The 54,578-nt window shown below is 69.1% G+C and carries 61 protein-coding genes and 1 riboswitch (1 of these 62 running past the window's edge); of the genes, 22 read left to right on the forward strand and 39 right to left on the reverse strand.

The window, feature by feature from the left end:
• Positions 1–441 precede the first annotated feature (441 nt).
• Genes C8D87_RS33165 through C8D87_RS45375 form a run of 3 tightly spaced genes read left to right on the forward strand, consistent with a single transcriptional unit; the run spans position 442 to position 2,565 of the window.
• Positions 442–1,575 (forward strand): serine hydrolase domain-containing protein, encoded by a 1,134-nt coding sequence (locus tag C8D87_RS33165; RefSeq protein WP_112229667.1) that lies wholly within the window; start codon positions 442–444, stop codon positions 1,573–1,575.
• A 60-nt stretch (positions 1,576–1,635) separates the two neighbouring features.
• Positions 1,636–2,343, forward strand: coding sequence for a hypothetical protein (locus C8D87_RS33170; RefSeq protein ID WP_112229668.1), 708 nt, complete (start codon positions 1,636–1,638; stop codon positions 2,341–2,343).
• A gap of 27 nt (positions 2,344–2,370) precedes the next feature.
• Positions 2,371–2,565 carry a transposase gene (locus C8D87_RS45375; RefSeq protein ID WP_146771943.1) on the forward strand — a complete coding sequence of 65 codons (195 nt, stop codon included), beginning with the start codon at positions 2,371–2,373 and terminating at the stop codon, positions 2,563–2,565.
• On the opposite strand, the gene C8D87_RS33175 is transcribed toward C8D87_RS45375, so the two are convergent.
• The 6 genes from C8D87_RS33175 to C8D87_RS33200 form a co-directional block, all read right to left on the reverse strand.
• Complete coding sequence (locus C8D87_RS33175; protein ID WP_112229669.1) at positions 2,562–3,122, reverse strand: Uma2 family endonuclease; 561 nt, start codon at positions 3,120–3,122, stop codon at positions 2,562–2,564. The genes C8D87_RS45375 and C8D87_RS33175 overlap by 4 nt on opposite strands.
• 404 nt (positions 3,123–3,526) lie before the next feature.
• A complete protein-coding gene (gene trpA / locus C8D87_RS33180) occupies positions 3,527–4,315 on the reverse strand; it encodes a tryptophan synthase subunit alpha (protein ID WP_170166673.1) in 789 nt (262 codons plus the stop codon).
• On the reverse strand, positions 4,315–5,535 hold the full coding sequence (gene trpB / locus C8D87_RS33185) for a tryptophan synthase subunit beta (RefSeq protein WP_109633486.1): 1,221 nt from the start codon (positions 5,533–5,535) through the stop codon (positions 4,315–4,317). The genes trpA and trpB overlap by 1 nt, the downstream gene beginning before the upstream one ends.
• 35 nt (positions 5,536–5,570) lie before the next feature.
• Positions 5,571–6,380 carry an indole-3-glycerol phosphate synthase TrpC gene (gene trpC, locus C8D87_RS33190; RefSeq protein WP_109633488.1) on the reverse strand — a complete coding sequence of 270 codons (810 nt, stop codon included), beginning with the start codon at positions 6,378–6,380 and terminating at the stop codon, positions 5,571–5,573.
• A gap of 132 nt (positions 6,381–6,512) precedes the next feature.
• On the reverse strand, positions 6,513–6,914 hold the full coding sequence (locus C8D87_RS33195; RefSeq protein WP_112229670.1) for a Trp biosynthesis-associated membrane protein: 402 nt from the start codon (positions 6,912–6,914) through the stop codon (positions 6,513–6,515).
• Positions 6,904–8,442 carry an anthranilate synthase component I gene (locus C8D87_RS33200; RefSeq protein WP_109633493.1) on the reverse strand — a complete coding sequence of 513 codons (1,539 nt, stop codon included), beginning with the start codon at positions 8,440–8,442 and terminating at the stop codon, positions 6,904–6,906. Before C8D87_RS33200 ends, C8D87_RS33195 begins: the two co-directional genes overlap by 11 nt.
• 38 nt (positions 8,443–8,480) lie before the next feature.
• Here C8D87_RS33200 and C8D87_RS33205 point away from each other — a divergent pair, with 38 nt between their 5' ends.
• Positions 8,481–9,092: a TetR/AcrR family transcriptional regulator gene (locus tag C8D87_RS33205; RefSeq protein ID WP_109633495.1), complete on the forward strand. Its 612-nt coding sequence runs from the start codon at positions 8,481–8,483 to the stop codon at positions 9,090–9,092.
• Here the strand turns inward: C8D87_RS33205 and hisI are convergent.
• From hisI to hisF, 3 genes are read right to left on the reverse strand one after another with little or no spacing between them, the layout of a single operon-like run.
• A complete protein-coding gene (hisI, locus tag C8D87_RS33210) occupies positions 9,073–9,432 on the reverse strand; it encodes a phosphoribosyl-AMP cyclohydrolase (protein ID WP_109633498.1) in 360 nt (119 codons plus the stop codon). The two genes, C8D87_RS33205 and hisI, sit on opposite strands and share 20 nt — an antisense overlap.
• The gene (locus tag C8D87_RS33215; protein ID WP_109633500.1) at positions 9,429–9,788 is read right to left on the reverse strand and encodes a hypothetical protein; all 360 of its coding nucleotides are present in this window, start codon (positions 9,786–9,788) and stop codon (positions 9,429–9,431) included. Before C8D87_RS33215 ends, hisI begins: the two co-directional genes overlap by 4 nt.
• Positions 9,785–10,543, reverse strand: coding sequence for an imidazole glycerol phosphate synthase subunit HisF (hisF, locus tag C8D87_RS33220; RefSeq protein ID WP_109633502.1), 759 nt, complete (start codon positions 10,541–10,543; stop codon positions 9,785–9,787). The genes C8D87_RS33215 and hisF overlap by 4 nt, the downstream gene beginning before the upstream one ends.
• A gap of 45 nt (positions 10,544–10,588) precedes the next feature.
• On the opposite strand from hisF, the gene C8D87_RS33225 reads away from it, so the two are divergent.
• The gene (locus C8D87_RS33225) at positions 10,589–10,972 is read left to right on the forward strand and encodes a PPOX class F420-dependent oxidoreductase (protein WP_109633504.1); all 384 of its coding nucleotides are present in this window, start codon (positions 10,589–10,591) and stop codon (positions 10,970–10,972) included.
• A gap of 38 nt (positions 10,973–11,010) precedes the next feature.
• Positions 11,011–11,712, forward strand: a complete 702-nt coding sequence (locus C8D87_RS33230; protein ID WP_233439285.1) for a Clp protease N-terminal domain-containing protein — start codon at positions 11,011–11,013, stop codon at positions 11,710–11,712.
• On the opposite strand, the gene priA is transcribed toward C8D87_RS33230, so the two are convergent.
• From priA to C8D87_RS33265, 7 genes are all read right to left on the reverse strand, one after another.
• Positions 11,678–12,409 (reverse strand): bifunctional 1-(5-phosphoribosyl)-5-((5-phosphoribosylamino)methylideneamino)imidazole-4-carboxamide isomerase/phosphoribosylanthranilate isomerase PriA, encoded by a 732-nt coding sequence (gene priA, locus C8D87_RS33235; RefSeq protein ID WP_109633506.1) that lies wholly within the window; start codon positions 12,407–12,409, stop codon positions 11,678–11,680. The two genes, C8D87_RS33230 and priA, sit on opposite strands and share 35 nt — an antisense overlap.
• Positions 12,406–13,638: a hypothetical protein gene (locus C8D87_RS33240; RefSeq protein ID WP_112229671.1), complete on the reverse strand. Its 1,233-nt coding sequence runs from the start codon at positions 13,636–13,638 to the stop codon at positions 12,406–12,408. Before C8D87_RS33240 ends, priA begins: the two co-directional genes overlap by 4 nt.
• Positions 13,635–14,270 (reverse strand): imidazole glycerol phosphate synthase subunit HisH, encoded by a 636-nt coding sequence (hisH, locus tag C8D87_RS33245; RefSeq protein ID WP_211337202.1) that lies wholly within the window; start codon positions 14,268–14,270, stop codon positions 13,635–13,637. Before hisH ends, C8D87_RS33240 begins: the two co-directional genes overlap by 4 nt.
• Positions 14,271–14,280: 10 nt before the next feature.
• Positions 14,281–15,093, reverse strand: a complete 813-nt coding sequence (locus C8D87_RS33250; protein WP_146771944.1) for a hypothetical protein — start codon at positions 15,091–15,093, stop codon at positions 14,281–14,283.
• An 8-nt stretch (positions 15,094–15,101) separates the two neighbouring features.
• The gene (locus tag C8D87_RS33255; protein WP_146771945.1) at positions 15,102–15,902 is read right to left on the reverse strand and encodes a hypothetical protein; all 801 of its coding nucleotides are present in this window, start codon (positions 15,900–15,902) and stop codon (positions 15,102–15,104) included.
• A gap of 106 nt (positions 15,903–16,008) precedes the next feature.
• Positions 16,009–16,902 carry a transketolase family protein gene (locus C8D87_RS33260; protein WP_109633515.1) on the reverse strand — a complete coding sequence of 298 codons (894 nt, stop codon included), beginning with the start codon at positions 16,900–16,902 and terminating at the stop codon, positions 16,009–16,011.
• The gene (locus tag C8D87_RS33265; protein ID WP_233442423.1) at positions 16,902–17,564 is read right to left on the reverse strand and encodes a thiamine pyrophosphate-dependent enzyme; all 663 of its coding nucleotides are present in this window, start codon (positions 17,562–17,564) and stop codon (positions 16,902–16,904) included. The genes C8D87_RS33260 and C8D87_RS33265 overlap by 1 nt, the downstream gene beginning before the upstream one ends.
• A 55-nt stretch (positions 17,565–17,619) precedes the next feature.
• Between C8D87_RS33265 and soxR the strand changes: the two genes are divergently transcribed.
• A complete protein-coding gene (gene soxR, locus C8D87_RS33270; RefSeq protein WP_112229675.1) occupies positions 17,620–18,084 on the forward strand; it encodes a redox-sensitive transcriptional activator SoxR in 465 nt (154 codons plus the stop codon).
• Positions 18,085–18,445: 361 nt separating this feature from the next.
• On the opposite strand, the gene C8D87_RS33275 is transcribed toward soxR, so the two are convergent.
• Positions 18,446–19,285 (reverse strand): alpha/beta fold hydrolase, encoded by an 840-nt coding sequence (locus C8D87_RS33275; protein WP_112229676.1) that lies wholly within the window; start codon positions 19,283–19,285, stop codon positions 18,446–18,448.
• Positions 19,286–19,561: 276 nt separating this feature from the next.
• Here C8D87_RS33275 and C8D87_RS33280 point away from each other — a divergent pair, with 276 nt between their 5' ends.
• Both C8D87_RS33280 and C8D87_RS33285 read left to right on the forward strand, forming a co-directional pair.
• Entirely contained in the window at positions 19,562–20,086 is a 525-nt protein-coding gene (locus C8D87_RS33280) for an RNA 2'-phosphotransferase (protein ID WP_112230049.1), read from the forward strand.
• A complete protein-coding gene (locus C8D87_RS33285; protein ID WP_112229677.1) occupies positions 20,083–20,685 on the forward strand; it encodes a class I SAM-dependent methyltransferase in 603 nt (200 codons plus the stop codon). The genes C8D87_RS33280 and C8D87_RS33285 overlap by 4 nt, the downstream gene beginning before the upstream one ends.
• Positions 20,686–20,694: 9 nt before the next feature.
• Here C8D87_RS33285 and C8D87_RS46320 read toward each other — a convergent pair whose 3' ends face one another.
• The 4 genes from C8D87_RS46320 to hisD are packed head-to-tail and all read right to left on the reverse strand — an operon-like array spanning position 20,695 to position 23,865.
• Positions 20,695–20,850 carry a hypothetical protein gene (locus C8D87_RS46320; protein ID WP_169774283.1) on the reverse strand — a complete coding sequence of 52 codons (156 nt, stop codon included), beginning with the start codon at positions 20,848–20,850 and terminating at the stop codon, positions 20,695–20,697.
• Entirely contained in the window at positions 20,850–21,449 is a 600-nt protein-coding gene (gene hisB / locus C8D87_RS33290; RefSeq protein ID WP_112229678.1) for an imidazoleglycerol-phosphate dehydratase HisB, read from the reverse strand. Before hisB ends, C8D87_RS46320 begins: the two co-directional genes overlap by 1 nt.
• Entirely contained in the window at positions 21,446–22,552 is a 1,107-nt protein-coding gene (locus tag C8D87_RS33295) for a histidinol-phosphate transaminase (protein WP_109633528.1), read from the reverse strand. Before C8D87_RS33295 ends, hisB begins: the two co-directional genes overlap by 4 nt.
• Positions 22,549–23,865, reverse strand: a complete 1,317-nt coding sequence (hisD, locus tag C8D87_RS33300; protein WP_112229679.1) for a histidinol dehydrogenase — start codon at positions 23,863–23,865, stop codon at positions 22,549–22,551. The genes C8D87_RS33295 and hisD overlap by 4 nt, the downstream gene beginning before the upstream one ends.
• A 133-nt stretch (positions 23,866–23,998) precedes the next feature.
• On the opposite strand from hisD, the gene C8D87_RS33305 reads away from it, so the two are divergent.
• Positions 23,999–25,294 (forward strand): M14 family metallopeptidase, encoded by a 1,296-nt coding sequence (locus tag C8D87_RS33305; RefSeq protein ID WP_112229680.1) that lies wholly within the window; start codon positions 23,999–24,001, stop codon positions 25,292–25,294.
• On the opposite strand, the gene C8D87_RS33310 is transcribed toward C8D87_RS33305, so the two are convergent.
• Positions 25,275–26,399 carry an aminotransferase class V-fold PLP-dependent enzyme gene (locus tag C8D87_RS33310; protein ID WP_233442424.1) on the reverse strand — a complete coding sequence of 375 codons (1,125 nt, stop codon included), beginning with the start codon at positions 26,397–26,399 and terminating at the stop codon, positions 25,275–25,277. The two genes, C8D87_RS33305 and C8D87_RS33310, sit on opposite strands and share 20 nt — an antisense overlap.
• 27 nt (positions 26,400–26,426) lie before the next feature.
• Between C8D87_RS33310 and C8D87_RS48155 the strand changes: the two genes are divergently transcribed.
• Positions 26,427–26,915 carry a hypothetical protein gene (locus C8D87_RS48155; protein WP_233442425.1) on the forward strand — a complete coding sequence of 163 codons (489 nt, stop codon included), beginning with the start codon at positions 26,427–26,429 and terminating at the stop codon, positions 26,913–26,915.
• Positions 26,916–26,925: 10 nt separating this feature from the next.
• Positions 26,926–27,417 carry a hypothetical protein gene (locus tag C8D87_RS33315; protein WP_109633537.1) on the forward strand — a complete coding sequence of 164 codons (492 nt, stop codon included), beginning with the start codon at positions 26,926–26,928 and terminating at the stop codon, positions 27,415–27,417.
• Here the strand turns inward: C8D87_RS33315 and C8D87_RS33320 are convergent.
• On the reverse strand, positions 27,410–28,909 hold the full coding sequence (locus C8D87_RS33320; RefSeq protein WP_233442426.1) for an ABC transporter substrate-binding protein: 1,500 nt from the start codon (positions 28,907–28,909) through the stop codon (positions 27,410–27,412). The genes C8D87_RS33315 and C8D87_RS33320 overlap by 8 nt on opposite strands.
• A gap of 25 nt (positions 28,910–28,934) precedes the next feature.
• Here C8D87_RS33320 and C8D87_RS33325 point away from each other — a divergent pair, with 25 nt between their 5' ends.
• The 3 genes from C8D87_RS33325 to C8D87_RS33335 are packed head-to-tail and all read left to right on the forward strand — an operon-like array spanning position 28,935 to position 30,586.
• Complete coding sequence (locus C8D87_RS33325) at positions 28,935–29,708, forward strand: carbon-nitrogen hydrolase family protein (RefSeq protein ID WP_112230050.1); 774 nt, start codon at positions 28,935–28,937, stop codon at positions 29,706–29,708.
• A gap of 4 nt (positions 29,709–29,712) precedes the next feature.
• Positions 29,713–30,120 (forward strand): cupin domain-containing protein, encoded by a 408-nt coding sequence (locus tag C8D87_RS33330; RefSeq protein WP_112229683.1) that lies wholly within the window; start codon positions 29,713–29,715, stop codon positions 30,118–30,120.
• Between the two features lie 40 nt (positions 30,121–30,160).
• Positions 30,161–30,586, forward strand: coding sequence for an antibiotic biosynthesis monooxygenase (locus C8D87_RS33335; RefSeq protein ID WP_112229684.1), 426 nt, complete (start codon positions 30,161–30,163; stop codon positions 30,584–30,586).
• Here C8D87_RS33335 and nadC read toward each other — a convergent pair.
• From nadC to nadA, 3 genes are read right to left on the reverse strand one after another with little or no spacing between them, the layout of a single operon-like run.
• On the reverse strand, positions 30,557–31,393 hold the full coding sequence (gene nadC, locus C8D87_RS33340; RefSeq protein ID WP_112229685.1) for a carboxylating nicotinate-nucleotide diphosphorylase: 837 nt from the start codon (positions 31,391–31,393) through the stop codon (positions 30,557–30,559). The two genes, C8D87_RS33335 and nadC, sit on opposite strands and share 30 nt — an antisense overlap.
• A complete protein-coding gene (locus C8D87_RS33345) occupies positions 31,390–33,003 on the reverse strand; it encodes an L-aspartate oxidase (protein WP_112229686.1) in 1,614 nt (537 codons plus the stop codon). Before C8D87_RS33345 ends, nadC begins: the two co-directional genes overlap by 4 nt.
• Positions 33,003–34,022: a quinolinate synthase NadA gene (nadA, locus tag C8D87_RS33350; protein ID WP_112229687.1), complete on the reverse strand. Its 1,020-nt coding sequence runs from the start codon at positions 34,020–34,022 to the stop codon at positions 33,003–33,005. Before nadA ends, C8D87_RS33345 begins: the two co-directional genes overlap by 1 nt.
• Before the next feature lie 100 nt (positions 34,023–34,122).
• Between nadA and C8D87_RS33355 the strand changes: the two genes are divergently transcribed.
• Both C8D87_RS33355 and C8D87_RS33360 read left to right on the forward strand, forming a co-directional pair.
• Positions 34,123–34,791: an NUDIX hydrolase gene (locus C8D87_RS33355; RefSeq protein ID WP_112230053.1), complete on the forward strand. Its 669-nt coding sequence runs from the start codon at positions 34,123–34,125 to the stop codon at positions 34,789–34,791.
• Between the two features lie 9 nt (positions 34,792–34,800).
• Positions 34,801–35,481: an LON peptidase substrate-binding domain-containing protein gene (locus C8D87_RS33360; protein WP_109633554.1), complete on the forward strand. Its 681-nt coding sequence runs from the start codon at positions 34,801–34,803 to the stop codon at positions 35,479–35,481.
• On the opposite strand, the gene C8D87_RS33365 is transcribed toward C8D87_RS33360, so the two are convergent.
• Positions 35,478–36,290, reverse strand: a complete 813-nt coding sequence (locus C8D87_RS33365; RefSeq protein ID WP_170166674.1) for an alpha/beta fold hydrolase — start codon at positions 36,288–36,290, stop codon at positions 35,478–35,480. The genes C8D87_RS33360 and C8D87_RS33365 overlap by 4 nt on opposite strands.
• Positions 36,291–36,493: 203 nt before the next feature.
• On the opposite strand from C8D87_RS33365, the gene C8D87_RS33370 reads away from it, so the two are divergent.
• Both C8D87_RS33370 and C8D87_RS33375 read left to right on the forward strand, forming a co-directional pair.
• The gene (locus C8D87_RS33370) at positions 36,494–37,738 is read left to right on the forward strand and encodes an MFS transporter (protein WP_112229689.1); all 1,245 of its coding nucleotides are present in this window, start codon (positions 36,494–36,496) and stop codon (positions 37,736–37,738) included.
• Positions 37,735–38,457 (forward strand): putative hydro-lyase, encoded by a 723-nt coding sequence (locus C8D87_RS33375; RefSeq protein WP_112229690.1) that lies wholly within the window; start codon positions 37,735–37,737, stop codon positions 38,455–38,457. The genes C8D87_RS33370 and C8D87_RS33375 overlap by 4 nt, the downstream gene beginning before the upstream one ends.
• Before the next feature lie 43 nt (positions 38,458–38,500).
• On the opposite strand, the gene C8D87_RS33380 is transcribed toward C8D87_RS33375, so the two are convergent.
• The 4 genes from C8D87_RS33380 to bioD all read right to left on the reverse strand — a co-directional run bounded on the left by C8D87_RS33380 (position 38,501) and on the right by bioD (position 41,108).
• A complete protein-coding gene (locus tag C8D87_RS33380; RefSeq protein WP_109633563.1) occupies positions 38,501–39,091 on the reverse strand; it encodes a DUF2567 domain-containing protein in 591 nt (196 codons plus the stop codon).
• Positions 39,092–39,104: 13 nt separating this feature from the next.
• On the reverse strand, positions 39,105–39,293 hold the full coding sequence (gene bsaP / locus C8D87_RS49420) for a biotin synthase auxiliary protein BsaP (protein WP_109635097.1): 189 nt from the start codon (positions 39,291–39,293) through the stop codon (positions 39,105–39,107).
• An 8-nt stretch (positions 39,294–39,301) separates the two neighbouring features.
• Complete coding sequence (bioB, locus tag C8D87_RS33390) at positions 39,302–40,318, reverse strand: biotin synthase BioB (RefSeq protein ID WP_112229691.1); 1,017 nt, start codon at positions 40,316–40,318, stop codon at positions 39,302–39,304.
• A gap of 70 nt (positions 40,319–40,388) precedes the next feature.
• On the reverse strand, positions 40,389–41,108 hold the full coding sequence (gene bioD, locus C8D87_RS33395; RefSeq protein ID WP_109633568.1) for a dethiobiotin synthase: 720 nt from the start codon (positions 41,106–41,108) through the stop codon (positions 40,389–40,391).
• Positions 41,109–41,144: 36 nt separating this feature from the next.
• Here bioD and C8D87_RS33400 point away from each other — a divergent pair, with 36 nt between their 5' ends.
• Positions 41,145–41,387, forward strand: coding sequence for a glutaredoxin family protein (locus C8D87_RS33400; RefSeq protein WP_109635100.1), 243 nt, complete (start codon positions 41,145–41,147; stop codon positions 41,385–41,387).
• Here C8D87_RS33400 and C8D87_RS33405 read toward each other — a convergent pair.
• From C8D87_RS33405 to dnaE, 4 genes are all read right to left on the reverse strand, one after another.
• Complete coding sequence (locus tag C8D87_RS33405) at positions 41,384–41,887, reverse strand: RICIN domain-containing protein (protein ID WP_146771946.1); 504 nt, start codon at positions 41,885–41,887, stop codon at positions 41,384–41,386. The two genes, C8D87_RS33400 and C8D87_RS33405, sit on opposite strands and share 4 nt — an antisense overlap.
• A gap of 10 nt (positions 41,888–41,897) precedes the next feature.
• On the reverse strand, positions 41,898–43,154 hold the full coding sequence (locus C8D87_RS33410) for an adenosylmethionine--8-amino-7-oxononanoate transaminase (RefSeq protein WP_112229693.1): 1,257 nt from the start codon (positions 43,152–43,154) through the stop codon (positions 41,898–41,900).
• Between the two features lie 10 nt (positions 43,155–43,164).
• Entirely contained in the window at positions 43,165–44,370 is a 1,206-nt protein-coding gene (locus C8D87_RS33415; RefSeq protein ID WP_233439291.1) for a cytochrome P450 family protein, read from the reverse strand.
• Positions 44,371–44,437: 67 nt separating this feature from the next.
• On the reverse strand, positions 44,438–47,983 hold the full coding sequence (dnaE, locus tag C8D87_RS33420) for a DNA polymerase III subunit alpha (protein WP_109633576.1): 3,546 nt from the start codon (positions 47,981–47,983) through the stop codon (positions 44,438–44,440).
• Positions 47,984–48,190: 207 nt separating this feature from the next.
• Between dnaE and C8D87_RS33425 the strand changes: the two genes are divergently transcribed.
• Positions 48,191–49,006, forward strand: a complete 816-nt coding sequence (locus C8D87_RS33425) for an AsnC family protein (RefSeq protein ID WP_112229694.1) — start codon at positions 48,191–48,193, stop codon at positions 49,004–49,006.
• Between the two features lie 11 nt (positions 49,007–49,017).
• On the opposite strand, the gene C8D87_RS33430 is transcribed toward C8D87_RS33425, so the two are convergent.
• From C8D87_RS33430 to C8D87_RS33445, 4 genes are all read right to left on the reverse strand, one after another.
• Positions 49,018–49,902, reverse strand: a complete 885-nt coding sequence (locus C8D87_RS33430) for an RluA family pseudouridine synthase (RefSeq protein WP_112230055.1) — start codon at positions 49,900–49,902, stop codon at positions 49,018–49,020.
• A gap of 101 nt (positions 49,903–50,003) precedes the next feature.
• A complete protein-coding gene (gene lspA, locus C8D87_RS33435) occupies positions 50,004–50,711 on the reverse strand; it encodes a signal peptidase II (RefSeq protein WP_215732568.1) in 708 nt (235 codons plus the stop codon).
• A 23-nt stretch (positions 50,712–50,734) separates the two neighbouring features.
• Complete coding sequence (locus C8D87_RS33440; RefSeq protein ID WP_112229696.1) at positions 50,735–52,066, reverse strand: aminotransferase class V-fold PLP-dependent enzyme; 1,332 nt, start codon at positions 52,064–52,066, stop codon at positions 50,735–50,737.
• Between the two features lie 37 nt (positions 52,067–52,103).
• Positions 52,104–52,218, reverse strand: a riboswitch (SAM riboswitch).
• A gap of 74 nt (positions 52,219–52,292) precedes the next feature.
• Positions 52,293–53,771, reverse strand: a complete 1,479-nt coding sequence (locus C8D87_RS33445; RefSeq protein WP_112230057.1) for a potassium/proton antiporter — start codon at positions 53,769–53,771, stop codon at positions 52,293–52,295.
• Between the two features lie 138 nt (positions 53,772–53,909).
• Between C8D87_RS33445 and C8D87_RS33450 the strand changes: the two genes are divergently transcribed.
• Positions 53,910–54,578: the 5' portion of a M28 family metallopeptidase gene (locus C8D87_RS33450; RefSeq protein ID WP_112229697.1), read on the forward strand. 276 nt of this gene lie beyond the right edge of the window; the window shows 669 of its 945 coding nt (coding positions 1–669); the start codon lies at positions 53,910–53,912; the stop codon falls past the right edge of the window.

The following is a 54,578-nucleotide window of genomic DNA, read 5'->3' on the forward strand; positions in this document are numbered from 1 at the left end:
AACGCCTGCCACTGCTCATCAGTCAGCTCATGCCTGCGCACCACGGCACAAGATCAAAGCACGTCAGACGAACCAGCTTTGAGGACGGGCCCTAGGGCCCGTCCTCAAAGCCAGAGGTGAGGGTGGCCAGGTCGATCATGGCTTGGCAGGACAGCGCGGTCTTGTCGTAGCGGGCCCTGGTTGAACAAAGGCCCAGGTCACGCCAACCGTGTCGATGAGGCACACCTCGGCCAGGTCGTCGGCCGCGTGGGCCTGGCCTTGATTGCAGGAGTTCTACGCATCGAATCCCCCAAGATGTCGACTGAGGACAGTCTGGTCAGGGAGACCCGGTGGCCACACCGCCGGCGGAGGGAACGGCCGACGACGGTCGGGCTGGCCCTACCGTCGAAGCGCCGGGAAGCTCCATGGTTCCGAAGATCAATAGCCGACAGGCTCATCGGCATGAGAACAGCAGTTGTCGCCATCATCGCCGCCGCCGCAGCCGCCATCAGCGCGGTGCCGGCTGGTGCGGCCGCCTCGACGCTCCCGCCGCCCAACGACGCCGCGCTTCAGGCCTCGATCAGCGGACTGCCCGATCGGGACACGACCGGGGCGCTGGTCCGGATCACCGGGTCCGCGGGTGCCTGGTCCGGGACCTCCGGGGTGTCCGACGTCCGCACCAACGCGCCGGTGCGGGAGCGGGGGCGCTTCCGGGTCGGCAGCATCACGAAGGTCTTCACCGCCGTGATGGTCTTGCAGCTGGCCCAGGAGCGGCGGATCGACCTCGACGAGCCCGTGCAGCGGTACCTGCCTGGCGTTTTGCCCGCCGACTACCCGCCGGTTCCCGTGTACACGCTGCTCGACCACACGTCCGGGTTGCCGTCGGTGGACATCCCCGGGCTGACCGATCCGCAGTGGGTCCTCGACCACCGCTTCGACCACTGGAGCCCGCGGCAGGTGCTGGACACCGCCCTGCGGCACCCGATCGACTTCCAGCCCGGCAGCGCGCAGAAGTACGCGAACACCTCCTACGTCACGGCCGGCATGATCGTCGAGAAGGTGACGGGACGTTCCTACGCGCGGAACCTGCGCGAACGGATCACCGGTCCGCTCGGTCTGTGTCACACCTCGTTCCCGGAGGACGACCCGAGTCTGCCCAACGCGGCTGCTCGCGGGTACCTCGACGTGGACGGGAAACTCGTCGACGTGACCGAGATGAACCAGTCGATCCCGGGCACCGCGGGCGCGATCATCTCCACCGCCGAGGACCTGGACGGGTTCATCACCGGCCTGTTCCGCGGTCGCCTGCTGAGCCAGGAGATGATGACGAGGCTCTTCACCGTGCCGGACGTGCAGACTTCCGACGGCAGCGGCCCCGCCCTCTACAGCCAGGGCCTGATGAGGGTCACGATGAACGGCGTCGAGGTGTGGGGGAAGACCGGCAGCCGGCACGGGTACTCGAGCGGTGTGTTCGCGACGCGCGGCATGGAGCGGAAGTTGACGTACTCGGTGAACCCCACGGTGAAGTCGCCGGACGGTCAGCCTCTGATCGTGCGGAAGATCGCCGCAGCTGCGCTGACTCGGACCGTGGTCTGAGGCGCAACGCCGGACCGCGGGCCGATCCCCGGCGGCGTTCGCGCTGGCGGCGTTGCCGGTATGACGTACAGGTTTCCGAACGGGTGGGTTGGTGGCGCGGCGCTGGTCCTCGGGCCGGCGCTGCTCCTGTCGGCCACGCTGTTGCGGTCGCCGTTCAACTTCTTCTTCCCGGACCAGCTGCGGGCGGTGGCCGAGCACCCGGAGTTGATGCGGGCGGCCTACACGGCGTTCCTGGCCGGGAACGTCGTGATGTGGGCCGCGGTGGCCTGTCTCGTGCAGCGGATCGGGCGGGAACGGCCGCGGTGGGCCGCTTGGGGCGGGATGCTCGTGACCGTCGGGGTGTTCGAGCGGACGTTTCACGCCGGCGTGGACCACGCGGCGTTCTCGGCCACGAAGCACCTGGGGGTCGAAGGAGCCACGGAACTGGTGGCGCAGGGGTACGGCGACCTGCACCTGTTCAGCTTCCTGTCCTTCACGATCATGTTCGGGTGGTTCGTGCTCGTCATCGGCGCGTACCGGAGCGGGGTGCTCGGGCCGGTCAGGGCGGTGGGGCTGGCGGCCATGGGGTTGTTGCCGCTCGGGGTGCTGAAGGGGACCGAGGTCCTGTCGATCGTCGGGACCGCCGGGCTGTGCGTGGCGTTGGTGCCGTTGGGGATTCGAGTTCTCTCGCAGCAACCGAAACCCACCAGGCGGAACGTGCTCACGGCGGTGCCGGTGGCGGTCGGGTTAGGAAGTGTCCTCAAAGCTGATGTGGCTGGCCTGGTTTGATCTTGGGTTGTGGTGCGCAGGCATGGGTTGACCGATGAGCAGTGGCGTGCGGTGGAACCGTTGTTGCCCCCGTCAGGGGCCAACGGCGTCCACCACGTCTCACGGCTGATGGGACGGGAGGTCTACCACCCGGCCGGTGACGCCGCCGCTGCCCGTGACGCGATGTTCGCCTCGTGGACAACGGCCGACCTGCACGAACGGCTGGAGTGGTTGTACGGCTAGAACTTGACGGTGGCGGGGAAGGGTCGCTCGATCTCCAGGACGCCGTTCTCGCTCTGCGCGATCTCGACGTACTCGGTGCCCTGGAGTTCGAGCAGTGTCGCCTCCACGACCTTCGGCTCGGGATCGACCGTCATGTAGTACTTCACACCGGCCTGGGCGTACAGCTCGCGCTTCAGACCGAGGTCGTTCAGTCGCGTGGTCTTCGAGAGCACCTCACCGACGAGGACCACGTCCGAGACCGGGAACATGACGCCGGCTTCTCGTGGGTTCACGACCGTGAAGTCCGGGATCAGAAGACGCCCGCTGGAGAGCAGGACGTTCAGCTCGACCGTCGCCTGGAGGTACTCCGGGCAGGCGCGTAGCAACGCGGCGTAGGCGCTGCCCACCACCAGCTGATGACGGTAAGACCCCAGCGGACTCACGAGAAGCATCCCGTCAACGAGTTCAACGCGTTGACTGTTGTCCTCCGGCAAGGACAGGACGTCGTCGAGCGACCACGGGCCCACGTGCCTCGGCAGCAGGTAAGCAGCTGGTGCCGCTTCAGCTGGAGCCGCCACTGGGCATCACCTCCGAAACCGCTCGACGAGTACCAGTGTGGCACGCCGGGCGGATGACTGGCTTGTGCATAGCGCCACGATCGCAGGTCAGACCGACAGCCAAGGGGGGTTTTGACCGTGACCGACCTGAGGTTCACTCGATCAGGTGTTCGAATCCGTGTCATGCTGTTGGAGGTACTCCAAGGACTCTGAAAGGAGGCACGTCTCCCTACAACTGCATACCCGCCATCCCGACAACCACTCGATGACGGGCACTCGGTTCAACACCGTTAAAGCTCTACCGCGCCACCCGGCAACCTGAGGTGAAGCCGTCGCTGCAGAGTCGGCTTCACCGGCACACAAAGCAAAACCGCCCGGCCCGAAGGCCGAGCGGTCTCACAGAGAGGAGCCACGAGGAAGGGAGCTCAGACGGCAGCAGGAGCCGAACGCACACCCTTGGCAAGATCAGCGGCCAGCGCACGCACCGCACCATCACCCTCGGCCGCCGCCGACACGAACGCCGAACCGACGATCACGCCGTCCGCGAACCCCGCGATCTCGGCGGCCTGTGCACCGGACCGCACGCCCAGACCGACACCGACCGGGATCGAGGTGTGCTCACGGACCCGCGCGACGAGCTCGGGAGCGGTGGACGCCACCACGTCACGGGCACCGGTGACGCCCATGACCGCGGTGGCGTACAGGAAGCCGGAGGAGGCACGCGCGGTCATCGCGATGCGCTCCTCGGTCGACGACGGCGCGACGAGGAACGTCCGGTCCAGGCCGTGCGCCTCGGAAGCCGCCATCCAGTCGTCGGCCTCGTCCGGCACGAGGTCCGGCGTGATCATGCCCAGGCCACCCGCGGCCGCGAGGTCGCGCGCGAACGCGTCCACGCCGTAGCGCAGCACGGGGTTCCAGTACGTCATCACGACCGCACGCCCGCCGGCGTCGGCGACGGAGGCCACCACGTCGAACAGGTCCCGCACGCGGAAGCCCGCGGACAACGCCTGCTCGGCCGCGGCCTGGATCGTCGGGCCGTCCATCACGGGATCGGAGAACGGCAGACCGACCTCGACGAGGTCGCAGCCCGACTCGATCATCGAACGGAGGTGGTCCTTGGAGCCGGAGACCGACGGGTAACCCGCGGGCAGGTAGCCGATCAGAGCGGCCCGCGATTCGGCGCGCGCCGTGGCGAAAACGTCTGCCAGTGACATCAGGCCTGTCCCCCGTCCGCGAGGCCGAAGTACTCCACGGCCGTGTCCATGTCCTTGTCGCCACGACCGGAGAGGTTCACGACCAGCAGGCCGTCCGGGCCGAGCGACGGGCCGAGCTTCAGCGCGCCCGCGAGCGCGTGCGAGGACTCGATCGCCGGGATGATGCCCTCGGTGCGGGACAGCAGCGCGAACGCCTCCATGGCTTCCGCGTCGGTCACCGCGAAGTACTCGGCGCGGCCGATGTCCTTGAGGTGCGAGTGCTCGGGGCCGACGCCGGGGTAGTCGAGGCCGGCGGAGATCGAGTGCGCCTCGGTGATCTGGCCGTCCTCGTCCTGCATGACGTACGACATCGCGCCGTGCAGCGAACCGGGCGTGCCGACGGTCAGCGTCGCGCCGTGGCGGCCGCTGTCCAGCCCGGAACCACCGGGCTCGACACCGACCAGCCGCACGTCGGCGTCGTCGATGAAGCCGTGGAAGATGCCGATCGCGTTCGACCCGCCACCGACGCACGCGACGACCGCGTCGGGCAGCCGGCCCGCCTTCTCCAGGATCTGCTCGCGCGCCTCGATGCCGATGACCCGGTGGAAGTCGCGGACCAGCAGCGGGAACGGGTGCGGCCCGGCGGCCGTGCCGAGCAGGTAGTGCGTGTCGTCGACGTTGGTGACCCAGTCGCGCAACGCCTCGTTGATCGCGTCCTTCAGCGTCCGCGAGCCGGACTTCACCGGGATGACCTCGGCGCCGAGCAGCCGCATGCGGGCGACGTTCAGCGCCTGCCGCTCGGTGTCGACCTCACCCATGTAGACGACGCAGTCGAGGCCGAGCAGCGCGCAGGCCGTCGCCGTCGCGACGCCGTGCTGACCGGCGCCAGTTTCGGCGATCACGCGCTTCTTGCCCATGCGCTTGGTCAGCAGCGCCTGGCCGAGCACGTTGTTGATCTTGTGTGAGCCGGTGTGGTTCAGGTCCTCGCGCTTGAGGAACACGCGCGTCCCGGCGTGCTCCGCGAACTTCGGCGCCTCCGTCAGCAGCGACGGGCGGCCCGCGAAGTCCTTCAGCAGGCGCTTGAACTCGTTCACGAACTCGGGGTCGATGCGAGCCTTGTCGTACTCGGCGGCCAGCTCGTCCACCGCCGCGATCAGGGCCTCCGGGACGAACCGGCCACCCCACGGGCCGAAGTGGCCACGTGCGTCGGGATCGTGCGGCGTGGGCGTGAACTGGCCCATCGGGTAGCTCCTCTAGCGCAGTTGTCGACCGTGTCTCATCGACTGGGTCGCGGGCACGCGGGGTGCGAGCCTGCGGTCACGAGCTTGTTCACGGCGGCCTTGGGGTCGCCGCTGGTCACGAGGCTTTCACCGACGAGCACCGCGTCAGCGCCCGCCCCCGCGTACGACATCAGGTCGCCGGGCCCGGTCACGCCCGACTCCGCGATCTTGATCGTCTCGAAGGGTAGTCCGGGAGCGATCCTGCCGAAAACGTCTTTGTCGACCTCCAGCGTGTGGAGGTTGCGCGCGTTCACCCCGATGACCGTCGCACCGGCTTCGAGAGCGCGGTCGGCCTCCTCGGCGGTGTGCACCTCGACGAGCGCCGTCATGCCGAGCGACTCGACCCGGTCGAGCAGCGACACCAGAGCGTTCTGCTCCAGCGCCGCCACGATCAGCAGCACGAGGTCTGCGCCGTGCATCCGCGCCTCGTGCACCTGGTACGGCGAGACGATGAAGTCCTTGCGCAGCAGGGGGATCCGCACCGCGCGCCGGACGGCGTCGAGATCGGCGAGGGACCCGCCGAACCGGCGCTGCTCGGTCAGCACGCTGATGACCGCCGCGCCACCCGCCTCGTAGGCGGACGCGAGCTCGGCCGGCTCCGGGATCTCCGCCAGCGCGCCCTTGGAGGGGCTGCGGCGCTTGACCTCGGCGATGACACCCACGTTCGGCCCGCGCAGCACAGACATCACGTCGAGCGGCGGGGCTGCCTTGGCCGCGCGCTCCTTGACGACGTCGAAGGACAACTTGGCCTCGCGAGCGGCGAGATCCTCACGCACACCTTCGAGGATCGACTCGAGAACCGTCACAGTCTTGCTCCCCTTCCCGCTATGGGGATGCTAACCCCGGCGGAGTAACGCCCCAGCCACCGGGGGTTCAGTGTCCACGCAGCTAGCCGTGGTTGTGCGCGTGTCACATGCGCGAACGCGGATGGATGATCTTCACTCGTTCGAGGAAGGCCCGCCGGGCGCCTTATCGTCGGTCGGATCATCTCCACGCTCCAGTGCGCGCCACATGTCCGTCTCGGGATCCTGTGCGCGGGTCTTCTGCCCGCCCACACCGATCTTCGGCATGCGGGCCCCGAGCGCTACCTGAAGCACGCCGGAACCCACCACGAGCACGCCGCCGGCGATCGCGAGCCAGTGCCCGTTGAACGCCGCGGCGACACCCACGACGACCAGCAGCGCACCGAGGATCCGGCGCCCGAGACCGCTGAGCGCCACGGCCGCCGCGACGGAGGCGAGGCTCAGCAGCGCCAGAGGCACGGAACCCGCACCCCAGAAGGCACCGGCCGCGCCCACCAGCAGGAGCGCGGCGATCCACAGTGGACGGCTACCGGTCAACGGCGGGGGCCATCGTCTGGGCGGTGGCGATCGCGGCCAGCACCGCGCCCGCCTTGTTCAGGCACTCGTTGTCCTCGGCCAGCGGGTCCGAGTCCGCCACGATGCCGCCACCGGCCTGCACGTAGGCCACCCCACCGCGCACGAGAGCGGTCCGGATGGCGATGGCGGTGTCGGCGTCCCCGGCGAAGTCGAAGTAGCCCACGACGCCGCCGTAGAGGCCGCGACGGGTCGGCTCCAGCTCCTCGATGAGCTCCATCGCGCGCGGCTTGGGCGCACCGGACAGCGTGCCGGCCGGGAAGCAGGCGGCGACCGCGTCGTAGGCCGTCTTGCCCTCGGCCAGCTCGCCGGTCACGGTCGACACGATGTGCATGACGTGGCTGTACCGCTCGACCTTGAAGAAGTCGACGACGTGCACGGAACCCGGCTTGCAGACGCGGCCCAGGTCGTTGCGGCCGAGGTCGACGAGCATCAGGTGCTCGGCGCGCTCCTTGTGGTCGGCGAGGAGGTCCTTCTCGAGCAGGGCGTCCTCCTCCGGGTCCTCGCTGCGCCAGCGGGTGCCCGCGATGGGGTGCGTGGTCGCCTTGCCGTCGCGCACCGTGACCAGCGACTCGGGGCTGGAGCCCACGATGTCGAAGCCTTCGAGGCGCAGCAGGTACATGTACGGGCTGGGGTTGGTCGCGCGCAGCACCCGGTAGATGTCGAGCGCGTCGGCGTCCGTCTCGATCTCGAACCGCTGCGACACGACGACCTGGAACGCCTCGCCTGCCCGGATGGCCTCCTTGGCCTTCTCCACCGCCGCGAAGTGCTCCGCCTGCGAACGACGGCGGCGGAACTGCGGCTTCGGCCGCGAGAACACCGCGGCGGTCGGCGGCGCGGGCGTGTGCAGCGCGACCGTCATCTCGTCGAGGCGACGCACCGCGTCGTCGTACGCGGCGTCGACGCGCTCGGGTGAGTCGTCCCAGTTGATCGCGTTGGCGATGAGCGTGACGCTGCCCTCGTGGTGGTCGAGCGCGGCCAGGTCGGTCGCGAGCAGCATGACCAGCTCGGGGATCTTCAGGTCGTCCTCGGCGATGACCGGCAGCCGCTCCAGCCGCCGCACCGCGTCGTAGCCGATGTAGCCGACCATGCCACCGGTCAGCGGGGGCAGGCCGGGCAACGGGTCCGTGCGCAGCACCTCGACGGTCTCGCGCAGGGCCTGCAACGGGTCGCCACCGTCCGGCAGGCCGACGGGCCGCGTACCCGTCCAGTAGGCCTCACCACCGGTCGCCGTGAGCGCCGCCGAGGACCGCACGCCGATGAACGACCATCGCGACCAAGAGCGCCCGTTCTCCGCCGACTCGAAGAGGAACGTGCCTGGCCGGTCCGCCGCCAGCTTGCGGTACAGACCGACAGGAGTCTCCGCGTCCGCCAGCAGCCTGCGCACCACCGGGATGACCCGGCGGTTCACCGCCAGTTCGCGGAACTCCTCACGCGTTGGGCTCACGGCCCCCAGACCAGCGGCGGCCACAGCCCCGATGACGCTCACCATGCCCGCAATTGTTGCATAAATTCAACATCTGTTGAACTATGGCCCGTGTGGAGCAAGTCAACCAGAAACGGCGTGGCCGCCGCGCCGCGGGCGAGGACACCAGGGCCGCGCTGCTCGCGGCGGCGCGCGAGACGTTCGTCGAGAAGGGCTACGACGGCGCGACGGTCCGCGCGATCGCGGCCAAGGCGGGCGTCGACGCCGCCATGGTCAACCACTGGTTCGGCGGCAAGGAGGGCCTGTTCGCCCAGTCCGTGCTGCAGCTCCCGTTCGATCCGGGCGAGATCCTCAAACGTCTCCTGGACGGCCCCGTCGAAGAGGCCGGCGAGCGCATCATCCGCACCTTCGTCACCGTCTGGGACGCGACCGGCGGCGGCACCTTCGCGGCGCTCATCCGCAGCGTCACCAGTCAGCAGGAGGTCGCGAACGCGCTGAGGTCGTTCTTCATCAACGCGATCTTCAAGAACCTGCTGACGGAGATCGGGGCCGAGCAACGCGACCTGCGCGCGACCCTCTGCGCCACTCAGATGGTCGGGCTCGGCATCGTCCGGTACGTCGTCCACTTCGAACCGCTGGCGTCGGTCGACATCGACACCGTGGTCAGGGCCATCGCCCCGAACCTGCAGCGCTACCTCACGGGAGATCTGGACTAGCGAGCAGCACCGTCGCGTCGAAGCACGTGCGGTCGCCCGTGTGGCACGCGGCGCCCACCTGGTCGACGACCAGCAGCAGCGTGTCGCCGTCGCAGTCGAGCCGCACCTCGTGCACGTACTGCGTGTGGCCGGACGTCTCACCCTTCACCCACAGCTGCTGACGGCTGCGCGAGTAGTAAGTGGCGCGGCGGGTGGTCAACGTGCGGTGCAGCGCCTCGTCGTCCATCCACGCCACCATGAGCACCTCGCCGGTGCCGCGCTGCTGGGCGACCGCGCAGACCAGGCCGTCGGGCGTGCGCTTGAGCCTGGCCGACAGGGCGGGATCGAGCGGGCTGCTCAACGGGGACCTCCCAGGTGTTCGCGAGCCGGTCCGGTGTTGAGCAGGACCACTCCGTAGATGTGCACGACGGACAGCACGCCGGACGCGACGCGGGCCCACGCCGGCCCGTCGGCCAGCACGATCACCAGATGCAGCAGCGCGACGAGGATGAGCACGACCATCGCCGGGTAGTGCATGAACCGCAGCCGCAGCAGCAACGCCGCCGCCACCGGGAGTTCGACGAGCGCGATGAACGACGGGAGCTTGAGCACGTCCGCGTCACCGGTCGAGCGCCAGAGGATGAGGCCCACCACGAAGAACACCAGTGCCCCGCCGAACGCGACCGTCGAGGCCACCCGCACCTCGACCGGTGTCATCGCACCACGACGCCGGCCGCGCGCAGGCCGTCCTTGACCTCACCGATGCGGAGCTGCCCGAAGTGGAACACGCTCGCCGCGAGCACGGCGTCCGCACCGGCGGCGACGGCGGGCGGGAAGTGGTCGATCGCACCGGCGCCACCGCTGGCGATCAGCGGCACGTCGACCTCCCGCCGCACCAGCTCGATGAGCTCCAGGTCGAACCCGGCCTTGGTGCCGTCGGCGTCCATCGAGTTCAGCAGGATCTCGCCGACGCCCAGTTCCTGACCGCGAGCGGCCCACTCCACCGCGTCGATGCCGGTGCCGTTGCGCCCGCCGTGGGTGGTGACCTCGAACCCGGTGCCGCCGGGCACGCGCCGCGCGTCGACCGACAGCACGATGCACTGCGCGCCGTAGCGCTCCGAGCACTCGCGCAGCAGTTCGGGACGGGCGATCGCGGCGGTGTTGAGGCTGACCTTGTCCGCTCCCGCGCGCAGCAGCTTGTTCACGTCCTCCGGGCTGCGCACGCCGCCGCCGACGGTGAGCGGGATGAACACCTGCTCCGCCGTGCGCCGGACCACGTCGTACGTCGTCTCGCGGTCGCCGCTCGATGCCGTCACGTCGAGGAACGTCAGCTCGTCGGCGCCCTCGGCGTCGTACGCCCTGGCCAGTTCGACGGGGTCGCCCGCGTCGACGAGGTTGGTGAAGTTGACGCCCTTCACCACCCGGCCCCGGTCGACGTCGAGACAGGGGATCACGCGGACAGCCACTGACATGCGCGAAAGCCTACAAGGGGCGGTGGAGGACTACGCTGCGGCGCCATGATCACCGAACTGGGCCGCGGCGAGTACCTGCTGCTGACGACGTTCCGCAAGGACGGCACTCCAGTGCCCACGCCGGTCTGGGTCGCCCCTGGTGACGCCGACGACGTGATCTACGCGTGGAGCGCCAAGGAGACCGGCAAGGTCAAGCGGATCCGGCGCAGCGGTGACGTCGAGATCGGCGCGTGCGACTTCCGCGGCAACCCGAAGGGCGAGTCGGTCAAGGCGCGCGCGAGGCTGCTCGACGACGACGCCAGCGACGACGTCCGTGCGCGCATCGTCAGGAAGTACGGCTTCATGGGCTGGCTGACCATGACCGGCAGCAAGCTGCGCCGGGGCAGGACGGGCACGATCGGCATCGAGATCACCCCGGCGTCAACCTGAGGTTGACCGGGCACTCGGCGTCAACCTAGAGTTGACGCGTGATCCAGTTGACCGACCTCATCGTCAGGGTCGCTCAAGAAGCCGACGACGCCCTCCTGCGCCTCGCGAAGGCCGTGGAGATGAGCGGCCAGCTGAACGAGCTCGGCGACCACCTCATCGGCCATTTCGTCGACGAGGCCCGTCGCGGCGGCGCGAGCTGGGCGGAGATCGGCGAGAGCCTCGGCGTCACGAAGCAGGCCGCGCAGAAGCGGTTCGTGCCCAAGGAGTCGCCGGAGCTGTCCAAGCCGTCGATGGAGCGCTACACCCAGCGGTCGCGGCGGGTCATCGCGCTGGCGCGGCACCACGCGCGGTTCAGCGAGCGCATCGGCACCGAGCACCTGCTGCTCGGCCTGCTCGACGAGTCGGGCGGGCTCGCGGCCAAGACCATCGCGAAGCTGGAGTCCGGCGACGGCAGCACCCGCATCGCCGTGCTGCACCGGCTCGACAACGAGGCCAAGCAGCGCCCGGAGAAGCAGCCGTACTCGACGCACTGCAAGAAGTCGCTGGAACTGGCCGTCCGCGAAGCACTGCGGATGGGCCACATGTTCATCGGCACCGAGCACATCCTGCTCGGCGTGCTGCTCGAGGAGGGCGGGACCGCGGCCGACGTGCTGCACTCCACCGGAGTCACGCACGCGGCCGCGGCCGCTCACATCGAAAGTGTCGTCAGCGGATCGCGGCAAGCGCTTCCGGGAGCGTGAAAGCACCGGCGTACAAGGCCTTGCCGATGATCGAGCCCTCCACGCCGTCGCGGGAGAGCTTCGCCAGCGCGACCAGGTCGTCCACAGTGGACACACCGCCGGACGCGATCACCGGGGCGTCGGTGCGGGCGCAGACCTCGCTCAGCAGCTCCAGGTTCGGCCCCGTCAGCGTGCCGTCCTTCGACACGTCCGTCACGACGTAACGGGCGCAGCCGTCGCGGTCGAGCCGGTCGAGGACCTCCCAGAGGTCACCGCCGTCGGAGGTCCAGCCACGGCCCTTGACCCGGTGGCCCTGCTCGGTGATGCGGACATCGAGGCCCACCGCGATCTTCTCGCCGTACGCCGCGATGGCCTTCGCGCACCACTCCGGGTCTTCCAGGGCTGCCGTGCCCAGGTTGACGCGGGCGCAACCGGTGGCCAGCGCGGCCTCCAGCGACGCGTCGTCGCGGATGCCGCCGGACAGCTCCACCTTCACGTCGAGCTCGCCGACGACGCGGGCGATCAGGTCGCGGTTCGAGCCGCGGCCGAACGCGGCGTCCAGGTCGACGAGATGGATCCACTCCGCTCCGTCGCGCTGCCACTGCAACGCCGCGTCCAGCGGCTCGCCGTAGTTCGTCTCGGTACCGGCTTCGCCCTGCACGAGCCTGACGGCCTTGCCATCAGCCACGTCAACAGCGGGGAGGAGTGTGAACGTCACCCGCTCAGCCTAGCGTCCCCCAGCACGAGCGCGGCCACGCGCTCCTGGGCCTCCGCGGTCCTCGCGAACGTCGCCGGAACAGGCGTGACGAGGAAGCCGACGAAGGCGGGGTACTGCTGCGCGAGCGCGAGGTGCAGGTACTGGGTGCTTTCGAGATCGGCATCGGTGCGGTCCGCGCACGGCGCCTGCGGCGATCCCTCCGTCAGGAGGAACAGCTCCTTGCCGGGAACTCGTTCCGCCAGCTTCGCCATCCTCGCCTCGAGCGCCTCGTAGCCGGCGCAGTACTCGTGGAAGCCGACCCCGTCGGCCTCCGCCGGCGCCTGGAAGGTGTCGTCGACAGCGGGGCCCGCGACGACGAACACGACCTTCTTGCCGGGGAAGCGCTTCTTGATCTGGCGCGCGGTGTCGCCGTCCCTCACCACGAAGCCGTCGACGCCGCCGAGCTGCTCCGCCTGGCTGTCCCCCACCTCGATCAGGTTGAGGTTGCTGTGACCGCGCACCGCGGCCGGGTGAGCGCCGAGGTAGCCGTAGTAGCGCAGGGAGGAGCCGGGCGACTTGCGCAGGTCGTCGGAGTTCAGCGCCTCGATCTTCAGGTCGTCGACGAGACCCGCGGTCGTGGGGCTGCCGGCGCCGAGGTAGACCCACAGCCTGCCGGTCGGGACCTCGGTGCCGAGCGCGATCCTCCGGTGCTCGCCGTTGATCGTGAGGTCGAGGGCGGAACCGGAGAGCTTCAGCGTCACGCCGAACGATCCGCGCGACTTGACCGACGAGGAGACCACCGGCTTGCCGGGTTGCGAGATCTCCACGCTTCCGTTGGCGCGCAGCACGAAGCCGAGGTCGATGTCCTGATTGGACGGGTGCCCGGTGCTGTTCGCCGAACGGGCGAGCACGATGGACGACCAGCCGTCCGCCGCCGGGGTGAGCTTCGCCGAGATCGCCGGACCGGTGGAGGGCGCGTCGAGGCGCACCGCTGTCGTGGCGCCGCGCATCGACAGCGTTCCCGGCCGCCGCGGATCGTTGACGTGCACTGATCCGCCGGCGACCCGGCTGTAGGTGACGGCGCCGGTGCCCTGGCGCTGTTTGAGGTTGTCGTTCAGGCCGTGGGTGAGCGGCGAGTGAACGGCCCCGTCGAAGTTGTCGCGGAACGGTGCCGGTGCGGCGAGTGCGCCCCCAGGCACAGCAACGGAGGCAGCCACCAGCGCGGCTACCGTCAGCAGTCGTGTGATCACGACAGGGTAGTCAACCAGTTCTTCAGCAGCTGCGCTCCGGCATCGCCGGACTTCTCCGGGTGGAACTGGGTCGCCCACAGCGGCCCGTTCTCGACGGCGGCGACGAACTCGTCACCGGCGTGGTCGGCCCACGTCACCAGCGGCGGCTTGATGTGGTCTGCGGCCTCCAGCTCCCACTTGCGCACGCCGTAGGAGTGCACGAAGTAGAACCGGGTGTCCTTGTCGAGGCCGGCGAAGAGCTGCGAGCCCTCCGGCGCGCGCACCGTGTTCCAGCCCATGTGCGGCACGATCGGCGCTTCGAGCCGCTCGACGGTGCCGGGCCACTCGCCGCAGCCCTCGGTCAGCACGCCGTGTTCGATGCCGCGCTCGAACAGGATCTGCATGCCCACGCAGATGCCGAGCACAGGACGGCCACCGGCGAGGCGCTCGCCGATGATCCGGGCGCCGCGCACGGAGTTCAGGCCCTCCATGCACGCGGCGTACGCGCCGACGCCGGGAACGACCAGGCCGTCGGCCTCGCGCGCGGCCTTCGGGTCCGCCGTCACCTCGACATGGGCGCCGACCCGCTGAAGCGCGCGCTCGGCCGAGCGCAGGTTGCCGGAGCCATAGTCAAGTACGACGACGCGTGCCACGACGACCAGGTTAGTCGGTCGGAGCCGCACCCTGCGTCACCGGTATGACCGGCAACACCGTGTTGATCGCCTTCTTCCGCACGAGCTGCCGCCTCAGCACGACCAGGGCCGTGGCCAGCAAAGCCACGAGCACGGCGCTGATGAGGTAGTAGACGACCGCCGGAATGCTGAACAGGAGCGTGGCCAACGCCGTGAGCACCATCAACGGCAGGAACGCCGCTAACGGCCACATCTGGGTGCGCGGTGGCTCCAGCGACTGCAGCACGCCGTCCGCGCGTCCCTCCTCGGTGAGCTCGGCGACCTGCGCGACCTCGGGCAGTCCCGCAGCGCGGAAGAAGTCGGGGATCGCCCGGTGTGCGTTGTGGAAGTCGCGGATGCGTTCGAGCGGGCCCTTGCGGCTGGCCGGCGGCCACAGCGCGGTGAGCTTGTCGATCGCGTCGTGCTGCCACTTCTCCTTCTCGCGCAGGTTGACGAGGCCCGCGGTCGAACGGTCGAAGAGCCTCCCGGCCGGACCCGACTGCTTGGCCTCCGCGGAGAGCGCCAGGACGGCCTCGCGCGAGCCCCACATGGTGGCGCGGCCGAGCGTCGTGGTGAAGAGGTAGAGCAGGGCCGCGGAGTCGTTCCACACGGCCAGCGCGGCGCCGCCCGCGATCTTGCGCACCCTGTTCGTCATGTAGGCGGCCTCGCTGAGCTTGGTGCCCGGCGGAGGCAGCAGCACCGTGCCGGACTGCACAGGGACGAGCGCCGCGGGGCCCACGTTGCCGCTGTGCATGGCCTTTTGCAGCTCCGCGGCGTTCAACGGGGTCCAGATCAGCATTCTCACGCGCAACATCATTCCTCGTCGGCCGCGCGGGCCCAGGCCGACATGCCAAGGATGTCGCGTTCGGGGAACGGATCGCGGCGGCGCGAGCGGTGCACGGAGAAGGCGCCGTGTGCGACGGCGAACGGCAGCGCGAGCCCGCCGAGCACGAGCATCACCAACGTGAACGCGTCCGGGAAGACCCCTTCCTCCACGAAGAAGACGAAGACCACGAGCATGGCAAGCGCTGTCCCGACCTGGAGCGCGGCGGCCTTCAGCGGGCCACCCGCGGTGAACGGCTTGCCCGGCGCTTCGGCCATGCCGTGCCGTTCGCCGAGGAGCGTTTCCCACCACTTCTTCTCGTGGTGCGGCACCGCGTCGTCGACCTCGCCACCGTCGATCTTGACCAACGCGGCGGCGTCCGCCGGGTAGCCCGCGGACTCCAGTGCGAACCGCAACGCGCCGAGGCCGTCGATCACGCCGTGTTCGCGCACGGCCTCGACCGCGTCGGTGAGCCAGCTCAAGCCGTCCGGCAGGCCTTTGGGCGGCGCCGGCTCGAAGGAGTCGTCAGGGCCGAAACGCCAGCCGCGGACCGTGCCGTCGAAGTAGACGATCCACGCGGTGCTCTCCGTCCACACCAGACCCACCCGCACACCGTTCACGATGCGCAGGTTGTCCAGCAACGTGCTGGAGGTGTGCGGATCCGGGCCGAGCACGAACGTGCCGTGCGGAACGGGCACGAGCAACCGAGGCCGGGCGAGTCGTCTGCTCAGCGCCGTCCGTGTCGACTCCGGGTCTGATGTGGTCCAGATGACCACACGCGGGGTGTGCACGATCGGGCATCTTGCCTGATCGTGCGCCCCTCCCCCTGAACTCCCCCTAAACGGCGCGAGAAGGCGCGCCGGTCCAGTCATCCCCCATGACCGCGAACATGTTTCTTCACCCCCTGAAGAAACTCCGCACAGCGCTCCCCAGACCCACCACGTCGAGGTCGTGCGCGGCGTCGTGATCCTCGGCCGTGCCGTAGTTGCGGAGCTCTGCGTGTCGTTTGACGCCTATACAACGCACACGGTGCGGGATTAGTTGCAACGCTTCGGAAATTAGATGAGATGAAGTTCCCTCGAGGTACGGCTCCACCACCATGACGTCGGCGTGGTCGGTCTCCTCCACCGCCTTGCGCAGTCCGTCCGAGTCGAACGGTCGAATCGTGGCGGCATAAAGCACCGTGACGTCGGCGTTTTCCGAGTCGACCGCCTTGAGCACACGGTCGAGCATCGGCCCGACGGCGAGCACCACACCGCGTTTTCCGTGACGTAGCGCGGTGAATCCCTCACCCACCGGATACGCCTGGCTGTTCTCGTGCAGCGAAAGCCTGACGTAGACCCGGTTGTCGTCCTTGAGCGCCTGCCGCAGCAGCGGCGTGACCTCGTCCGGATGTCCGGGCACGTGCACGGTCCAGCCGGGCAGCGTGTCGAACAACGCCACGTCGCCAGGAGACTGGTGCGTGCGCCCCCACACCGGGTCGTCGTAGGACGCGCCGATGCTGACGAACACCGCACCCACGTCCTGGTGCCCGATGTCGAGCTTGATCTGCTCGTACGGCCGCTCCACGAGGAACGGCGCGTAGCTGTGCACGACCGGCCGCAGCCCGGCCAGCGCGAGCCCGCCCGCCACGCCGACCATGGTCTGCTCGCGGATCCCGACGTCCACGACGCGTTCGTTCTCCTGCGGGAACTCGTTGCTGGAGATCACGGCCGTCACCACCGCGATCCGCGGGTCGTTCTCGATCTCCTCGTTGACCGTCTTGATGAAGGCTTGGCGCATCGTTGTCATCAGTGGCTCTTCTCGATCTTGGCGACGACCGCGTACGGGCGGTCGTGCGGCGCGGTCAGTGCGGCGAAGATGGCCTCGTGGTCACGGCCGTCGATCTCGGCGGTCTGCCAGCCCTCGACGGCGAACCTGCTCGCGATACCACCGGGCCAGCCGTACATGGCGGACTGGTTGTCGATCACGATCGCGGTGAGGTTCGCAACCCCGAGCCGTGCCGCCACCGCGATCGCCTCGTGGTTGCTGCCCTCGTCCAGCTCACCGTCGCCGACCAGCACGAACGTGCGCCCCCTGCTCTTGCCGACCCGCTGCCCGAGCGCCGTCCCGACCGCGATCGGCAGCCCGTGCCCGAGCGAGCCGCTGCTGATCTCCACACCGTTGACGAGAACCCGGTCGGGGTGCTGGCCGAGCGGGCTGTCCCACGACGTCCAGTCGTCCAAAGTGGACTCGTCGATGAAGCCCTTCTCCGCCAGCACCGCGTAGTAGGCCATCGGCCCGTGCCCCTTCGAGAGCAGGAACCGGTCGCGGTCAGGGTCGTCGACGGTGGCTGGTGTGACGTTGAGGACGCGGTCGTAGAGGACCCAGAGCACGTCGATCGTGGAGGCTGCCGCCCACTCGTGCTTCTCGTCCCCGGTCATCCTCGCGAAGAGCTCTGGTATCCGTTGCATGCCACCAACTGTTCAACCTCCACCATGCTGGAGGTCAAGCGGCTACCATGATCCCGTGAGCAAGTTGCCGGAAATGCTGACCATCGGCCAGGTGGCCGAACGCAGCGGAGTCCCCCACACAGCCCTGCGCTTCTACGAGGACAGGGGCCTGATCGCCTCCGTCCGCACCGCGGGAAACCAGCGCCGCTACCACCGCTCGGTGCTGCGCCGCCTCGCGTTCATCCGCACCGCGCAACGCGTGGGCCTGACCCTCGAGGACGTCCGCGACGCCCTCTCCCAACTCCCCGACAACCGCACCCCCACGAAGTCCGACTGGGAACGTCTCTCCCGCTCGTGGAAGTCGGAGCTCGACGCCCGCATCGACGCCCTGTACCGGCTGCGCGACCGGCTGACCGGGTGCATCGGGTGCGGCTGCCTGTCGCTGCGCAGCTGTGCACTGCAGAACATCGACGACGAGCAGGCTTCGAACGGGCCGGGGGCGCCGCGGCTCAAGCCTGTGATGGAGGGCGGCACGCTCTGACCTGCCGACGAATCCCCACCTGGCCTGCCGCCTGGGCCTCGCCAAATCTCCCGCCAAACCCCGCCGAACCTGCCGCTCGCCCCCTCCAACCCCAGCCAAACCCGGCCGAACCCGCGCTCAGCCCCTCGCAACCCCGCCAAATCCGCCGAGCCCCCACCCAATTCGCCGCCCAGCCCGCCCAGCCCGCCAAACCCGGCCGAACCCCGCCTGAACCGCCGCTGCGGCTCCGCCCGAACCCCGCCGTCCAGCCTCGCTCAACCCGGCCGCCGGGCCCAAACGCCCTGCCATACCGCGCCACTCTGCCTCGCCCGACGCCCGCCGAACCCGCCGCCGAGGCCTTGCCGAACCCCGATCCACCGCCCTAGCCCGCCGCCAGGAACTCCCGCACCGCGTTCAGGTACCCGTCGGGCTCGTCGACGTGCGCCATGTGCCCCGCCTCCTCCAGCACGACGGCGCGCGCCCGCGGGATCAGCTCCAGCGTGGGCTCGACCAGGTCGACCGGGAACGTCATGTCCAGGCGCCCGTGCAGCAGGAGCACCGGGATGTCGAGCTCGGCGATCCGTTGCGCCGCATCGGGAAGTCGCGGCGACACCAGCGTCCCGGCCAGGAACGGCGCCAACCACTGGGCGCCGAACCGTACTTCCTCCAGCCGGCGCAGGTAGCCGGGCATCGCCTCGGCGCGCCAGATGTTGGCGGGCGCCGACGCGAACGCCTCTGCTCGCGTGCGCTCCTCGGGTGCCAGGTCCTGGCGCTGCCACGGGTCTTCCTGGCGGGCCAGGATCTCGTCGCGTTCCGTCCACCCGGCGAAGGCGTCCGGCGGCAACGGCAACACGCTGCTGCCCGACAGGATCAGGCTGCGCACACGTGACGGATGGGTGATCGCGAAGCGTTGCGCCACCATGCCGCCGTAGGAGTGGCCGAGCACGTCCGCGCGCTCGACGTCGAACGCGTCCAGCACTCGCAGCAGGTCTTGCATCAGGCCGTCCGGGTGGTACTCCTCTTCCGGTACGCGGCCCGACCTTCCGCAGCCGCGCAGGTCTGGCAGCAGCAGGCGGCAGTCCAGCCGTTCCAGGGGGTCGCGCAGGAAGCTGTGGTCCCAGTCGGGGCCGCCGTGGATCGCCAGCAGCGTCCGGTCCGCGGTTCCCTCCTGCCAGGCCACGAAGATCTCCGGCTCTCCTGCCACCAGCCGGTCACGCCACATCCTTTACCTGCCGATCGTGGTTCAACATCGTCCACCCTTCCTCGATCCCAGTCCGCCCGCGCGTTCCTCATTTCTTGCGGGGCGAAGATGACCATGTTTCCGGACACCTGACAGACGGCGTCAGGTATGAAATCTGGACAAGCTTCACCCGTTGGAGTGAGGCCTGCGTGCGGCGGCCAGCGCCATCGGCGATCTGCCGACGCCCCCTGGTGCTGGCCACACAGGACACCATCGAACCGCGAAATGAGGTGGACGCGCTGTGCTTTGCTGAAGGCCATGGAAGAAGACAGAATGATCCGCTTGTCCAAGCGGATGTCCAAGGCGCTGCGGCACAAGCCCGAGCGCGTCGGGCTCACCCTCGACCCGGCCGGTTGGGTGCCGGTGACCGATCTCCTGGACGCCCTCGGTGTTTCCGAGGAGGAGTTGCGCGAGGTTGTCGACCGCAACGACAAGAAACGCTTCACGATCGACGGCGACCGGATCCGGGCCAACCAGGGGCACAGCGTCGAGGTGGACCTCGGGCTGCCGACGGCTACGCCGCCGGACACGTTGTTCCACGGCACGGTCGCGCAGTTCCTCGACGACATCCTGCGCGACGGGTTGCGGCCGATGTCGCGCCACGACGTGCACCTTTCGCCCGACCGCGAGACAGCGCGCAGGGTCGGCGCGCGCCGTGGCCGGCCGTTGATCCTCACGGTGGACGCCAAGGCGATGAGCGCTGACGGCCACGAGTTCCGGCTCAGCGCCAACGGGGTCTGGCTGACCCGGCACGTTCCCGCGCAGTACCTTTCGGTGCCGTGAAAGAGATCGTCGAGACCGGCTACGACGCGATCGCGCGGACCTATCTCGCCTGGTCAGCGCAGATCGCCGACGATCCGCGGCTGCATTACCTCGACGAGTTCGACAGGCGGCTGGAGTCCGGCGCGAAGGTCCTCGAACTCGGCTGCGGCGCCGGTGTGCCGGTCACGCGGAAGCTCGCCGAACGGCACGACGTGCTCGGCGTCGACGTGTCCCGGCAGCAGCTCGACCTCGCCCGCGCCAACGTGCCCGGCGCGCGGTTCGAGAAGGCCGACATGACTGCGCTCGACTTTCCGGACGGCACGTTCGACGGTATGGCCGCGTTCTACTCGATCCTGCACGTGCCGCGCGCCGAACAGCCCGCGCTCATCGCGAGGATCGCGCGCTGGCTGAAGCCCGGCGGGCTGTTCCTGGCCTCGCTCGGCACCGGCACGCCGGACGTCACCGAGACCTGGCTCGGCGTCGAGATGTTCTTCGGCAGCAACACTCCCGCCGAGAACCGTGAGCTCCTCGCCGAGCACATGGAGATCGTCATCGACGACCTGGTGACCATGCACGAACCGGACCCTGCCACGTTCCACTGGGTGCTCACCCGCAGGTGAGGCGCGGCGCTAGACGAGCCAGAGGACCGCGCCGCCGACCGCGAGCACGAGCAGCACCAGCAGGATGATCGCCATGAACTTGGCGGTCTTCCACGTCGAGTAGACGCCACCGGCCAGAAAGCCCGCGAGGGCCAGCAGGCCGATGACGACGACTTCCTTCGGCATCAGAGCACGCCCTTGGTCGACGGGATGCCGCCGACGCGCGGGTCCGGTTCCACGGCCGCGCGCAGGGCACGCGCGATCGCCTTGTACTCGGCCTCGGCGATGTGGTGCGGGTCGCGGCCGTACTCGACGCGCACGTGCAGCGCGATCTGGGCGTGGAAGGCCAGCGACTCGAACACGTGCCGGTTCAGCACGAACGGGTAGTTGCCGCCAATCACGAACGAGTTGAACTGCTCCGGCTCGCCGCGGTGCTCGGTGTACGGGCGGCCGGAGACGTCCACCGCGGCGTGCGCGAGGGTCTCGTCCATCGGGATCCAGCAGTCGCCGAAGCGGCGGATGCCCTTCTTGTCGCCCAGCGCTTCCCGCAGCGCCTGACCCAGCACGATCGCGATGTCCTCGACCGAGTGGTGGGCGTCGATCTCGACGTCACCGGTGGCGCGGACGATCAGGTCGAAGCAGCCGTGCACGCCGAACGCGGTGAGCATGTGGTCGTAGAACGGCACGCCGGTGCTGATCTCGACCTTGCCGGTGCCGTCCAGGTCGATCTCGACGTAGACCGACGACTCCTTGGTGGTGCGCTCCACCTTGCCAACGCGACTCACCGGCTGACCTCCTTGCTGGCCGCGAGGAAAGCGTCGTTCTCCTCGGGCGTTCCGATGGTCACCCGCAGGTGACCCGCGATTCCGACGTCCCTGATGAGCACGCCGTGGTCCAAATAGGACTTCCAGACCTCGCGCGCGTTCTCGAACCAGCCGAACAGCACGAAGTTCGCGTCCGAGGGCACGACCTGGAAGCCCATGCCCGTCAACGCCGCCACCACGCGGTCGCGTTCGGCGGCCAGCTTCGCCACCGAGCCCAGCGTCTCGGCGGCGTGCCGCAGCGACGCCCGCGCGGCCGCCTGCGTCAACTGCGACAGGTGGTACGGCAACCGCACCAGCTGCAGAGCATCGACCACGGCCGGCGCGGCGGCGAGATAGCCCAGCCGCCCGCCCGCGAACGCGAAGGCCTTCGACATCGTGCGCGAGACGATCAGCCGCGAGCCGTACTCGTCCAGCAGCCCGATCGCGCTCTCCTGCGACGAGAACTCCGCGTACGCCTCGTCCACGACGATCATGCCCGAGGTGGACGCGATCAGCAGGCGCAGGTCCTCCAGCGGGATCGACTGCCCGGTCGGGTTGTTCGGCGACGTCACGAACACGACGTCCGGCCGCGTCTCGGCGATCACCGCGGCGGCCTTCTCCACGTCCAGCGAGAAGTCGGGACGGCGCGGCGTCGGCGACCACTCCGTGCGCGTGCCGGCGGCGATGATCGGGTGCATCGAGTACGACGGTTCGAAGCCCAGCGCCGTCCGCCCCGGCCCACCGAACGCCTGCAGGATCTGCTGGAGGATCTCGTTGGACCCGTTGGCGGCCCACACGTTCTCGGCGGTGAGCGTGACCGACGTCGACTCGGTCAGGTACGCCGCCAGGTCCTCGCGCAACGCCACCGCGTCCCGGTCCGGGTACCGGTGCAGCTCACCGGCGATCTCCGCCACCGCGGCGACCACGTCAGCGGCCAGCGCATCAGTCGGCGCGTACGGGTTCTCGTTGGTGTTCAAGCGGTACGGCACGTCGAGCTGCGGCGCACCGTAGGGAGTGCGACCGCGCAGATCCTCGCGCAGGGGCAGATCGGACAGCTCCACCCGCGCGCCGACGACTGGCTTCATCGAGCGAACCTCGCTGTGACGGCCTGCCCGTGCGCGGGCAGGTCTTCGGCGTTGGCAAGCACGACGACCTTGTCCGCGACCTCGCGCAGTGCTTCCCGGGAGTAGTCGATCACGTGGATGCCGCGCAGGAACGTCTGCACGGACAACCCGGACGAGTGCCGCGCGCAGCCACCCGTGGGCAGCACGTGGTTCGAGCCGGCGCAGTAGTCACCGAGCGACACCGGCGAGTACGCGCCCACGAAGATCGCGCCGGCGGACCGGATCCGCCCCGCCACCTCGTGCGCATCCCGAGTCTGGATCTCCAGGTGCTCGGCGGCGTAGGCGTTGACGACCCGGACTCCTTCGTCCACAGAGGACACCAGGACGCACCCGGACTGCTTGCCGCCCAGCGCCGTGCGGATCCGCTCGACGTGCTTGGTGGCACCGATCTGGCGCTCCAGCTCGACGTCCACGGCATCGGCCAGTTCGACGGAGTCGGTCACGAGCACCGACGCCGCGAGCGGGTCGTGCTCGGCCTGGCTGATCAGATCGGCTGCCACGTGCGCCGGGTCGGCGGTCGAGTCGGCGAGGATCGCGATCTCGGTGGGCCCCGCCTCCGCGTCGATGCCGATCAGACCGCGCAGCAGCCGCTTGGCCGCAGCCACGTAGATGTTGCCGGGACCGGTGACGACGTCGACAGGAGCCAGTTCACCGCCGTCGATGTCCACGCCGCCGTACGCCATCAGCGCCTGCGCCTGCGCGCCGCCCACGGCCCACACCTCGTCGACGCCGAGCAGCGCGGCGGCCGCCAGGATCGCCGGGTGCGGCAGGCCACCGAACTCGGCCTGCGGCGGCGAGCACACCACCAGCGACTCGACACCGGCGATCTGCGCGGGCACGACGTTCATGACCACGGTCGACGGGTACATGGCCAGACCGCCCGGCGCGTAAAGACCGACGCGCGCGACCGGCACCCACTTCTCCGTGACGGTGCCGCCGGGCACGACCTGCGTCGTCGTGTCGGTGCGGCGCTGGTCTGCGTGCACGCGGCGGGTGCGCGTGATCACCTCTTCCAGCGCCTCGCGCACGGCCGGGTCCAGCGAGGACAAAGCGGACGAAATCGCCGAAGCGGGCACACGGACAGAAGCGGGACGAACGCCGTCGAACTTCTCCGTGTACTCGAGAACCGCCTCGACGCCACGAGCCGCGACCGCGTCCACGATCGGACGCACCTGATGCAGCGCGACGTCCACGTCCATCTCGGCGCGCGGCACGGCGGCGCGCAGCTGAGCGGGAGTCGTGGTGCGACCTCGCAGGTCGATGCGGCTGAGCATGCCTTACAGGGTAGTTCCTGCCGAATTCTGTCAACGGTCAGCCCGCTAACGGCGCTACCTCTGCCTGTTACCGCACGGCCACGCTCGGTTGCGCACCACTCCGTCGCAAACCCCTGCTGATGATGGAGGAAAGATGTTCAGCAAGAGCCGCGGCAAGATCGCCGCAGTGCTCGCAATCTGCCTGCCCGTGCTGGTCGCGGGCATGGCGACGCCCAGTGCCGCCGACTCCGGCCGCTATCTGCTCGAAGTCACCGCGAACACCTCGGCCGAACGCACCCAGATCGCCGAGATCGGTGTCGACGTGCTCGGTGCGACCAAGCTCACCACGGTCTCGGTGGTCGCGGACAAGTCCCAGTACAGGGCCCTGCGGGCGACCGGTCTGCCGATCAAGTACGTCGGCGACTTCGAGCAGCAGCTCAAGAGCCTCGGCAAGGTCGACTTCAAGGACCCGCAGCCCGGTCAGGTCGGCACCCAGGACTTCCCGTCCGGCTACACCGGCTACCACAACTTCGCGGAGATGACCGCGGAGCTGCAGCAGACGGTCCGCGACCACCCGAGCCTCACGAGCATGCGCAGCATCGGCAAGAGCTTCCAGAACCGGGACATCTGGGCACTCAAGCTCAGCGACAACGTGGCCTCCGACGAGAGCGAGCCGGAGGTGCTGTTCGTCTGCGGCCAGCACGCCCGTGAGCACCTGACCGTCGAGCAGTGCCTGCAGATCATCAAGCGCTACACCGACAACTACGCCACCCCGGCGATCAAGAACCTGGTCGACAGCCGCGAGGTCTGGATCGTCCCGATGATGAACCCGGACGGCGCCGAGTACGACATCGCGACCGGCTCGTTCCGCGGCTGGCGCAAGAACCGCCAGGGCAACGGCACCGACCTCAACCGCAACTGGGGTTACAAGTGGGGCTGCTGCGGCGGCTCGAGCGGCAGCTCGACGTCGGACACCTACCGCGGCACCGCGGCGTTCTCCGCGCCGGAGACCGCCCGCATCCGCGACTTCGTGAACTCGCGCGTGGTCGGTGGCACCCAGCAGATCAAGACGTTCATCGACTTCCACTCGTTCTCGGAGCTCGTGCTGTGGCCGTACGGCTACACCAAGGCGGACACCGACACCGGTCTCAACGCGGACGAGGCGCGCGCGTTCCAGACGCTCGGCCGGCAGATGGCCGCCACCAACGGCTACACGCCGGAGCAGGCGAGCGACCTGTACATCACCGACGGCACCAGCGACGACTGGATGTGGGGCCAGCACAAGATCTGGGCCTACACCTTCGAGCTGTACCCGAGCAGCGGCGGCCTCAACGGCTTCTACCCGCGCGACACGGTCATCGCGGCGCAGACCGCCCGCAACGACCGTGCCGTCGACCTGTTCCTGAGCTACTCCGACTGCGTGAAGCGGGTCATCGGGCAATCCTGCTGATCCGTTCCAGCGCCTGATCGATCTCCTCAGGAGTGACGAAGTAGTGCGGGGAGGCCCGCACTACTTCGTCCAGGCCACGCCGCGTCATGTCGATCCGCGTCGAGCCGGCCTGCGACACGGTGACCGCCACGCCGAGGTCCCACAGCCGGTCCTTCAGCTCCAGCGCCGGCACCCGATCCGACGTGAAGGTGACGATGCCCGACTGTCGCACGCCGAGATCGCGCACGGTGATGCCGGGGATGGCCCGCAGACCCTCCCGCAAACGCTTGGCGCGGTCGGCGACCTCGGCTTCGATGACGTCGAGGCCCATGTCCAGCGCGTAGCGCGCGGCCGCGATCAGGCCGAGCCGGTCGGCGATGCTGCACTCCCACAGCTCGAACACCCGAGCGTCGTCACGCAGCCGGTACTCCAGGGGCCCGGTCCACTCGCCGCTGTGCAGGTCCACCAGACGTGGGTGGAGCCTTTCGCGCACCTCGTCGCGCACGACCAGAGCACCCGTACCGCGCGGTCCGCGCAGCCACTTGCGGCCGGTGCACGCCAGCATGTCGTACTCGAGCCCGCGCAGGTCGAGCTGCCCCGTCGACTGACAGGCGTCGAGCAACACCAGCGCACCGACCTCGTGGGCCGCCGCGGTCACTTCATTCACGGGGTTGACCAAGCCGCCGTTCGTCGGCACGTGGACGAGCGAGATCAGCTTGACCCGGTTGTCAAGGTGCAGAGCGTCGAGATCGACCTGGCCGTGGATGTCGGAAGGAACGACCTCGACGATCGCCCCGGTCTCCGCCGCTCGGCGCAGAACCGGGATCGCATTGCCACCGTATTCGGCCTCGGTGACAAGAATTCTGTCTCCGGCTTCCAGTGGCACCGCGTCGAACGCCGCCAACCATGATCGAGTTGCACTGTCCGTGAACGCGACCTCGGACGGGTGACACCCGAAGAACTCGGCGAGGACGCCGTAGCCCGCCTCCAGGTCGTCTCGGCGTTCGGCGGCGGCACGGTAGCCACCGATCTCGGTTTCCCGCTTCAGATGGCCGATCACCTCGTCCACAACCGGGGCTGGCGGGATCGACGAACCGGCGCTGTCCAAGAAGATCAGGTCGCTCACTCGCACAACTGTGCCACCATCAGGTGCATGGGGGTTCGCTCGTTCGGGTACAGCGCGCAAGTCCGGCCGTTCTTGTGGGTGTTCCTCGTGCTGACGCCGTTGGAGATCCTGCTCGTCGACCTGCTGGTGCCGTGGTTCTGGCTGCGGGCCGTGCTGCTCGTGTTCGGGTTGCTGAGCGGATTGTTGCTCGGCTGGATGCTGTGGATGCTCTACAAGTTCAAGCACGAGATCGACGACGAGCACCTGTGGCTGCGGTACGCGCGCGAGTTCGAGTACCGGATTCCGCTGGCGGCCATCGAAAGCGTCACGCAGGGCATGACCAGCTGGTCGCTCAACAAGACGCGGTCCGTTGTGGACGGAACGCTCGTGCTGGAGATCTCCAACTCCACCAACGTCTCCGTGCGGTTGAACGAGCCGCAGGAGATCGATCTCGGCCGGCGCGGCGTGCACGAGGTGACGAAGATCGAGTTCTGGACCGACAGCCCCGACGAGATGGTGCGCGCGCTGCGGAAATAGGCTCCGCCACATGGTGGAGATCCCCTACGGCAAGCGCATGAGGCCGCGGTACTGGCGGTTCCTGATCATCACGGCGGTCGGGGTCGCGTTGGTCGCATTTGCCCTGGACATCCCGTGGTTGCTCATCACGCTGATCGTGCTCGGCGTGCTGAACACCATCGTCTGCGCGGGCGCTCTCTACGTGCTGCACCGCCAGCCGCACACCGTCACCGACGACGAGCTGCGACTTCGTCAGCTGGGGTTCTTCGACTGGCGCATCCCGACCGCGGACCTCGGCGCCGCGCAGGTCACCGAGCGCATCCACAAGGGGCAGCGCAGCGTCGAGGTGATCGGCGACGCGCTCGTCATCCAGTCGCTGACCAAGACGAACGTGTCCGTGCCGTTCCGCGAGCCGCAGCTCGTGGACCTCGGCAAGACCGGCGCGCGGCGGGTGAAGCGCGTCGAGTTCTGGGCGGACGACCCGGAACGCGCCGTCCGCGAGATCAACTCCAGGACTACTTAGGCTCCCACTTGTCGAGGTTCCACCACGGGCCCCAGGCGAGCGCGCCGTAGGAGTTCGGGTCGACCACGGCCTGGTAGCCGTTCCACGAGTCGCGCATGACGTACGCGTGCTCGGGGAAGACCAGCACGGCCATCGACGGCACCGCGATGAACGCCTGCTGGAAGAGCTTGTACGCCACCGCCCGTTGCGCCGGGTCGATGAGCTTGCGACCGTTCTCCAGCGCCGCGTCGGCGGCCGGGCTGCCCTGGCCGCGCAGGTCGTAGAGCATCAGGTCCGGGTCGAACGGGGAGCCCTCGCCGTAGAGCAGCGCGTCCTGGCCCATGCGCGGCCGGATCGCCTCCCACGACAGCCCGGCGAGCTGCACGTCCACGCCGACGGCCTTGGCATCCGCCGCGAACGCCGTGGCGAGGTCTGCGCGCAGGTCGTCGCCGAGCGGGTACATCAGCGTGAACCGGGCGGGCACACCTTCCCTGACGCGGATTCCGTCCGCGCCGGCGACCCAGCCCGCCGCGTCGAGCTGCCGGGCGGCCTCGGTCTTGTCGAAGCGGAACTTGGCGGTCGGGTCGAACTCCTCCGCCAGCGCGTCCGGCACCGGCGTGTAGGCGATCGTGCCCTTGCCGTCGAGGAGGCTGTCGATCATGCCCTGGCGGTTCGCGGCGTAGTTGAGCGCGAGGCGGATGCCGGCGTTGCCGGTCACCGGGTTCGCCGCGGGCAGCCGCACGGCGCGGTAGTCGGAGCTGCGGTGGTACTGGACGAGCAGCCCGGACCTGCCGGAGAACTGCCCCGCGATCTTGGGCGGCAGGACGGTGCCGTCGAACTCGCCGTCCTGCATGCGGCGGGCGCGCTGGTTGTCGTCGGTGACGAACACGACGGTCAGCTTCTTGATCTTGGGTGCACCGTCGAAGTAGCTCTCGTTGGCGTCCAGCAGCAGCCGGTCGCCCTTCTTCCACTCGGTGACCTTGTACGGGCCGGTGCCGACGGGCCGGCCGTTCGGGTTGGCCTGCTCGCTCGGGAGGATGCCCAGCACCAGCAGGTGCGGGAAGGCGGCGTGCTGCTGGTTGAGGGTGAAGCGGACCGAGGAGGGGGTGACCTGCTCGACGCTCTTGAGCGTGCTGAACCTGTCCTTGACCGGGTTCTGCAGCGCCGCGGTGTAGGTGGCGACGACGTCCTCGGCGCCGAACACGCTGCCGTCGGTGAACTTCACGTCACCGCGCAGTTTCACCGTCCAGCTCAGCCCGTCCGCGGCCGGTTCCGGCAGGTCGGCGGCGAGCTGCGGCTTGAGCGACCCGTCCTGGCGGTGCTCGACGAGCCCGTCGTAGATCTTCGACACGCCCTGCGCGCCGTAGCCGAGCAACGGGTTCAGCGTGGCCGGCTCGTCGCGGTCGGCGAGCACGATCGACGTGCCGTTCGAGCCACCGTCCGGGCGGGGCGGCGCGGTCTCGGTGCAGCCCGCGACGGCCAGCAACACGACGAGAAGCAGTGGGAAACGCACGGTTCCGGACCCTACAGTGATCCTCATGCGCATCGCTGTGAGCCAGATCAGCTCGACGACGGACCCCCGGTCCAACCTGGAGCTCGTCCGCGACGCGGTGCGCCGGGCCGACGGCGCGCGGGTCGTCCTGCTGCCCGAGGCGACGATGTGCCGCTTCGGAGTGCCGCTCGGTCCCGTCGCGGAGCCGCTGGACGGTCCGTGGGCTTCCGCGGTGCACGAGATCGCCGCTTCGCACGGCGTCGTGGTGGTGGCGGGCATGTTCACGCCGTCCGGCGACCGCGTGACGAACACGATGCTGGTGACCGGGCCCGACATCCACCTCGGCTACGACAAGATCCACCTGTTCGACGCGTTCGGGTTCCAGGAGTCGCGCACGGTCGCCCCCGGTTCGTCACCCGTCGTCTTCGAACTGGACGGCGTCACATTGGGCGTCGCCACCTGCTACGACATCCGCTTCCCAGAACTGTTCCGCGCGCTGGCGGACAAGGGCGCGTCGGCGGTGCTCGTCGGGGCGTCGTGGGGTGCAGGGCCGGGCAAGAAGGAGCAGTGGGAACTGCTGGTGCGCGCGCGTGCCCTGGACTGCACGTCCTGGGTGGTGGCGTGCGGGCAGGCCTACCCCGGCGACCTGGGCTCGTCCGCGCCGACCGGGATCGGCTACTCCACGGTCGCGGACCCGTTCGGCAACGTGGCTCTGCAGCTGTCCGACAAGCCGGAGGTCGCGGTCGCGGAAATTGATCCGGGCGCAACGGGACAAGCACGCTCGGTACTGCCGGTGCTGGCGAACCGACGGCTACGTTGATCTCATGCGCATCGTTTCGGCCGTGGTGGCCGCTTTGCTGTTGTTGTCCGGCGTCGCCTCGGCCACGCCTTCGCGCGGGGTGACGGCGCGCGAGATCGCCAAGTGGTCGGCCGCAGGCAACGACTACGTCATCCGCGAGATCACCGTCGCCGCCGGTGGCAGCACCGGCTGGCACCACCACGACGGCACTCTGTACGCCGTCGTCACGAAGGGCGTGCTGACGCGGACCATGTCCGACTGCACCACCTCGTTCGTGCACCACCGCGGTGACACGGTGATCGAGGAGCCCCATCACGTGCACATCGGGCGCAACCTCGGCACCGAGCCGATGGTGTTGCAGGTGCTGTACGTGAACCCGGCCGGCACACCGCTGTCGCGCGACGAGCCGAATCCGGGTTGTTCGTTCGAGTGAGCTTGACCTCCAGCTAGGTCGAGATCACAGGATCTGGGGCATGACTCTTCCCGTCCTGCCCCAGTTCGTCCGCAGCCGCACCGACCTCGACGGCTACCGGCTGTACCGCCGCAGCTACCCGAGCCGCGGACGCCAGGTCGGTTGCGTCGTGCTCGTCACGGTCGACACCGAGGACGAGGCCACCGCACGGGCGTGGGTCGACTCGGTGTTCGTGGCGCTGGCCAGCGAGCCGAACCCGCATCCCGGCGGCATCACCGCCGCCTTTCACATCCGTGACGACGGCAAGCGCGTCATCAACTACGCGGAATGGGTCAGCGCGCAGGATCACGTAGACGCCGTGTCGGGCGGCAACGGTGTGGGCTCACGCACCGCGGACTGGCGCCGGGTGCAGAACTTTCCCGGCGTCCAGCACGTCAGCGTGGAGCGGTACCAGCCGCTAGCGAAGGTCCAGGCCGAGGTCGAGTGACGGGCTGGAGTGCGTGAGGCCACCGACCGCGAGGTAGTCCACCCCGGTCTCGGCATACCGGCGGGCCACGTCCAGCGTCAGCCCGCCGGACGCCTCCAGCTTCACGTTCTCCGGCCTCCTGGCAACCGCCTCGGCGCACTGCTCCGGCGTGAAGTTGTCCAGCAGCACCAGTTCCGCACCCTCGGCGATCGCCTCGTCGAGCTGCTCCAGGCTGTCGACCTCGACCTCCATCAGCAGCTCCGGCGCGTGCGCACGGGCGGCTCGGATCGCGGCGCCCACCGAACCCGCCGCGGCGACGTGGTTGTCCTTGATCAGGATCGCGTCGCCGAGGCCCATTCGGTGGTTCACGCCGCCGCCGCAGCGGACGGCGTACTTCTGCAGCAAACGCAAGCCCGGCAGCGTCTTGCGGGAGTCGCGGACGAAGGCACCGGTGCCCTCGACGGCATCGACCCAGCGCGCCGTCTGAGTGGCGATGCCGGACAGGTGGCAGATCAGGTTGAGCGCGGTGCGTTCGACGGTGAGCAGGCCTCGGGTCGGGCCGGTCAGCACCAGCGCGGGCTCGCCGGGTACCGCCTTGTCGCCGTCGGCGGCCTCGGACAGCACCTCGACCTCGGGCAGGTAGCGCTGGAAGGCCGCGCGTGCAATGGAAACGCCGCACAGCACGCCGCCGGAACGAGGCGTGATCGCGGCGGTCGCCACCGCCTTCTCCGGCACGGTCGCCAGGGTGGTGGCGTCCAGGCCGTAGCGGAGGTCCTCTTCCAGGGCGAGCTGGATGACCCGGTTCGCGTCGTCCCAGTCGATGGTCATGCGACACCCTCCGCCAGAACAGGATCGGCCAGCACGGGCTGACCGGTCGGGGTGAGCCGGACGAGCTGGCTGCGTTGCCACGAGCCGGAACGCTCGACGTGGTCGGTGCGGACGTGGCAGCCGCGCGACTCGGTGCGTTCGGCGGCGGCGGCGATCAGGGCGCGGGCGGCCAGGGTCAGTGCCGCGTCCTCGACCAGTTCGCGCGACTCCAGCTGCTTGTCCACAGTGGACACATCGAGCACCGAGCCGACGACGGCCAGGCCCTCGGCGTCGCGGCCGATCGCGGCGTAGCGCGACATCACGCGCTGGAGCAGGTCGCGGTCGGCGACCGGGGCCGTGGGCAGGGAGACGTCGGACGTACGAGCCGGTGCGATCAGACCCAGCGCCAGGTCGGACGCCACGGCCTCGGCGGCGCGCGTCCCGCAGACCAGGCCTTCGAGCAGGCTGTTGGACGCCAGGCGGTTCGCGCCGTGCAGGCCCGTGCGAGCTACCTCGCCGACGGCGTACAGACCGGTGACGCCCGTGCGGCCGTCGACGGACGAAACCACGCCACCGCAGGCGAAGTGGGCCGCGGGAGCGACGGGAATCGGGTCCACCGCCGGGTCGACGCCCACGGACACGCAGGCCGCGTAGACGGTCGGGAAGCGGGAAGCCATGTCGTGCAACGACGTCGCGTCCAGGAAGACGTGGTCGTCGACGCCACCGGGCCCCTGAGCCATGTGCCGGGTGATCGCGGCCGCCACGACGTCGCGCGGGGCCAGGTCCTCCAGCGGGTGCACGCCCTTCATCACGCGGGCGCCGGTCGCGTCGACCAGCACGGCACCCTCGCCGCGCACGGCTTCGGTGACGAGCGGGCAGCGGCCACGTGCGCCGCGGCCCGTGTACAGCACGGTCGGGTGGAACTGGATGAACTCGACGTCCGCAGCCAGGGCACCGGCGCGCAACGCGAGGGCGAGGCCGTCACCCGTTGCGACAGAAGGGTTCGAGGTCGCCTGGTACATCTGGCCGATGCCCCCGGTCGCCAGCAGCACGGCCGGCGCGGTCAGGACACCGGGCACGCCGTTGCCGTCGAGCACCAGCAGTCCGCCCACAGCACCCAACGGCGTCTTCACCGTGTCGACCGCGACGTGGTTCTCCAGCAGGGGAACTCGTCCGTCCACAGTGGCCTTGAGCAGCGCGCGTTCGACCTCGGCGCCGGTCGCGTCACCGCCGGCGTGCACGACGCGGAACGCGCTGTGGCCGCCTTCGCGGGTCCGCTCCAGCAGGCCGTCGGGCTTGGCGTCGAACACCGCACCGCGTTCCCGCAGCCGGGCCACCGCCGCCGGCCCGTCCGAGATGATCGCCGAGACAGCGGCCTCGTCGCAGAGGCCCGCGCCCGCCGTCAGCGTGTCCTCGATGTGCCGCGCGACCGAGTCGCCGGGATCGTGCTGGTCCTGCATGACCACCGCGACGCCGCCCTGGGCCCAGCGGGTGTTGCCGTCGTCGCCCGCCGCCTTCGTGACGACGAGGACCCGCAACCCCAGCTCACGGGCACGCAGCGCGGCGGTCAGGCCCGCCACGCCCGTGCCGGCCACGATCAGGTCGGCCCGCGCCTCCCAGCGCGCGGCCATCACTCACCGCCGCCGGGCTTGCCGATCTCGATCATCCGCTGCACCGCGCCCTGGGCACGACGAGCGGTCTCCAGGTCCACGTGCACCTCGTCCAGCCCGTCGCGCACGCAACGCAGCAGCGCGGCCGGAGTGATCATCTTCATGTACGTGCAGGACGCGCGGTCGTTGACGGCGCGGAAGTCGATCTCGGGGGCCGCCTTGCGCAGCTGGTGCAGCATGCCGACCTCGGTCGCGACGAGCACCTTGCGGGCGTTCGTCGACCGCGCGGCGGTGATCATGTCGCCGGTCGAGAGGATCTTGACCTTCTCCGACGGCACGATGCCCTCGCCCGACAGGTACAGCGCCGACGTCGCGCAGCCGCACTCCGGGTGGATGAACAGGTCGGCGTCGGGGTTCGCGGCGGCGCGCTCGGCCAGCTCGGGACCGTTGATGCCGGCGTGGACGTGGCACTCGCCCGCCCAGATGTGCAGGTTCTCGCGGCCGGTCTCACGCTTGACGTGCGCGCCCAGGAACTGGTCCGGGCAGAACAGCACCTCGCGGTCGGCCGGGATCGAGCGCACCACGTCGACGGCGTTGGACGACGTGCAGCAGATGTCCGTCTCCGCCTTCACCTCGGCCGTGGTGTTCACATAGGACACGACGACCGCGCCGGGGTGCTGCGCCTTCCACTCGCGCAGCTGCGCGCCGGTGATGGAGTCGGCGAGCGAGCAGCCCGCGCGTTCGTCCGGGATGAGCACGGTCTTCCCGGGCGCCAGGATCTTCGCCGTCTCGGCCATGAAGTGGACGCCGCAGAAGATGATGGTCTGCGCGTCGGACTTGGCCGCGATGCGGGAAAGTGCCAGCGAGTCGCCGGTGTGGTGGGCGATGTCCTGGATCTCGGGCAGCTGGTAGTTGTGCGCCAGGATGACGGCGTCACGTTCCTTCGCGAGCCGCAACACCTCGTCGCGCCACGCGGCGTCCGGCTCGACGCCACCGAACACACCTGACGCGGTTCGCTCCACAGTTGCGGTAGCGACCATGACTGCCTCCTCGGTCCAGGGTTTTCGCCTACTGGTCGAAAACGTGGCCGATAGTATCAGCCGAGTGGCGGGCGTGGGACACGAAGTTCTGGCAGCTGTGCTGCGGGTGAGAGGTGCGTCACTCCAGGTCATGCTGTGGGAGCGCGCACGGGAGCCGCACGCTCACCGCTGGTCGCTGCCGGGTGGCGGCCTGCGGGCGGACGAGGACGTGGAGACCTCCATCCGCCGTCAGCTGGCCGAAAAAGTCGATGTGCGACAACTGTCACACGTCGAGCAGCTCGCGGTCTTCAGCGCCCCGGACCGCGTGCCGGCGCCCCGCGTCGTCGCGACGGCGTTCCTCGGACTGGTCCCCTCGGACGTCGATCCGGAGGTTCCGGCGGACACCGAGTGGCACTGCGTGGACACGCTCCCCCTGATGGCGTTCGACCACGCCGCGATCGTGCATCGAGCACGGCACCGGCTCGCCGCGAAGCTGTCGTACACGAACCTCGGCTTCGCCTTGGCACCACCGGAGTTCACCATCTCCCTGCTGCGCGACCACTATTCCGCCGCACTGGGCTACCGGGTGTCCGCGACGAACCTCCAGCGGGTCCTGTCACGCCGGATGCTGCTGGAACCGACAGGTGGCACCGCTCCCCCCGGCCCGTCCGGAGGCCGCCCCGCCGCCCTCTTCCGGTTCAGCGCCAAGGGAATCAAGGTGACCGACCCGTTCGCCGTGCTGAGGCCGCCCGGATCCGGCCGTCCGGCGGGCGGGCGTGGCACCCCGTAACGTGGACGCGTGGCCGAGACGCTTCCGCTCTTCCCCCTGGGCACGGTGCTGTTGCCGGGGGCGTCTTTGCCGCTGCACATCTTCGAGCCGCGCTACCGCCAGCTCGTCGTCGACCTGATGACGGGCTCGCTGTTCGGCCGCACGTTCGGTGTCGTGTGCATCAAGGAGGGCTGGGAGGTGGGCGCCGACAACGTGCGCTCCCTGCAGGACATCGGCTGCTCGGCCGACCTGCTGGACGCCCGGCCGCTGCCGGAGGGCCGGTTCGACATCGTCACGCGCGGCGTGAAGCGCTTCCGCCTGCTCGACGTCGACTCGACGACCGCGCCCTACCTGCTCGCCCACGTCGACTACCTGGACGACGCCCCCGTGCCCGAGGCGGCGCTGGAGGTCGTGCCGATCCTGGAACGCGGGGCCCGCGCGGCCCACGAGCGGTACTGCGGGGCCGCCTGGCACCGCGAGGACTGGTCCTCGCCCGCGGAGGACGTCGACCTGGGCGCGCTCTCGTACCTGCTGGCGGCGGACTGCCTGCTGCCGGTGGAGGATCGGCAGCGGTTGCTGGAGGAACGGTCGCCGGCGCGGCGCCTGCGGCTGGTCCGGCGGATGCTGCACCGGGAGACCGGGATTCTGAGCGCGTTGAAGGCGGTTCCAGTACCGCTCACCGAGTTCGGGCACGTGCCGAACCCGAACTAGGCGCCGAGGAAGCCTTCGAGCGCGGGAACGAGCAGCCGGGGGCTCTCAGCCGCGCTGAAGTGATGCGCTCGGTCGACGAGGATCTTCTCGGCGTGCGGCAGCAGATCGGCGAGCGCGTACAGGCCGCCCGTGAGGTAGCTCGGCGACCGGGTGCCGCCGATCAGCAGCACGTGGCCGCGCAACGCCCCGAAGCGCGTGAGGTTCGCGCTGCCCTCCTCCACGATTCGGAGGTCGTGGCGCACGGTCGGCAGACCCTCCAAAAGGTCCTTCCCCTCCTCTGCCACCATCTTGCGGACCGCCCTGACGAGGACCCAGCGCGGCGCCAGCCGCAGCATGACCCGCAGCCAGAGCGGCCCGAACCCGAGCCCCTTGGTGATCGTGACCACCGCCTCGGGATGCCGTCCCGCCTCCACCTCCTGCTCGAACCGTGCGAGCACCCCGCCCCTGTGCTTCGCCAGGTCGATCGGCGGCTCGTAGGCGACGACGTGGGTGATGCCGGGCAACCGCAGGGCCGCTTCCAGCGCGATCACCGCACCGGAGCTGACGCCGAGCAACCGCTGGGCACCGGTGGCGTCCAGGACGGCCCTGACGTCCTCGACCTCGGTGCGAAGACCGTGGCCCGCCCGGTGCGGCCCGCTCTCACCGCGGCCCCGGCGGTCGAGGACGTGGACGGTGAAGTCGTTCGCGAGCGCTTCCGCCAGCTCCCGGAAGTCGCCTGCGCCCTCCATCGGGCCGGGGATGACGAGCACACCAGGGCCTCTGCCCGTGGTCCGGCAACCGATGGTGGTGCCGTCCACCGAGGTGATCATCGTGGTTCCCCTTCGGTCCATGCTTTCCGAACGCCTGCAGCCGGACGGATTGTTGAGCCGCGTTCGCCCCAGGTCCATCAAGACCAGCCCGGAGCGACGATCGTCGGATCGTTGAATTGTGGCCTTGTGGGATTGTTGAACAATCCTTACTCTGAGTCCCACATCACACCCAAGTACTCCTCCACCACGCTGCGAGGTGTCCCATGAGCACGACCACGACCGAGGACACAGGCCGTTTCGCCTGGTTCCGCAGTCTCGGCCAGAAGGGCAGGCGCGCCTTCATCGGCGCGTTCGGCGGCTACGGGCTGGACTCGTACGACTACTGGGTCCTGCCGCTGAGCCTGGTCGCGATCACCGGCTACTTCGGCCTCACCAAGGCGGAGGCGGGCCTGCTCGGCACGTCCACCCTGCTGATGAGCGCCATCGGCGGCGCGGTGGCGGGCGTCATGGCCGACCGGTTCGGCCGTTCCAAAACGCTGATCATCACGGTCGCGGCGTACGCGTTCTTCACCGTGCTGTGCGGTTTCGCGACGAACTACGAGACGCTGCTGGTCTTCCGCGCCCTGCAGGGACTCGGGTTCGGCGGTGAGTGGGCGGCCGGGGCGATCCTCGTGGCCGAGTACTGCAAGCCGAAGTACCGCGGCCGCACGGTGGCGTTCATCCAGAGCGCGTGGGCGGTCGGGTGGGGTCTCGCCGTCATCGTCAACACGCTGGTCGCCTCGCTGGCCGACCCGGCGTGGTCGTGGCGGATCATGTTCTGGACGGGCGCGCTGCCCGCGATCCTCATCTTCTACGTGCGCCGCAACGTCGACGACGCGCCCGAGGCCAAGGCGCAGACGAACCAGAGGGGCACGTTCCCGAAGATCTTCCAGGGCCCGATCCTCAAGACGACGCTGTTCGCGGCGCTGCTCGCCACCGGTGTCCAGGGCGGCTACTACACGCTCGCGCAGTGGCTGCCGCTGTTCCTGCAGACCGGGCGCGGGCTGACGATCATCGGCACCGGCGGGTACCTCGCGTTCCTCATCAGCGGCGCGTGGATCGGGTACGTCAGCGGTGGCTATCTCACGGACTACCTGGGGCGCAAGAAGACGTTCACGCTGTTCGCGGTCGCGAGCGCGCTGCTGATCGTGGCGTACACGCAGATTCCCAACGGTGCCAACACGTTGGTGATGTTCCTCGGCTTCCCGCTCGGGTTCTGCATGAGCGCGATCTTCAGCGGGTTCGGCAGCTACCTGTCCGAGCTCTACCCCACGGCACTGCGGGGCACCGGGCAGGGCTTCACGTACAACCTCGGGCGTGCGTTCGGCGCGGTGTTCCCCGGCGTCGTCGGGTTCATGGCCGACAAGATGGGCATCGGCGGTGCGATGCTGTTCGGTGCGGCGGCGTACGGGATCGCGGTCATCGCGCTGCTCTGGCTGCCGGAGACGGTGAACAAGGAGCTGGAATGACGACAGCGGGCAAGGCACCGGGACAGGCGCAGGCCAACCTGATCGCCATCCCCAGGGACTGGGCGTACGACTTCCTCCTCTTCACCCACCGCAACCCCAAACCGTGCCCGGTGCTCGACGTCCTGGACGCGGGCGAGACGGTCAGCGCGCTCAAGCAGGACGCGGACGTCCGCACCCACGCACCGCGCTACCGGATCTGGGAGCACGGCGAGCTCGTGGCGGAACCCGAGAACGCGACCGAGTACTGGCGCGACGACCTGGTGACGTTCCTCATCGGCTGCAGCTTCACGTTCGAGACCGCGCTCGAAAGCGCGGGAGTGCCGCTGCGGCACGTGGATCAGCACAAGAACGTCTCGATGTTCGTCACGGACATCCAGTGCAGGCCGGCGGGAAGGCTCCACGGGCCGATGGTCGTGTCGATGCGCTGGATTCCGGAGTCCCTTGTGGACATCGCCCACAAGGTGACGGCGCTGATGCCGTCCGTGCACGGGGCTCCGGTCGGCGCGGGAGATCCGCGGATGCTGGGGATCGACGACATCCACCGGCCCGACTTCGGCGACGCCGTCACGCCGGAACCCGGTGACGTGCCGGTGTTCTGGGCGTGCGGCGTGACTCCGCAGGCGGTGCTGATGAAGTCGAAGCCGCCGTTCGCGATCACGCACGCGCCGGGTCAGATGTTCGTGACCGACATGCCGGACTTCGCCTACAGAGTCGGCTGACGCGCTCACGCTTCTAGGAATGTCACAGGGCGGTGCCTCGTCTTTAGCCGAGGCGCCGCCCCAGGTCGTCCAGGCCGTTCCACGCCGCGCAGCACCCGTAGGCCAGCGCGGCCGCCAAGGGCCACGCCAGAATTCCCCACCACGTCTCCAGAGCCGGCGCCACCAGCAGGGTGTCGTTCGGCTTGATCGTCGACGGCATCGGGTACGCGCCCGCGGCCAGGTTGCCGCCCAGGTACTGCGCGAACCACGCCGCCGCGAACGAGCCCGCCGTCATGCCCAGCATCACGACCGGCCCGCGCCGCTGCCGCAGCAGCCACACCGCGATGCCGGTGATCGCGCCCGCGCCGAGACCGATCAGCACGAACACCATCAGCGCGTCGAGCCGGTGGTAGCTCTCCACCCCGATCGGGTAGAACTTGTTGTCCTGCGGCGAGACGATCTTGAGCTGCGGCGGGGCGAGCCACGACCACAGGTACCCGGCGGGCAGCCCGAACGCGAACGTCGTCAGCAGCACCACCAGACCCGGCAGCAGATCCCGCTTCACCACGACCTTCGGCCGCGGCCGGATGTAGTGGTAGACGTACGGCGGCTCCGGCACGGGTTCGATGCGGACCGGGGCTGCTTTCTCGTCCATTCGCGAGAGGTTACTACCGAGCAGAAGTGATCTCTCCGTGGCGGCTGCAGCGCGCCGTCCAGCCGTCCGGGGTCACCTGGACGACCATCCGGCGCGCGCACTCCGAGCAGTACCGCGGCGGGTCGATCATCGACAGCCGCTGACGGCAGAACGCGTGGTCGCCGTCAGCTTCCTCTTTGCCGCAGAAAGAGCAGTACGTCATCACGGGGTTCACAGGGTCTGGCTCAGCGCCTTGATCGGCATCGACAGCTCCTCGAGCATGTCGAGGTCCTGCTGCGCCGGGCGGCCGAGGTTCGTCAGGTAGTTGCCGACGATGATCGCGTTGATGCCGCCGAGCATGCCCTGCTTCGCGCCCAGGTCGCCGAACGTCAGCTCACGGCCACCCGCGAAACGCAGGATCGTGCGCGGCAGGGCCAGCCGGAACGCGCCGACCGTCCGCAGTGCCTCGGCACCCTCGACGACCGGGTAGTTCTCGTACGGCGTGCCGGGGTTCGGGATGAGGAAGTTGAGCGGCACCTCGTCCGGCTCCAGCTCGGCCAGCTGCACGGCGAACTCCGCGCGCTGCGCCAGCGTCTCGCCCATGCCGATGATGCCGCCGCAGCAGACCTCCATGCCGGCGTCGCGGATCATCCTCAGCGTGTCCCAGCGCTCCTCCCAGGAGTGTGTGGTGACGACGTTCGGGAAGTGCGAGCGGGCGGTCTCGAGGTTGTGGTTGTAGCGGTGCACGCCCATCGCCACGAGCTCGTCGACCTGCTCCTGCGTGAGCATGCCGAGTGAGCAGGCGATCTGGATGTCGTTGCCGTCCTCGCGGATGGCCTTGATGCCGTCACGCACCTGCGAGAGCAGCCGCTTGTCCGGTCCGCGCACGGCCGCGACGATGCAGAACTCGGTCGCGCCGGTCTCCCGCGTCTGCCGTGCCGCGCGCACGAGACCGGGGATGTCCAGCCACGCCGACCGCACGGGCGACGGGAACTGGCCGGACTGCGAGCAGAAGTGGCAGTCCTCCGGGCAGCCGCCGGTCTTCAGCGAGACGATGCCCTCGACCTCGACCTCGGGGCCGCACCAGCGCTCACGCACCTCGTGCGCCAGCGCCAGAAGCTCGGGGATGCGGTCGTCAGGCAGCTCGAGCACCTGCAGGACCTGCGCCTCGGACAGTCCTACGCCTCGTTCGAGCACCTGCTCACGAGCCTCGTCGAGCACGTCGATCCGTTCCGGAGCTGCGGTCACGGTGTCTCCTCCTCCTGTGGCCTGGCGAGCAGTCTGCCTCACTGAATCCTTCATCGTGGAGCGACGTAGGTCACTGGACCGCGAACTGAGCCGCGAACGTCTCCGGGTCGAACTCCCCGCCGAACCACGGTGAAAACGATCTCTTGGCGACCGCCAGGAAATCCACAGAACCGAGCTTCGTCACACCCTGCGGCAGCGCGCCGAGCAGCGGGGCACCCGCCGCGTCCGGCAGATCCGCCAGGTTCGTCAGCGCCGCGAGGTCCGGGTGCAACGGCCAGCTGCCGACCACGACACCGATCGACTCGAGGCCACGCCGCTGCAGCGCCTCCGCGGTGAGAGCCGTGGAGTTGAGGGTCCCCAGCCCGGCCTGCGCCACGATCAGCACGGGCGCGTTCACCGCCCACGCGATGTCGGCCAGCGTCGACCCGCTCTCGTCGAACCTGACCAGCAGCCCGCCCGCGCCCTCGACCAGCACCAGGTCGTGCGTCGCGTCGAGGTCCGTCACGGCGGCGGCGACGTCCGCGGGGTGGATAGTGGCCATCCCCGCCCGTCTCGCCGCGGTGGCGGGCGCCAGTGGATCGGGGTATCTGGCCAGCTCACGGGTGGTCACGTCACCCGCCAGCCGCGCCACCTCCGCCACATCGCCGGGCTCGCCGGGCAGCAGGCCGGTCTGGGCGGGCTTCAGCACCGCGACCCGTCTGCCTTCTGCCCTGGCCAGCGCCGCGATGCCCGCGGTGACGGCGGTCTTGCCGACCTCTGTCCCGGTTCCGGTGATCACCAGCACGCTCACAGGCACTCACCTTAGGACGTGACCTACCGTGACAGCATGAGTGAGCAACCGATCGTGATGTACGGCGCCGAATGGTGTGGTGACTGCCGCCGGGCCAAGTCGTGGCTGACCCGCAACAACGTGCCGTTCACCTACGTCGACGTCGAGAACGACGACGAGGCGCGGGACAAGGCGATCGAGCTCTCCGGACGCAAGAACATCCCCGTCCTGGTGCTGCCGAACGGGGATGTCCTGGTCGAACCGACCGACACGCAGCTGTCAGCCGCGATCAGCCACTAATAGCTGTAGAGGTCGAGCCGCGCGCCGTCGTACAGGCCGGGAACTCCGAAGCTCGAGCGCGGCTTGGCCTCGTTGACCAACATCAGCTGTCCAGAGTGCGGGCCGCCGGTCCACTTCTGCTCGATGCCGCCGGTGCACTGCCACAGCTGCAGCCGCGTGACCTCGAGATCAATGTCCTCCAGCGCCGCGTCGAGGCACTTGCCGTTCATCTGGTTGATGACCTGGAAGCCGCCCCCCAACGGGTGCGGTTGAACCAGCCAGTACTGCTCGGCGCCACCCATCCCGCAGGTCCACAACTGGACCTTGCCGCCGTCGCGGTCGATCTCCTCCAGCGCCGCGTCGAAGCACAGCTTGGGGTTGCCTCGCCAGCTCAGCTTCGTCCACGTGGTGCCAGAACCCCACATGACGGAGTCCCGGAGCTGGTCCGCGGCCTGCGCCGGTGCGGCGAGGCCGGTCACCCCCAGAATGGCAGCGCAGACGACTGCCGTGATTTTCCCCATGCCCGGCACGCTAGCGAGCCGCAGCGACCACCGCAGCCGCAATCTGCCGGATGTCCTGATCGGTCGAGACGAACGGCGGCATCGTGTAGATCAGGTCGCGGAACGGCCGCAGCCACACACCCGCGTCCACCGCCGCTTTGGTGGCTCGTGCCATGTCCACGGGCTGATCGAGCTGCACGACGCCGATAGCGCCCAGCACGCGGACGTCCTTCACGCCGGGCAACGCACGTGCGGGCGCGAGGCCGGCTTTCAGGCCGTGCTCGATGCGTGCGACCTCACGCTTCCAGTCCTGGGACAGCAGCAGGTCGATCGAAGCGAGCGACACCGCCGACGCGAGCGGGTTGCCCATGAACGTCGGCCCGTGCGCGAGGACCGGCACCTCGCCCTTGCTGATCCCGTCCGCCACCCGTGACGTGCACAGGGTGGCGGCCATCGTCAGATATCCACCGGTCAGTGACTTGCCGAGGCACATGACGTCCGGGCTGACGTTCGCGTGATCGGCGGCGAACAGCTCCCCCGTGCGCCCGAAGCCCGTGGCGATCTCGTCGAACACCAGCAGCACGTCGTGGGTGTACGCGAGCTCACGCAGCACGTGCAGGTAGCGCGGGTCGTGGAAGCGCATGCCGCCGGCACCCTGCACGACCGGCTCGACGATGATCGCGGCCAGTTCGCCGGCGTGCTGTTCGACCAGGTCGGAGAGGTGCTGGACGTACGCGGTGTCCATCTCGGCGGGAGGTGCGTCCGCGAACACCTGCTGCGGCAGGATTCCACGCCACAGCGAATGCATGCCGCCCTCGGGATCGCAGACGGACATCGGGTTGAACGTGTCGCCGTGGTAGCCACCGCGCCACGTCATCAACCGGCGCTTCTCCTGCCGGTTCTGCGAACGCCAGTACTGCAGGCACATCTTCACCGCGACCTCGACCGACACCGACCCGGAGTCGCACAGGAACACGTGCTGCAACGGTTCGGGTGAGATCTCGACGAGCTTCGTCGCGAGCTTGATGGCGGGCTCGTGCGTGAGCCCGCCGAACATCACGTGGCTCATCCGGCCGAGCTGGTCCGTGACGGCGGCGTCGAGCACCGGGTGCCGGTAGCCGTGGATCGCGGCCCACCAGGACGACATGCCGTCGATCAGCTCCCTGCCGTCCCCGAGGGTGAGCCGGACACCCGAAGCCTCCTTGACGAGCAACGGCTCCTGGGTGCCCGGCATCGGGCCGTACGGGTGCCAGACGTGCGCCTGGTCGAGCTTCAGCAGGTCGTCCACGCGCCGAACATTAAGCGAGACGCACAGGAAGCGTGTGCAGACCACGGATCAACGTGCTGTCACGCCACACCAGCGTCTCCGGCTCGGCGGCGAGCTGCAGGTTCGGGAACCGCGCCAGCAGGTGCGTCAACGCCACGTCGAACTCCAGCCGGGCCAGCGGCGCGCCCAGGCAGAAGTGGATGCCGTGACCGAACGCGACGTGCCCACCCGCGTTGCGGGTGACGTCGAGTCGGTCGGGGTTCTCGTACTTCTCCGGGTCCCGGTTCGCCGCGATCAGCGACACCATCACGAACTCGTCGGCGGGAATCGTGACGCCGCCCAGCTCCACCGGCTCGGTGGTGTAGCGGAACGTCGCGATGTTCACCGGCCCCTCCAGCCGCAGGAACTCCTCCGCGCTCGCCGGGATCAGCTCGGGACGGTCCTTGAGGATCTGCAGCTGGTCCGGGTTGTGCAGCAGCGCGAGCACGGCGTTGCCGATGAGGTTCACCGTCGTCTCGTGGCCTGCCACGAGCAGAAGGAACGCCATCGACACCAGTTCGGCGTGGTTGAGCCGGTCCCCCGACTCGTCCGCGTGCACGAGGGCGGAGAAGAACGTGTCGTCCGGCTTCTCGTTCGCGACGCGGTCGACGTGCGCGATCAGGAACTGCGCCATCTTCCCGGACGCCTCGGCGATCTGTTCCTGCGTGCCGAAGGACAGCAGCGTGTTCGACCACTCGCGGAACTCGTCGCGGTTGTCGATCGGGATGCCGAGCAGCTCGCAGATCACCGTGATCGGCAGCGGGAACGCGAACGCCTCCAGCAGGTCGACCTCGTCGCCGTCGTTCAGCTTGGCGATGAGCTCGGCGGCGATCTCCTCCACGCGCGGGCGCATCAGCTCGATCCGCCGCGCGGTGAACGCCTTGTTCACGAGCTTGCGCAGGCGGGTGTGGTTCGGCGGGTCCATGTTGAGCATGTGCACCGCGAGGCCGGCGTCGAACTGCCGGCGGTCCGCCTCCTTGGGCGCGTGCAGCTCGAAGAGGTGTCCTCCAGCCTGCATGTCCTTGCTTATCCGCGGGTCGGTGAGCGCGACCTTGGCCTCTTCGTAACGAGTCACGAGCCAGACCTTGAGCCCGCGCGGCAGGTGGACTTCCTGCACGGGGCCTTCGGCACGCAACATGTCGTGCACTTCGTGTGGGTTCTGGACGTAGTCGGCGGGCAACTGGGTGAGTGTCGTCACTTCACCCAGTTAACCCCGTTAACTCATGGCTGGCCACTATTTCTCAGCTAGCCGGGACATTTCTCAGCTAGCCGAGACATCCCGGTCCGAGCAGCGCCTTCAGGTCACCCATCAGCGACGGCGTGGGCGCCACCCGCAGCGCGTCGTCCAGCTTCAGCACGGTGTTGCGCGACGCGTTGATCACCAGGTTGAGGTGCACCTCGGTCGAGCCGGGGTGCGCCCGCAGCACCTCCTTGAGCTGCGTGACGATCTCCGGCCGGCACTTGGTGGCAGGCATCTTCAGCCGCATCGCCCGCGACCCGATCTCGCTCAGGTCCGGCACCACCAGGTCGTTCGCGATCAGCGAGATGCGGTCGTCGCGCTTGGCCACGCGGGCCTTGACGAGCACGATCGCGTCCTCGACCACGGACATGCCGTGCACCATGAAGCTCTTGGGGAAGAACAGCACCTCGATGCCACCGGCGAGGTCCTCCAGCTGGGCGGAGGCCCACGACTCGCCGTTCTTGTTCACCCGGCGCATCACCGAGGCGAGGATGCCGCCGATGGTGACCTGGGTGCCGTCGGGGACGTCGCCTTCGAGGATCCGCGCGATCGAGGCGTCGGAGTACGACTCCAGCACGTGCTCGACGCCGTTCAGCGGGTGGCCGGAGACGTAGAGGCCGAGCATCTCGCGTTCCAGGGCGAGCTGGTGCTTGGACTCCCACTGCTCCTGCGGGATCTTGACGTCGAACACGCCAGCGATGTCGTCGTCGGACGCGTCACCGCCGCCGAAGAGGTCGAACTGACCCTTGGCCTCTTCCTTCTTCGTGATCATCACGGCGTCGACGGCGTCCACGTGGACCATGTGCAGGCCCTTGCGCGGGTGGCCGAGCGAGTCGAAGGCGCCCGCCTTGATCAGCGACTCGACGACCTTCTTGTTGCAGGCCGTGGCGTCGATCTTGCGCAGGAAGTCGGAGAAGTCGACGAACTTCCCCTTCTCCTTGCGCGCCTTGATGATCGCGTCGACGACGTTGGCGCCGACGTTGCGGATCGCGCCGAGACCGAAGCGGATGTCGGTGCCGACCGGGGCGAACTCGCGCTCGGACTCGTTGACGTCCGGCGGGAGCACCGTGATGCCCATGCGGCGGCACTCGGCGAGGTAGATCGCCGACTTGTCCTTGTTGTCCGAGTTCGTCGTGAGCAGCGCGGCCATGTACTCGGCCGGGTAGTTCGCCTTGAGGTACGCGGTCCAGTACGCGATGACGCCGTAGGTGGCGGAGTGCGCCTTGTTGAACGCGTAGTCGGCGAACGGGACCAGGATGTCCCAGAGGGTCTTGATCGCCTCTTTCGAGTACCCCTGGTCGATCATGCCCTTCTCGAAGCCCTCGAACTCCTTGTCGAGGATCTCCTTCTTCTTCTTGCCCATCGCGCGGCGGAGCAGGTCCGCTTGGGCCAGCGTGTAGCCCGCGACCTTCCGCGCGATCGCCATGACCTGCTCCTGGTAGACGATCAGGCCGTAGGTCGTGTCGAGGATCTCCGCGAGCGACTCCCGCAGCTCCTCGTGGATCGGGGTGATCTCCTGCTGCTTGTTCTTGCGCAGCGCGTAGTTGATGTGCGAGTTCGCACCCATCGGACCCGGCCGGTACAGGGCGATGACGGCCGAGACGTCTTCGAAGTTGTCCGGCTTCATCAGCCGCAGCAGGTCGCGCAGCGCCGAACCGTCGAGCTGGAACACGCCCAGCGTGTCGCCGCGGCCGAGCAGCTCGTACGTCTTCTTGTCGTCGAGCGGCACCTGGGTGCCGTCGGTGATGTCGATCTTGCCCTTGCCGTTGAGCTCGATGTTGCGCAGGGCGTCGTCGATCGTCGTGAGGTTCGACAGACCCAGGAAGTCCATCTTCAGCAGGCCGAGCGTCTCGCAGGTCGGGTAGTCGAACTGCGTGATGATCGACCCGTCCTGCGGGCGCATCCAGACCGGGATGTGGTCGGTGAGCGGCTCCGCGGACATGATGACCGCACAGGCGTGCACACCGGCGTTGCGGATCAGGCCCTCGAGCCCGCGCCCGGTGTCGATGATCTCCTTGACCTGCGGGTCCGTGTCGTAGAGCCCGCGCACCTCGGCGGCCTCGGCGTACCGCTTGTGCGACGAGTCGAAGATGCCGGACAGCGGGATGTCCTTGCCCATGACGGCGGGCGGCATCGCCTTGGAGATCCGGTCGGCGACCGCGTAACCGGGCTGGCCGTACAGGACTCGCGCCGAGTCCTTGATGGCCGCCTTCGCCTTGATGGTGCCGAACGTGATGACCTGGGCGACGTTCTCCTTGCCCCACTTCTCCGTCACGTACCGGATGACGTCACCGCGCCGGCGCTCGTCGAAGTCGATGTCGATGTCGGGAGGGCTGACGCGGTCGGGGTTCAGGAACCGCTCGAAGATCAGGCCGTGCGGCAGCGGGTCGAGGTCCGTGATGCCCAGGGCGTACGCGATCAGCGCGCCGGCGGCAGAACCACGGCCGGGACCGACGCGGATGCCGTTGGACTTGGCCCAGTTGATGAAGTCCGCGACGACGAGGAAGTACGACGGGAACCCCATCTGCAGGATGACGCTGATCTCGAACTCGACCTGCTTGGTGTGCTCCTCGTCGACCCCGTTCGGGAACCGGCGGTGCATGCCGCGCCAGACCTCGTCGCGGAAGTACTGGTCCTCCGTCAGCCCCTCCGGCACCGGGTACCGCGGCATGAGGTTCTTGAACTCGAACATGCCGGTCGTGTCGACCTTCTCCGCGATCAGCAGGGTGTTGCGGCACCCCTCCTGCCACGCGTCGCTCGAGTCGACCGCGCGCATCTCCTCCGGCGACTTCAGGTAGTAGCCCGTGCCGTCGAACTTGAACCGCGTCGGGTCCTGCAGCGTCTTACCGGTCTGGATGCAGAGCAGCGCCTCGTGCGTGTCCTTGTCCGTCGGGTACGTGTAGTGCGAGTCGTTCGTCACGACGAACGGGATGTCGAGCTTCTTCTGGATCTCCAGCAACCCGCCGCGGACCCGGCTCTCGATCTCGATGCCGTGGTCCATGATCTCCATGAAGAAGTTCTCTTTGCCGTAGATCTCCTGCCACTTGGCGGCAGCCTCGAGAGCTTCCTTCTCGTGCCCCAGCCGCAGGCGCGTCTGCACCTCGCCCGACGGGCACCCGGTCGTCGCCATCAGACCAGCGGAGTGCTCGGCGATGAGCTCGGCGTCCATCCGCGGCCACTTGCCCAGCTGCCCCTCGGTGGAGGCGAGGCTGGACAGCTTCATGAGGTTGTGCAGACCCTCGACGTTGCGCGCCCAGATCGTCTGGTGGGTGTACGCACCGGACGCCGACACGTCGTCGGCCTTCTGCCCGGGGTCGCCCCACAGCACGCGCTTCTTGTTGAAGCGCGAGTCCGGCGCCATGTACGCCTCGATGCCGATGATCGGCTTGACCCCGGCCGCCGTCGCCTGCTTGAAGAAGTCGTAGGCGCCGTACATGTTGCCGTGGTCGGTGATGGCGGCGGCGGGCATGCCCATGCGCTCGCACTCGGCGAACATGTCCTTGAGCTTCGCCGCACCGTCGAGCATCGAGTACTCGGTGTGCACGTGCAGGTGCACAAACGAGTCCGCCACGGTACCTCCAGGAGATCGAACGGACGCGTGGGAAGGACGCGAATCCGGATCTGCCAACCCTATCCCGCGCGAAATCTCGGGTCACGAACCCCTCTGCGGCCTGTCGCGTGATCTACGACCTGCCAGGCGGTGACGCGAAGATCGCAAGCGCGAGGTAGCGTTCAATTCGTGGTGGCCCCTGATCCCGTTGACGCTCGACTCCTGGCGATGCTGGCCGACTCGGGCCGTGCCGCCGTGCACGAGATCGCCCAGCGCCTCGGCATGGATCCGAGGGAAGCCGCCATGCGTCTGATCACCCTCTCCGGCAGCGGCCTTCCGCTGCTGGTGGGCGTGGAGTGCGACCCCAACGGCATCCGCCGGGCGCTCGCGAACGCCGCCGCGTACGGCAACTACATGGGCCCACCGGCCTCTGGTCCTCACGCGGTGCACCAGAGCGGTCCACACCACGTGAGCGGCCCGCACCAGGTCCCGTACGCGCCGCAGAACCCGGTCAGCCAGCCCTTCCCCGCCCAGCAGCCGCCGGCGCAGCCCCAGGCCACCTGGGGCCCGCCGCAGTCGGCCGGCTGGGTGCGCGCGGACCAGCCGCAGCCCAGGCCCGTCTCGCGGACCGGCAAGATCGGCTCGGCCCTGGAAGCGGACAGCCTCGAGGGCGCGCGTCTGTCCATCCAGCTGGTCGAGTTCGTCGACCCTGCGGACTTCCTCTTCACCGCTGCGGGCTACAAGCTGGCCGAGGGTGAACGGGCCGTGGTCGTCCACACCGAGATCACGAACACCTCGCAGGTGCCGTACACCTCGCTGCCGGACATGTACCTGGTCCTGGTCACCAAGACCGGCGAGACCGTGACGAAGGCTCCCGTGTCGCTGTCCTCGCGGCCCGCGCACAAGCTCGGCGTGCAGCCGGGCGAGACGGCCGGTGGCCACACGGTGTTCGTGCTGCCCGAGACGACCGATGTGATCCAGATCCGCTGGAGCGTGCGTCCCGAGGTGGACTTCAACACGCTCGTGTGGACGGTCGAGGACTAGCCCGCCCGCGGTCAGCCCTCTTCGCGCAGCTTCTCCAGCGCGACGGCCAGGTCGGCCGGGTACTCCGAGGTGAACGTGACCCACTCGCCGGTGCCGGGGTGGTGGAACCCGAGCTGGCGCGCGTGCAGCCACTGCCGCGCGACGCCGAGCCGCTTGGCCAGCGTGGGGTCCGCCCCGTAGGTCAGGTCGCCGACGCACGGGTGGTGCAGCGCCGAGAAGTGCACGCGGATCTGGTGCGTGCGGCCGGTCTCCAGGTGCACCTCGACGAACGAGGCCGCGCGGAACGCCTCGATCACCTCGTAGTGGGTGATCGACGGCTTGCCGGAGTTCATCACCGCGAACTTGTAGTCGTGCTTGGGGTGCCGGTCGATCGGGGCGTCGATGGTGCCCTTGATCGGGTCGGGGTGGCCCTGCACGAGCGCGTGGTAGACCTTGTCGACGGTCCGTTCTTTGAAGGCGTGCTTCAAAGCGGAGTAGGCCGACTCGGACTTCGCCACGACCATCACACCGGTGGTGCCCACGTCGAGGCGATGCACGACGCCCTGCCGTTCCGCGGCACCCGACGTGGCGATCCGGTGGCCCGCCGCGGCGAGCCCGCCGACGACGGTCGGCCCGGTCCAGCCGGGTGACGGGTGCACCGCGACGCCCACGGGCTTGTCCACGACGATGATGTCGTCGTCCTCGTGGATCACGACGAGGCCCTCGACGGGAATCGCCTGGACGGTGACCGGCTGCGGCGGCGCCGGCAGGGTGATCTCCAGCATCGCGCCGGCCGTCAGGCGGTCGGACTTGCCGACGACACGGCCGTCGATCAGCACGTCGTCGGCATCGGCGATGGCCGCGACGACGGTGCGCGACAAGCCCAGGAGCTTCGCGAGGCCAGCGTCGACACGCATGCCGTCCAAACCGTCGGGAATCGGCAGCGTTCGGTATCCGCTCACGCGCGGGGCCTCGACCTTCTTCTCCTTGCAGAACCTGCTGAACCTACCAGGAGCAGCTACTTCGACTCCTGCAGACCGTCCTGCACCACCGGGGCAGGAGCGTCCTTGTGGACCGTTCCGTCGTAGTCGTGCCGCATGAGCGCCAGCACGATGATCGTCGCTCCACCGCTGACGATCGCCATGTCCGCGACGTTGAACACCGGCCACACCTGGCCGAACGGGTCGAACAGCGACAGGAAGTCGACCACGTGGCCGCGCATCGGGCCCGGCTCGCGGAAGAGGCGGTCGGCGAGGTTGCCGACGGCGCCGCCGAGCACCAGTCCCAGTCCGACGGCCCAGGGCTGGGAGCGCAGGTTGCGCGAGATCCAGAGGATGAACCCGGCGACGCCCAGCGCGATGAGCGCGAGGATCCACGTCATGCCCTCGGCCAGGCCGAACGCGGCGCCGGGGTTGCGGACGAACGTGAGGTAGAGCACGCCGCCGAACAGCTTGATCGGGTCGGCATCCTCGAGGAACGCCACGGACAGGACTTTGGTGAGCACGTCCAGGGCCAGCACGCCACCGGCCAGGATCGCGAGGATCCCGGTCCGCGGCTCCGGCAGCGAACCGGTGATCGAGAACTCCGGCTCGACGACCTCGGCCGCCGGCTTCTCCGCGGCCTTCCCCTGCTCGCCCGCCTCGGGCTTCGCGGGTTCCTCGGCCGGTTTCGACTCGCTGACCTGCTCCTCGGCAGGAGTCTCCGCGGCCTTGGACTCGTCACTCACCAGGTCATTGTCCACGACCGGGACTACGCGAGGAACGGCGGCAGGGTTCGGCTGTCGTCCTCGGCCACCCAGCGGCCGTCGCGCTGCGTGTAGGTCCACTTCGGACCCTCGGTGACCAGAGTGCGCAACGCGGCCACCAGACGATCGACGTGCTCGGCCGTCGTACCCAGGCCGATCGAGGCGCGGACAGCGCGGTCCTCGTGCGCCCCAGCCTGCTTGACGAGCCGTCCGACGATCACGTGGGCACAGAACGCTCCGTCACGGACGCCGATGCCGTACTCGGCGGACAGGGCGGCCGCGAGGAAGCCCGCGTCGAAGCCGGGGATGGTGAAGCTCACGACGCCCACCTTGTCGGCGTCGGCCAGGATCGACAGCTCGCGGAAGCCCGGGATCGTGCGCAGGCCGTCCCGCAGGCGCGTCAGCAGCTCCTGCTCGTGCGCGACGGTCTGCTCCCAGTGCCGCGACAGGATCTCGCAGGCCGCGGCCAGCGCGTGCACACCGACGACGTTGGGGCTGCCGGCCTCGTGCCGCTCGGGCACCGCGGACCAGGCCACGCCGAGCCGGTCACCGTGGTCGGTCACCTTCGACGTCGCGCCGCCGCCCACCAGGTACGGCTGGGCCTGCTGCAGCCAGTCCGCGCGGCCGACCAGCACACCGGCACCGAACGGCGCGTAGATCTTGTGGCCGGAGAACGCGACGTAGTCGACGCCCAGCTCACGCACGTCGATCGGGCGGTGCGGGGCGAGCTGCGCGGCGTCGAGCGCGATCCGCGCGCCGTGCCTGCGGGCGACCTTCGCGAGCTCCGCGACCGGCCACAGCTCCCCCGTGACGTTGGACGCCCCGGTGACGATCACGAGCCGAGGGCCGACCGGGGCGGCGGCCAGAGCCCGGTCCAGCGCGACCACTGCAGCGCCGGACGAAGCAGGAGCGGGGATCCGCTGAACGTTGGGACCACGCCAGGGCAGCAGCGCCGCGTGGTGCTCGCTGTCGAAGAGAACGACCGCGGTGCCGCGAGGAACGCTGCGCGCCAACAGGTTCAGCGAATCGGTGGTGTTGCGGGTGAAGACCACGGTGTCGGAGGAGTGCGCCCCGACGAACTTGCGGATGCGGTCACGCGCCTGCTCGTAGACGCGGGTCGAGACCTGGGAGGCGAACCCGGCGCCGCGGTGCACGCTGGCGTACCAGGGCAGCAGCTCGTCGACGGCGTCGCGCACCTCCTGAAGACACGGCGCGCTGGCCGCGTGGTCGAGGTTGGCGTAGGTGACGCGCTCTCCGGTCACCAGCGGAACACGCAGGTCAGAGCCGACAACAGCCGGAACCGCAGTGCCGGTGGTCTTGGTGATCGCGAGCGTCATCGAGCTGCCTCCGAGGCCAGGGGCCCCGTGTCGCGAAGGCCCGCGCTTGACCGGCGCCCCACGCGCCGGACCAGGTCCTCACCAAGGGCACCCCACCGCGGTTGGAGGGTTGCCGGCCAGCAAGCTTGGGCTTGACGCTGGCTCTCATGACCTGCCGACGACGTTAGCGGAGCCTCGCGGCGCTCGTCGACTCCCGATCACATGCTGAGAAGCCTCGGAGACAGAACTAATCGCCGGTCTCACCCTTCCACCGTGCGTAGCGACCGGCCCGGTCGACGGCACGAATGCGCCGCTCAGCAGCGTCACGCGCTTCTTCGGTGGTGACGATGAGCAACTGGTCGTCAGTCTGCAGCCGCGTCGTCGGTTGTGGCGTGAAACTCTTCCCGGCACGCACGACGAGGCTCACCGTGGCACCGATCGGCAGCCGCAGCTCGGACATGTAGACGCCGTGCAGCTTCGACCCGCGCTGGATGTGCACCTGCAGCAGCTCGGCGCTCAGCTCGTCCAACGGCGAGGAGTCGACCTGCACCTCCTGCGGCTCACCCGCGCGCACCAGGCCGAGACGCCGCGCGAGGAACGGCAACGTCGTGCCCTGCACCACCGTCAGCACGATGACCAGCACGAACACCGCGTCGACCAGCTCACGCGCGCCTTCGACACCCTGGATCAGCGGGATCAGCGCGAACACGATCGGCACCGCACCGCGCAGCCCCGACCAGGAGAGGAACACCTGCTCCCGCCACGGCACCTTGAACGGCAGCGCGGCGAGGACGACGGACAACGGCCGTGCCACGAGCGTCACCACGACGCCCGCGATCAGCGCGGGAACCAGCACGTCGAGCAGCCGCGACGGCGACGCGTAGAGGCCGAGCAGGACGAAGAGCCCGATCTGGGCGAGCCAGCCGAGACCTTCGGCGAAGGAGAGGGTGTCCGCGCGGTGCGGCAGGCGGGCGTTGCCCAGCACCAGAGCCGCGACGTAGGTGGCGAGGAATCCGGACGCGTGCAGCAGATCGCCCGCCGTGTAGGCCATGACGCACACCGCCACCGTGGCGAGCGGGTACAGACCGGTGGCGGGCAGCGCCGCGCGTCTCAGCCCGGCACCGCCGAGGATGCCCAGTGCGACACCGATGAGCGCGCCCGCGGCCAGTTCGTAGAGCACGAGCAGCGGCGCGGTCCAGGTGATCTGGTCCGCGGAGGCCAGCAGCACGACGGCGATGTAGACGGGTGCGTCGTTGAGACCTGACTCCAGTTCGAGCGCGCCCGTGAGCCGCGCTCCCACGCCCAATGACCGCAGCACGCTGAACACGGCCGCCGCGTCCGTCGAGGACAGCACCGCTCCCCACAGCAACGCCATCCGCCAGTCGAGGCCGAGCAGGTGGTGCAATGCCGTGCCGGTGATCGCGACGCTCACCGCAACGGCCACTGTGGACAGTGCGACGCCTAACCACAGCGACGTCTTCACGGCCTGCCAGCGGGTCGTGAGCCCACCCTCGGTCAAGATCAGCACGAGGGCCGCGACGCCGAGCGACTGGGTGAGGTCGGCGTCGTCGAAGTTGATGCCGAGCACGGACTCGCCGAGGACCACGCCGATGCCCAGGTACAGCAGCAACGAGGGCAGCCCAAGCCGGATCGACACGCGCACCGCGATCACGGAGATCAGCAGGACGGCGGCGCCGATGCCCAGCACGACGGTGACGTCACCCACCTGGACCATTCTGAGTGATCACCACCGAATTGGACGAATCCGACGCGTCGAACAACCAGCCGTTCGCACCTACCGGGCTCATGCGCACAGGAGCATGTTGATCAGTGGCTCAATCCCAACCCTGCACGGAGTTGAACCATGAGGATCCTCATCGCACTGGCGGCCGCCTTGACGGTGGCCGGAGCAACCACAGCACAGGCGGCCGCTCCGCCCGAAGTCACCGCTCTGGCGGCTCCCAACATCAACGTCGCGAACGTGCAAGCCCACCTCAACCAGTTCCAGTCGATCGCGAACGCCAACGGCGGCAGCCGCGCGCACGGACGTCCGGGGTACCTGGCCTCGGTGAACTGGGTGAAGGGCAAGCTCGACGCGGCGGGCTTCACCACGCGGGTGCAGTCGTTCACCTACAACGGCGCCACCGGCTACAACCTGATCGCGGACTACCCCGGCGGCGACCTGAACAACGTTGTCATGCTCGGCGGCCACCTCGACAGCGTCACCTCGGGACCCGGCATCAACGACAACGGCACGGGCTCCGCGTCGATCCTGGAGGTCGCCCTCCAGATGAAGGCCACCGGTTTCCAGCCGACCAGGCACGTCCGGTTCGCCTGGTGGGGCGCGGAGGAGCTCGGCCTGCGCGGCTCGAGGTTCTACGTGAACTCCCTGTCCGCCGCGGACAAGTCGAGGATCAAGGCCTACCTGAACTTCGACATGACCGGCTCGCCGAACCCCGGCTACTTCGTCTACGACGGCGCTGACGGTCAGCCCGCCGGTTCGGTGGCGCTGCAGCAGCGACTGCAGGCGGGT

Origin of the sequence: Lentzea atacamensis (genome assembly GCF_003269295.1) — a bacterium.
Lineage (GTDB): Bacteria > Actinomycetota > Actinomycetes > Mycobacteriales > Pseudonocardiaceae > Lentzea > Lentzea atacamensis.

Bases quoted from the DNA above. Each gene is read 5' to 3' on its own strand.
- C8D87_RS33170 (WP_112229668.1), top strand. From the start codon at position 1,636: ATGACGTACAGGTTTCCGAACGGGTGGGTTGGTGGCGCGGCGCTGGTC.
- C8D87_RS33380 (WP_109633563.1), bottom strand. From the start codon at position 39,091: ATGGACGAGAAAGCAGCCCCGGTCCGCATCGAACCCGTGCCGGAGCCG.
- C8D87_RS33260 (WP_109633515.1), bottom strand. From the start codon at position 16,902: ATGACAACGATGCGCCAAGCCTTCATCAAGACGGTCAACGAGGAGATC.
- C8D87_RS33215 (WP_109633500.1), bottom strand. From the start codon at position 9,788: ATGACACCGGTCGAGGTGCGGGTGGCCTCGACGGTCGCGTTCGGCGGG.
- C8D87_RS33400 (WP_109635100.1), top strand. From the start codon at position 41,145: ATGAGTGAGCAACCGATCGTGATGTACGGCGCCGAATGGTGTGGTGAC.
- nadC (WP_112229685.1), bottom strand. From the start codon at position 31,393: ATGACCATCGACTGGGACGACGCGAACCGGGTCATCCAGCTCGCCCTG.
- C8D87_RS33325 (WP_112230050.1), top strand. From the start codon at position 28,935: ATGCGCATCGCTGTGAGCCAGATCAGCTCGACGACGGACCCCCGGTCC.
- C8D87_RS33225 (WP_109633504.1), top strand. From the start codon at position 10,589: ATGATCACCGAACTGGGCCGCGGCGAGTACCTGCTGCTGACGACGTTC.
- C8D87_RS33365 (WP_170166674.1), bottom strand. From the start codon at position 36,290: ATGATCACCTCGGTGGACGGCACCACCATCGGTTGCCGGACCACGGGC.
- C8D87_RS33315 (WP_109633537.1), top strand. From the start codon at position 26,926: ATGGTGGAGATCCCCTACGGCAAGCGCATGAGGCCGCGGTACTGGCGG.
- C8D87_RS33280 (WP_112230049.1), top strand. From the start codon at position 19,562: ATGGAAGAAGACAGAATGATCCGCTTGTCCAAGCGGATGTCCAAGGCG.
- C8D87_RS48155 (WP_233442425.1), top strand. From the start codon at position 26,427: ATGGGGGTTCGCTCGTTCGGGTACAGCGCGCAAGTCCGGCCGTTCTTG.
- C8D87_RS33165 (WP_112229667.1), top strand. From the start codon at position 442: ATGAGAACAGCAGTTGTCGCCATCATCGCCGCCGCCGCAGCCGCCATC.
- C8D87_RS33295 (WP_109633528.1), bottom strand. From the start codon at position 22,552: ATGAAGCCAGTCGTCGGCGCGCGGGTGGAGCTGTCCGATCTGCCCCTG.
- hisD (WP_112229679.1), bottom strand. From the start codon at position 23,865: ATGCTCAGCCGCATCGACCTGCGAGGTCGCACCACGACTCCCGCTCAG.
- C8D87_RS33305 (WP_112229680.1), top strand. From the start codon at position 23,999: ATGTTCAGCAAGAGCCGCGGCAAGATCGCCGCAGTGCTCGCAATCTGC.
- bsaP (WP_109635097.1), bottom strand. From the start codon at position 39,293: ATGACGTACTGCTCTTTCTGCGGCAAAGAGGAAGCTGACGGCGACCAC.
- C8D87_RS33375 (WP_112229690.1), top strand. From the start codon at position 37,735: ATGACGACAGCGGGCAAGGCACCGGGACAGGCGCAGGCCAACCTGATC.
- C8D87_RS33205 (WP_109633495.1), top strand. From the start codon at position 8,481: ATGGCCCGTGTGGAGCAAGTCAACCAGAAACGGCGTGGCCGCCGCGCC.
- C8D87_RS33275 (WP_112229676.1), bottom strand. From the start codon at position 19,285: ATGTGGCGTGACCGGCTGGTGGCAGGAGAGCCGGAGATCTTCGTGGCC.
- trpB (WP_109633486.1), bottom strand. From the start codon at position 5,535: ATGGGCCAGTTCACGCCCACGCCGCACGATCCCGACGCACGTGGCCAC.
- C8D87_RS33440 (WP_112229696.1), bottom strand. From the start codon at position 52,066: ATGACGCTCGCGATCACCAAGACCACCGGCACTGCGGTTCCGGCTGTT.
- C8D87_RS46320 (WP_169774283.1), bottom strand. From the start codon at position 20,850: ATGCCGAAGGAAGTCGTCGTCATCGGCCTGCTGGCCCTCGCGGGCTTT.
- C8D87_RS33265 (WP_233442423.1), bottom strand. From the start codon at position 17,564: ATGCAACGGATACCAGAGCTCTTCGCGAGGATGACCGGGGACGAGAAG.
- nadA (WP_112229687.1), bottom strand. From the start codon at position 34,022: ATGGTCGCTACCGCAACTGTGGAGCGAACCGCGTCAGGTGTGTTCGGT.
- hisF (WP_109633502.1), bottom strand. From the start codon at position 10,543: ATGTCAGTGGCTGTCCGCGTGATCCCCTGTCTCGACGTCGACCGGGGC.
- trpA (WP_170166673.1), bottom strand. From the start codon at position 4,315: ATGTCACTGGCAGACGTTTTCGCCACGGCGCGCGCCGAATCGCGGGCC.
- C8D87_RS33200 (WP_109633493.1), bottom strand. From the start codon at position 8,442: ATGGTGAGCGTCATCGGGGCTGTGGCCGCCGCTGGTCTGGGGGCCGTG.
- C8D87_RS33370 (WP_112229689.1), top strand. From the start codon at position 36,494: ATGAGCACGACCACGACCGAGGACACAGGCCGTTTCGCCTGGTTCCGC.
- C8D87_RS33425 (WP_112229694.1), top strand. From the start codon at position 48,191: ATGCTGGCCGACTCGGGCCGTGCCGCCGTGCACGAGATCGCCCAGCGC.
- C8D87_RS33405 (WP_146771946.1), bottom strand. From the start codon at position 41,887: ATGGGGAAAATCACGGCAGTCGTCTGCGCTGCCATTCTGGGGGTGACC.
- C8D87_RS33345 (WP_112229686.1), bottom strand. From the start codon at position 33,003: ATGGCCGCGCGCTGGGAGGCGCGGGCCGACCTGATCGTGGCCGGCACG.
- C8D87_RS33335 (WP_112229684.1), top strand. From the start codon at position 30,161: ATGACTCTTCCCGTCCTGCCCCAGTTCGTCCGCAGCCGCACCGACCTC.
- C8D87_RS33430 (WP_112230055.1), bottom strand. From the start codon at position 49,902: ATGCGTGTCGACGCTGGCCTCGCGAAGCTCCTGGGCTTGTCGCGCACC.
- C8D87_RS33330 (WP_112229683.1), top strand. From the start codon at position 29,713: ATGCGCATCGTTTCGGCCGTGGTGGCCGCTTTGCTGTTGTTGTCCGGC.